We start from the raw sequence: 57,671 nt of genomic DNA on the forward strand, positions 1-57,671 counted from the left end.
CCGTGACGGCGGGGCAGATCGGCTGGGCGCGCGCGAACGGCTTTTGCGTCGAGCGTCTCGATTTGCGACGCGTGCTCGATGAAGGAGCGTCGGAGGCCGAGATCGAGCGGGCGGTGGGCGTCGCGGTGCAGGCGCTCGGGCGCGGGCAGAGCGCGCTCGTCCACAGCGCCGAAGGCCCGGACGATGTCGCCGTCCTCGAATTCGACGCCACCGCGCGCGCCGCCGGCATGACGCGGCACGCGGCGGCGCGGCGCGTCGGCGAGGCGCTCGCGGCGGTCATGCAGCGACTGCTCGATCGAGTCGATTTGAAACGCGCGGTGGTCGCGGGCGGCGACAGTTCCGGCGAAGTAGCGAGCGCGCTCGGCATCTCGGCACTGAGCGTGGCGGCCGGACTCGCGCCGGGCGCGCCGCTTTGCCGCGCGTGGTCGAACAATTCGCGTCGCGACGGGCTGGAAATCGTGTTGAAAGGCGGGCAGATAGGCGAGGCGTCGTTCTTCGGCTCGGTGCGCGGCTGAGGCGCGGGTTCCATCGGAGCGGCGTCGCATGGTAAGGTCATCACACCAACTACGTGCAGGCTGACTTCATGGCTGAGACCACCATTGTTCGCCGGAAGCTCTATCAGGAAGTGCTCGACCGGCTGATGGACCGCATCCGTTCGGGAGAGATCGCGCCCGGCGCGCAGCTTCCGTCCGAACGCGAACTGATGGAAATCTACGGCGTCGGGCGCCCCGCGATCCGCGAGGCGCTGCAGACGCTCGAACGCTCCGGCATCGTCGAGATTGCGCATGGCGAGCGCGCGCGCGTCGTCGTGCCGACCGCCGAAACGCTGATCGCGCAGATCGCTGGCGGCGCGATGCACCTGCTGCGCATGCAGCCGGACATGCTCGAACACCTCAAATCGGCGCGCATGTTCCTCGAAGCCGGCATGGCGCGGATGGCCGCCGGGAATGCCAGCGAGGAGGACGTCGCGCAGCTTCAGTTGAAGGTCGCGCAGCAGCGGGCGTCGATGGTGAATCTGGAGGAATTCATCGAGCGCGACATGGCGTTTCATCGCGAAATCGCGCGGATCAGCGGGAATCCGATCTTTCCGTCGATCGTCGAATCGCTGTTTCGCTGGGCCGGCGAGTACTACCGGCCGCTCGTGCGCGCGCCCGGCGCGGAAGAACTGACGCTCTCCGAACATCAGCGAATCGTCGATGCGATCGCCGCGCACGACGGCGACGCCGCCGAGCAGGCGATGCGCGCGCATCTGAGCCGCGCGAACGATCTTTACCGGACGCTGATCCGGACCTGAGCGCTTTTTAGCAAACCTCGGCGTTTTCCTGCTCGCGATACGCCGGGTAGTCCGTGTAGCCGAGGTGCGTGCCGCCCCAGAACGCCGAGCGATCGTAGTGCGCGAGCGGCAGCGCGTGCCGCAGCCGATACGGCAAATCCGGATTCGACGCGAAAAAGCGCCCGAACGCGACCAGATCGGCGTCGCCTTTTTGCAGGATTTCCTCGGCACCTTCGCCGTTGAAGCCACCCGCCGTGATGATCGGGCCGTCGAACACCTTTCGCAGCAGTTCCGACGCCACCGGTTTCTGCCCTTCGTCGATCGTTTCGACGCCTTTCACGCGTGGCTCGATGATGTGCAGATACGCGAGGCCGAGCCGGTTCAACTGCTCCGCGGCATACGTGAACGTCGCTTCGGGGTTCGAATCGGAGATCGCGCCCCATTGGCCGCTCGGCGACAGGCGCACGCCGACGCGCTCCGCACCCCACACCGACACGAGCGCCGCGACCGTTTCCAGCAGGAAGCGCGCGCGCTTTTCGATACTGCCGCCGTATTCATCGGTGCGCTTGTTGGTGCCGTCCTGCAGGAAGGTGTCGGCGAGATAGCCGTTGGCCGAATGCAGTTCGACGCCGTCCATCCCGGCCGCGAACGCGCGCTCGGCGCTCTTGCGGTAGTGCCCGATCACCGTCCTGATTTCAGCGACGTCGATCGCGCGATGCATCGACACCGGCACCCAGCCGTCCTGAGTCAGCGCCTCGCCTTCGAACGGCACGACCGATGGCGCGATCGGCAGCGGGCCGCCGGTCAGATCGACGTGCGACTGGCGCCCGTCGTGGCCCAGTTGCATGAAGATGCGACCGCCTTTCGCGTGCACGGCATCGGCGATTCGCTTCCAGCCCGCGATGTGCGAATCCTCGTAGATGCCCGGCGCGCCGAGATAGCCGCGACTGTCGTAGGACACGTGCGTCGATTCGGTGATGATGAGGCCGCCGTCGGATGCGCGCTGGCTGTAGTACTCGCGCATGAGTTCGCTCGGGCTGTCGTCGGGATTGGCGCGCAGGCGCGTGGTCGGGGCGTGCACGACTCGGTGTTTCAAGGTGTACGGGCCGATTTGCATCGGTGAAAAAAGCTTGGACATGATGAATTTCCTGGAAATTTAGGCGCAGGCGGCACATTTCGGCACATTCCGCGCGCTCCATATACCGACGGTCAGAGCAAGCGCCGCGACTTCACACGCGGCGGCGGTCCAGCCGAGATTGGCGACCGAGGTGAAACTCAGCGTCAGCGAACCGAGCGCCGCGCCGAGCGAAAAGCCGAGGTACATGAACGAAGCGTTGAGCGAGAGCGCGATCGGCGTCCCGCGCAGCCCGGCGATCGCGATCAGCCCCGCCTGCTGCGCCGGGTAGAACGACCAGTGCGCGACGCCCCACGCGATCACGCCGACGAGCACCGGAACCAGCGCGATCGACGCCGGCAACCAGTGCGCGCTCGCCGACATCAGCGAGAACGCCCCGATCGACACCGCGAGACACGGCACGATCACGCGGCGCGGGCCGATCCGGTCCACCGCCTTGCCGCCCGCGAACACGCCGACACCCGCCGCCACGCCCCACGTGAACAGCACGTAGCCGATCTGCGCGCCGGCGAGCGGCGTCGTTTCGGCGACGAAGAGCGCAAGGTACGTGTAGACGGTGTAGGCGCCCATCGCCCAGAGCGTCGTGACGATCAGCGTCATCAGCACGACGGGCCGGCGCGCCGTCTCGATGCGCTCGCGCAGCGTCGCGACCGGCAGGCCCGCGCCGATCGTGCGCGGCAGGCCGAGGATCAGCCCGGCGCTCGCCGCCGCCGCGAGCGCCGCGACGCCTGCGAAGGTCATGCGCCAGCCGAGCCGGTCGCCGATGAACGCGCCGAGCGGCACGCCGAAGGCGACGGCGATCGTGATCCCGCCGTTGACGATCGCGAGCGCCGTGCCGCGCCGCTCGGGCCCGGCGATCGCACCGGCCAGCGCGTTCGCGCCCGGCACGTAGAGGCCGGCCGCCGCCGCGAGCAGGACGCGCGCCGCCATCAGCTCCCAGTAGTTCTGCGCGGCCCACGCGATCACGTTCGCCGCGCTGAACGCGACGAGCGCGGCGATCAGCAGCGTGCGCCGGTGCAACGCGCCGGTCAGCGCGGTGAGCACCGGGGAGGACAGCGCGTAGGCGAGCGCGAAGACCGTGACGAGCTGTCCCGTCGCGACGATGCTCGTGTGCAGATCGGCGGCCATGCCGGGCAAAAGGCCGGCGATCATGAAGCTCTCGGTGCCGACCGCGAAGGTCCCGAGCGCCAGCCAGTAAAGCGGAGCGAGCGAAACGCGCGTCGCGGAAACGGAGGGAGTCATGATCGCCTCCGCCTCAAGCCGCGAGCGATTCGTCGGCGCGGTAGAACGGATAGTCGGTGTAGCCGGTTTCCGTGCCGCCGAAGAACGTCGGACGATCGTAGGGATTGAGCGGCAGATTGTTGCGAAGCCGCGCCGGCAAGTCGGGATTGGCGATGAAATCGCGTCCGAATGCGACGAGATCCGCGTCGCCCGCCTGCAGGATCGCTTCGGCGGAGTGCGCCTTGAAGCCACCCGCCGCGATGATCACGCCCTTGTAATGCTTGCGGATCAGCTGTGCGGCGACGGGGTTCTGATCTTTCGTGTCGTCGTCGACGTTGCCGAGCACGCGCGGCTCGATCAGGTGGATGTACGCGAGATCGAGTTTGCCGAGTTCCTGTGCAACGTAGCTGAAGAGGCCCACCGGGTCGCTGTCGGACATGTCGCCCCAGGTGCCGCTCGGGCCCAAGCGCACCGCGACGCGCTCGCTGCCCCAGACCGAGATCACGGCGCGCGTCGCTTCCATCAGGAAACGCGCGCGGTTTTCGAACGAGCCGCCGTAATTGTCCGTGCGCTTGTTGCTGCCGTCCTGCAGGAACTGGTCGAACAGATAGCCGTTGGCCGCGTGAAGCTCGACGCCGTCGAAACCGGCTTCCTTGCCGCGCAATGCCGCCGTGCGAAAGCTTTCGACGAGACCGGCGATTTCGTCGGTCGTCAGCGCGCGGCTCGGCGTGTTCGGAATCCAGCCCGCTTCGGTGTAGGCCACGCCGCCGTGCGGCACCGCCGACGGTGCCACCGGCGCGCCGCCGTCCGGCTGCAACTGGCTGTGCGACTGGCGACCCGCGTGATAGAGCTGCAGGAAGATGCGGGCGCCTTTCGCATGCACGGCATCGGTGACACGGCGCCAGCCGGCGATCTGGCTGTCGTCGTAAAGGCCCGGCGCGCCGAGGTAGCCGTTGCCGTTGGGCGCGGCGATGGTCGCTTCGCCGATCAGGAAACCGCCTTCCGATGCACGCTGCGCGTAGTACTCGGCCATCAGCGGGCCGGGTTTGGCGCCTTCCTCGGCGCGCATCCGGGTGAGCGGCGCGAGCACGACGCGATGAGAAAATTCGAAAGGACCGACTGCGACGGAAGAATGAAGTTTGGACATGGTTGCCTCGAAGTGAATGGTCGTGAGTGACCTTGAGGCAAAGTGTATGTGCACATCGATCAAAGAAAGACAGGCTAAGGTTCCGAAGATACTGGACGAAAATGTCCGCAATCTCTGGCAAAGGAAATGCGCGATGGATAGCCTCAGCGGGATTTCGATGTTCGTGCAGGTCGCCGAGACGCGCAGTTTCACCGAGGCGGGGCGGTTGCTTGGCGTTTCTTCCTCGGCGGTGGGGAAAAGCATCGCGCGCACGGAGGAGCGGCTCGGCGTGCGGCTGTTTCATCGCAGCACGCGCAGCGTCACGCTGACTGCCGAAGGCACGCTCTTCCTGGAACGATGCCGCCGCATCCTCGATGAAGTCGAAGCGGCCGAGGCGGAATTGTCGAGTGCGGCGGGAAGTCCGCGCGGGCGGCTACGGATCAGCACGCCGCAACTGTCGACGCTGATCATGCCCGCCATCGACGGCTTCATGGCGCTCTACCCGGACATCGAACTCGACGTCGATCTGTCCGATCGCATGGTGGACGTGATCGAAGAAGGGTTCGATGCCGTGATCCGCACCGGCGAGCAGCACGATTCGCGGCTCGTCTCGCGGCGGCTCGGGTCGTGCGGGCAGGTGCTCGTGGCGTCACCCGGTTATCTGAAGCGGCACGGTGCGCCCGAGCGTCCGTCCGATCTCGTGCGGCATGCGTGCCTGCTGCACAAGTTTCCCGCGACGGGCAAGCTCGAACGCTGGCCGTTGCGGCTTGCGGAATCGGAAGCGGAGCCGGAATTGCCGCCGACCTTCGTCAGCAACACAATCGAAGTGCTCGGATTTCTCGCGCTCCGGGACAAGGGCATCACGTTCGTGCCGACCTTCCTCGTGCGCGATGCGCTGGAAAGCGGCGCGCTGGAAATCGTGCTGGGCGACTTCATCGACCAGACCGTCACGTTCTGGATTCTCTGGCCCGCGAGCCGTTATGCGTCGCCGAAGCTGCGCGTGTTTATCGATTACGTGGCGGAAAATCTGCGGGTCTAGTGCGGACTCGGATGTCCGCAATGTTCGGATTACCGGCCCGTTTATCTTCAATACGATCGTCCCTACTATTCCGGCGTCGCCGCGTTTCATGGCGCGGTCTTTAATCGGAGAGGGAATCGTGAAGAAAATCAGAGTGGGCGTGATTGGGCTCGGGCATTGGTCGGAATACGGGCATTTGCCTTCGTTGAACCTGCTGCCGGAGTACGAACTGACGGCGGTCTACAGTCGCAGCGCGCAAAAAGCCGCGGCGCTCGTCGAGCGGCATGGGTTCAGGTACGCGGCGGCGTCGCTGGAGGAACTGGTTTCACATCCGGAAGTCGATCTCGTGCTCGTTTTGACGCCTGCGTTCCAGCATGAAGAAGGCATACGCGCCGCAATCGCGGCGGGCAAGGACGTGTACTGCGAGTGGCCGCTGACGCCGAGCACGGCATTATCGAAGGAATTGCTCGCCTTGGCGGAGAAGGCGGGAGTGCGGACGATCGTCGGTTTGCAGCGGCGTCTGAATCCCGGCTATTGCTATCTGCGCGACCTGCTCGCGCGCGGCGAGATCGGCGAAGTGCGCTCGGTGCGGCTGCATGTGAGCGTCGAGTATTTTCAGCGCGAGCGGCCTGCTTCGCTCTATTACACGGTCCCCGAGGAAAATTTCTCCAGCCTGTTGTCGATCTACGGCGGACATTTTCTCGATGCGCTGTTCAACACGATCGTGGGTTTCCCGGAAAGCCTGTCGGCGCTGACCGTCAATCAGTTCAAGGAAGTCACGCTGATCGAAACCGGCGAGACGCTGCCGCACAGCAGTGCGGATCAGGTCGTCCTGGCTGGGACGTTCGCGAACGGCGCCGTGCTGAGCGTGCATCTGGAGGCGGGCAAACGGAACAACCACGGCGTCCAGCTCGACATCACGGGCAGCAAGGGCGACCTGAAACTGTGGAACACGACGAGTTTCGGAGATGCACCGAACCGCATCGAAATCGCGCGCGGCGACGGGCAGCCGCTCGCGCCGCTCGACGTTCCGACGGACTACGACTGGCTCCCGCCGAGTGATCTTGGCGCGAGCGTGCGGGAGCTGGCGAACCTCTACGCGGCGCATGCGCGCGACGTGCGCGAAGGCACCGCATCCGCACCCACCTTCGCCGATGCGATCCGCATGCACGAACTGATCGGGCAGATCGTGGAGTCGGACCGGAGCGGGACGCGGGTTGCGCTGCCTGCTCGATCATGATATTTTGTGCTCGATTATGATTGTTTGCACATAACCGAGCACACCATGCAACGAACACGACAAGACGCATCCGAAGGACTTCTCCCCGACGAACGCGAACGCCTGATCCTGGAGCGTCTGCGCGCGCAGGGCCGGGTACTCGCGTCCGAACTCGCCGCCGACTTCCAGACCTCCGAACACACAATCCGCCGCCACCTGCGCGACCTCGCGAGCGCGGGGCACTGCAAGCGTGTTTACGGCGGCGCGCTCCTGACCTCGCCAGCAGGGAGCGCCGCTTCGGTGCGCATGACCGAAGCCGTCGATCGCAAGGCTTCGCTCGCCGCCACCGCCGCGTCGATCGTCCGGCGCGGGCAGATCATCCTGCTCGATGCCGGCTCGACCAATGTCGCGATCGCCGCTGCGCTGCCAGACGACGCCGACCTCACCGTCGTGACGAATTCGCCGCAAGCGTGCGCGCTTCTCGTCGACCGGCCGGGCTTCGAGGTGATCCTGATCGGCGGCCGCGTCGGGCGGCAGACGGCGGGCGCGGTCGGCGCGACGGCGCTCCTGCAAGTCCAGCAATTGCGCGCGGACCTGTGCTTTCTCGGCGCGTGCGCGTTCGATCCGGCGGAAGGCGTCGCCGCCTTCGACGCCGAGGACGCCGAACTCAAGCGCGCGATGGTCAAGGCGAGCGGACTGACGGCGATCGCGGTCACCTCGGAGAAAATGATGACGGCGGCGCCGTTCGTGGTGACGGCGGCATCGTCGGTGGATTATCTGATCGTCGAGGCGGGTCTCGACGGCGGCCGGCTGGCGCAACTCGAAGCCGCCTGCGACAACGTCATGGTGGCCTCGTCATGAAACCAGTGAAAGAACGAATTGCAACGCTCGCGGTGTTTCTCGCGAATGGTTTCGGGATCGGCGCGTGGGCCGTGGAAGTCCCGCGCATCAAGGAAAGCCTGGCGCTCAGCGATACCGCGCTCGGCATCGCGCTCTTCGCTTTCGCGCTGGGCGCGATCGTCGCGATGCCGCTCGCCGGGCGGCTCGCGCCGCGCTTCGGCAGCGGCCGGGCGACGGCGCTCCTCGCGGTGGCGTTCGTGATCGCGCTGCCATTGCCCGCGCTGATGCCGGGATTCCTGCCGCTCTGTATCGCGCTCCTCGTGCTCGGCGCGTCGAACGGCGCGCTCGACGTCTCGATGAACGGCCACGCCAGCACGATCGAAACCGAATGGCGCGCGCCGATCATGTCGTCGTTTCACGCGGCGTGGAGCGCGGGCGGATTGCTCGGCGCGGCTTCGGGGGCGCTGATCCAGACGTGGGGCGGCGGGATTGTCGGCGGGCTGGCGTGGCCGGCGGTTTTCATCGGCGTGATCGTCGTCGCGGCGGCCTTGCTGGCGTTGCGCGACATCGGCGAGCGGGCGGCCGATTCCGGCGGCGGCCTCGCGCTGCCGAGCGCCGGCGTGATGCGGCTCGCGGCGCTCGCGTTCCTCTGCATGATGGTGGAAGGCGCAGTCGCGGACTGGAGCGCGGTTTTCCTGCGCTCGACGCTCGAAGGCGATGCGAGCGTCGCCGCGCTCGGCTACTCGGCGTTCGCGCTGTCGATGGCGGCGTGCCGGATCGTCGGCGATGTATCCGTGCGGCGCTTCGGGCCGAGCACGGTGGTGGCGATCGGCGGGCTGATCGCAGCGACGGGGCTCGCGCTCGTGCTCGGGCTGCCGAACGTCGTGACGGCGTGCCTGGGCTTCGCGCTTGTCGGCATCGGCCTGGCGAACATCGTGCCGGTGATTTTCAGCGCGGCTGGGCGCTCGACCGCGACGCCGGCCATCGGCGTATCAATGGCGGCGACAGCGGGTTATGCGGGCTTTCTCGTCGGTCCGCCGCTGATCGGGCTGGGCGCGGGGTTTGTCGGGCTGCGGCTCGCGCTGGGGGTGCTGGTGGCGGCGGCGCTGATCGTGTGCCTGTTCGGCGGCCGGGCGGTGAGCCAGCCCGGCGGCGTTGCCGCGACCGCGGGAAATTGAGCGCTGCGCGGCGTCTGGCGCGATGGTCGGTCGCCGTGTGCGTCGCGTTGTGCCTCGAACGGCCGCCGCGCGCGCCGGCCGCGCACTAACCCGCCACGCCTCTTAGCTCCTTCAGATGCTTGTAAATCGTCGCGCGTCCCATTCCGAGGACGTTCGCGACGTAATTCGCCGCGCTTTTCCCCTTGAAAGCGCCTTCGAGATGCAGCGCCTCGACCAGTTCGCGCCGATGATGCCGCGACAGCGAATTCAGGCTCAACTGCCGCTCCTTCAGCCAGCCGTGCAGGAACGCGTTGATGCGTTCCTGCCAGTCGTCTCTAAAAAGCTCCTCCGGTTGCGGGACGACGCCCACGCCCGTCATGAAACGGTCGAGCACGCTGCGCACGTCCTCGAAGACCGCGATATTGAAGTTGATGCACATCAGGCCGACCGGCGCGCCTGCGTCGTCGAACAGGACCGTGCTCACGCAGCGCATCTTGCGGCCATCCCAATTCAGTTTTTCGTACGGCCCGACTAGCCGGTCCGACGCCGTGTGGTCGACTTCGTCGAGCGCCGAGTCGTCGCCGATCTCGCGCTTCGACAGATTGTTCGCGATATAGGCGACGGTCTGCGTCGAAAGGTCGTGGATCACGACTTCGGCGTAGGGGAAAAAGAGCAGGGCGGTGCCTTCGGCGACGTGGCTGTATCGTTCGAGGAGCAGCTTGCGGACATCGGACGGGGGCTTTTTCTTCATGGATGACGTACGAGCGATCGTTCGGGCGCGGCCGGGAGCCGCCTACATTACCTCAATTGCTTTTCGCGGCCGCCTCATCTTGCGAGCGTGCGACGCGGTGTTGCGGTTTCCAGTCTTAGTTTAATGGACAATCGAGTCCAGTTAGTATTTTTAGTCTATATTCGTAGCCATTCGCTTTTCGACTCAAGGAGAACACGATGAAGATCAGGGATTTCGGTGTCGAACGCTGGATGGACGAGTACGAGACGAAATGCGTGTACAACCTCGCGGAAACCTGCGTGGAGTCGCTGACGGTCGATCAGTTGCTCACGCTGACGGGCAAGCAGGACAGCATTCTCGACGAGTTGCGCGCGCTCAAGCTGACGTACGGCGCGATTGAAGGCTCGGCGCGGCTGAGGAAGGTGATTGCGTCGATGTACGAGCGGCAGGATGCGGCCAACGTGATCATCACGCACGGCGCGATCGGCGGGAATGCGCTCGTGTACGAGACGCTCGTCGAACCGGGCGACACGGTGATTTCCGTGCTGCCGACGTATCAGCAGCACTATTCGATTCCCGAAAGCTACGGCGCCGACGTGCGCATCCTCAAGCTGCGCGAGGAGAACGCGTTCCTGCCCGATCTCGATGAACTGCGCAGTCTCGTGAACGACAGGACGCGCCTGATTGCGATCAACAATCCGAACAATCCGACTGGCTCGCTGATGGACTCCGGGTTTCTGACCGAAGTGGGCGAGATCGCGCGGTCGTGCGGCGCCTACGTTTTGTGCGACGAGGTGTATCGCGGCACCGATCAGGCAGGCAACGGCTACACGGCATCTATCGCGGATGTCTATGAGCGCGGCATCAGCACGGGCAGCATGTCGAAGACGTATTCGCTCGCGGGGCTGCGGCTCGGCTGGATCGCGGGGCCGGAAGAGCTGATTCGCGCGGTGACGGTGCATCGCGACTACAACACGATCAGCGTCGGCATGGTCGATGATCATTTTGCTTCGATCGCGTTGGAAAATCGCGCGGCGATTCTGAAGCGTAATCACGAGATCGTGCGTACGAATCTGGCGATTCTTGATGCGTGGGTGGCGAAGGAGCCGGCGATTTCTTATATCAAGCCGAAGTCGGGAACGACGGCGCTTCTTAAATACGACTTGCCGATGTCGTCGCGCGATTTCTGCACTGGGTTGATCGAAGAGACTGGTGTGATGTTTACGCCCGGTAGCGCGCTCGATATGGAAGGGTATGTGCGCATTGGGTATGCGAACAATCGGGGCGTTCTGGAGGAAGGGTTGGGGAGGGTGTCGGGGTTTTTGGGGAAGCGGGGGCGGTAGTTTTTGGGACGCATCCGTGATAGCCGATGCGTCCTTACTAACGTGCCGCACAGAATACCGAGTCACCGGTGCCAAAATCAGAAGGCGAATTGAAACCCCATGACCGTCAAGGAGCGCAAATACTGGCGATGAGACTATTGCAATCGTCGGGCCTGTTATAGCTGACAGTTGCTCCGCCGGTAATGGTCAGATTTGCACCTTCGCGCGCGAAGATGCCTCCGCCGGTGCCAGCGGGCATGTCAAAGTCTGATGGGAGGTCAACAATAAATCTGTAATGAGCAGGCAGGGTGGCGTTGTTGGTAATCTTGGTTGAAGCGCCAGAAAGCGTCAGTGATCCGGATTCAACAAAGACTGCCCCACCAGACGATGGAGTGGGCATGCCGAACTTTTCTATAATGTCCTTAAAGAAGTTGTCTGATAGATGAATTTTTTTATTTAATCTAGATAAATCCGACATTTTTTCAGTTACATAAGAATTCATGTTGTCCCGAGTGTACTTAGTGTAATTATCGTTAAGCGAACTGTCTTTAATTTCTACGGTCGAACCCTCTATATACAGGGCTCCGCCACCGCGACCGCTCGACGCCTTCTCTATCGTGGTGCGAAGCAGATCGAGCTTGCCATTTTTGCTGTAAATCGCTCCACCATGAATGTTTGCGGAAACTAATTTAATTTTTTTGAATCGCTCAAGGAAAGGTTTCCTCCTGTTTGCAGGATCGCCCCACCCAAACCTCCGATGGCATTAGTTCGACTTAGCGCGTCGTAATAGGTTTCGCCGTAAGCTTCGGAATCAGTTATCGTGACGCTCTCTAAAGAAACATTGCCGCCGTTTTGATAAATGGCGCCGCCGCGTAATGACCTACCGTTGGATAACGTTAGATTTTTTAGAGTCAGATTTCCTTCCAACACTAAAAAAATTCCCATATCATCTCCGACGGCCTGGCCTACTTCAATTGATTTGAGACAACCTCCAGAATAAGATAAAGCATCGCAAATTGTTTGAGAGACGCGGTTTCGCCCCATCGGTTTAATCGTGGCTCCATTTCCTTCGATAGTCAGTTTGGTTGTGATGGTTTTCAATGCGCGTTTATCGAAGGTTTTTCGGTCCCAAAGATAGTTCTGTGCCGATTTCTCTATAACATAGTCGCAGTGGGGTTCAAGGTACAAAATGTCGCCTTCCGTGGCGTTTTCGATAGCCTTCTGAAGATCCTCGCCATGACACGCTACGTTTTTGTTGGCGGCGGACGCCTGCGTAGCGGCGAAGGACGCGAAAATCGCCATCGCGTAAAGAAGTACGGATAATAAACGTCGCATACGATTGCTCCTGAAAAATACTAACGCCTCGATTAATAATAGTTTTTGCCGGCCGTCTCATTATTCAGGTTTTAACTCGGTTGCAAACGGTCTTACACGAAAAATTACAAACTACGTAGGCCTATTTCTTTTAATCAGATTCAACTCAAGAAATCTCACTCCCTCGACCGGATTAAACACATAAGCGTCGATTTCCACGAAACCCAGCGATGCATAAATCTGCTGGGCGGCGGTCATGTCCGGCAGCGTATCGAGCCTCATTTTCCGGTAGCCCGCCTTCTTTGCGGTTTCGATGATGAGCATCGCCAGCTTTCTGCCAAGCCGCTGCCCTCGACCTGGAGCGCGCACATAAAGCCGCTTCATTTCACAGATATCGTCGCCGATCGGCCGCATCGCCACGCAGCCGATCACTTCGCCGCCCTCCCACGCGAGAAATACGCGTCCTTCCGGCGCCGCGTATTTACCAGGCAGGCTCGCCAGTTCCGAATCGAAGTCCTGAAAGCCCAAGTCGACGCCAAGCCCGTCCGCATACTCACGAAAAATACTTCGAACGGCTTCGACGTCATCGGGAAAAAGCGCGGCACGGATATCGGTCATCGTCCAGATCCAGTCCTGTTATTAAGCGGGCAGTTTAAAACGACCACCTGTGTCAAGTCGCACATGTCCGCAAGCGTTTCGAGCTTTCCCGTCCTACACTTCGTATCCGAATCATCAGACTCATGCTTAAAGCCAAGCGCTTGTTATCGCGTTCGCCCGCACAACGCAACTTTTGCACCGAAATCACGCACGGCATGAGGTTCCCATGACGCTTTCCGGCCTGCTCTCGCTTGCCTGCGCATCGATGCTGATTTTGAGCGGCTGCGGCGCGCACACCGAGACGACGATCATCCCGCCGCTCACGTGGGCCGCCTGTCCTGCCGACGTCGCCCCGGCCCCGTTCCAATGCGCGACCGCCAAGGTGCCGCTCGACCACGCGCAGCCCCTGAGCGACCAGACGATCCAGCTTGCCGTGATCCGCCGTCCTGCCACGAATACTGCGCAGCGCCTCGGCGCGATCTTCTTCAACCCCGGCGGCCCGGGTGGCGCGGGCACGGAAGACCTGCCCGGCTGGATCGACAAGTTTCCGCCGGCGCTAATCGCGCGCTTTGACCTGATCAGCTGGGACCCGCGCGGCATCGGACGCAGCACGGCGGTGCGGTGCTTCGAGAGCAAGGCAGCCGAAGACGCGTTCAAGCGTCGCATGGCGCTGGGCTTTCCAGTCGGCGACGCACAGGTTCAGGCGCAGGCGCAACTGCAATCCCAGTTCAACCAGAGCTGCTTGCGGCGCGCCGGCACGCTGCTCGAACACGTCTCGACCGCCGATACCGCCCGCGATCTCGAATGGCTGCGGCGCGCGGCGGGCGAGCCGGAGATGAACTACCTGGGCGTCTCATACGGGACGTTGCTCGGCGCGACCTATCTCAACTTGTTCCCGGATCACGTGCGCGCGGCGGTGCTCGACGGCAACATCGACATCGAGGCCTGGTTCGCCGACACGCCGTTGCAAGGCACCAGCCTGCGCATGAACAACGACATCGCGTCGGGCCAGACGCTCGACCAGTTCTTCCAGCAATGCGCGCGGGCGGGCCATGGCCGCTGCGCTTTCGCCGACGATGGCGCGAGCGCCCCGGCCACAGCCGCGAAATTCCAGACGCTGGCCGCGCGCCTGACGGCCCGGCCGGTCGCGCTGGGGAGCGTCACGGTCACCGGGCCGTCGATGCTCTCGCTCACGTCGAACTTCCTGTTCACGGTGCATGCATTCGGCGATTTCCCTGGCTGGACGGCGCTCGGCGTGGTGCTCGATCGACTATGGACGGCAAGCCAAGCGCCCTTGCCCTCGGCCCCGGCCGCGACGCCTGCGACCGCCGCCGCGTCCGACGCCCTCTACGAAAGCGATGGCGCCGGCAACGCCGTCCAGTGCGGCGAAAGTCCAAATCCGCGCGACCTGACACTCTTCCCGCAGATCGCCGCGTTCGCGACGGCGCGCGCCGGTCTGATCGGCCAGCCGGTCGCATGGTTCGACGCGCCGTGTTCGAGCTGGCCGGCGAGTTCGGCATCGGTGTACAAGGGGCCCTGGAACGCGAAGACGCCGCCGATCCTCGTGATCGGCAACGTGTACGACCCGTCGACGGCGTATGGCTCGTCGCAGAAGACCGCGAAGCTGCTCGCGAACGCGCGGCTCCTGACCGTGAACGGCTACGGCCACACGGCGCTGCTCAACACGAGCACCTGCGCGAACGATGCCGAATCCGCGTATTTCATCAACGGCACGCTGCCCGCCGACGGCATGGTCTGCCAGCAGGACGGGGCGCCGTTCGTCGAATCGGCGCAGCCGCCGAATCGCGGCGTGACGGCGCAGCCGACGCCATAGCCGCGTGTCTGTCGAGGCCCGACTCCCGCCTGGAAATTCGTTGGCCACGCGCCGACACTTCGTCTCTTCCGTATCCCTAAAAATCGATCGGAGCCTTGCGTGATAAGGCTCGCCGCCGTATGGCATGGACTCTGCATTGTCTGCTGCCTCCAGCCGTGACACGAACCCGATGATCCGCACCGGACACACGCCTGGAATCGACCAGGTCATCGACCGGAGGACATCATGTTCGTCTATCTCTATTTGCTGCTGAGAAAAACCCTCGACCGCGCGGAACACTGCCGCCGCGATACGTATCTCGCGTCGGCCGTCGACATGGTCGAGCTCGAACGCCGCATGCGTGCGATGGAGCTTGATCACTGACGCACTGTCATCGATTGATCCGGATGCCCGAGCATGAATCGTGGCGTCCCGGTCATAGCCACGCGCCCGCGCCACGTCGATAGTGCAATTACCGCGCGCCCAACCCATGAGTTTTATCGACGACCATGAACCAAGCCATCGCATCCGCATCGCACGCCCACTCATCCCCCGCGACCGTGATCGCCCTGCATTGCTCCGGCTCGGGAGCGTCGCAATGGCGCAAGCTCGGCGAAGCGCTCGGCCCGCATCTCGCGTTCGTCGCGCCCGAGCACTACGGCTGCGACAGCACGGGCCCGTGGAACGGCGAGCGTGCCTTCACCCTCGCCGACGAAGCCGCGAGGACCATCGGCATCATCGATGAGACGCGCGGCAAGGTGCATCTCGTCGGCCACTCGTACGGCGGCGGCGTGGCGTTGCGCGCGGCCGTCGAGCGGCCGGAGCGGATCGCGAGCCTGACGCTCTACGAGCCTTCCGCGTTTCACCTGCTGAAGACGATGGGCGCACACGGCTCTCACGCGCTCGCCGAAATCATCTCGATCTCGAAGCGCACCGCCGATGGCGTCAACTGCGGCGACTATCGGGGCGCGGCGGCGTCGTTCGTCGATTACTGGGGCGGGCGGGGCGCGTGGGAAGCGCTGCGGCCCTCGGTGCAGGCCGCGCTTACGCGCTGGGCGCCGAAAGCGCCGCTGGACTTTCGCGCGCTGCTCGACGAGCGCACGCCGCTTAGCGCGTACGCCGGCCTGCGCGTGCCGGCGCTGATCCTGCGCGGCCAGCACGCGCCGGTGCCGACGCGCGCGATTGCCGAACGGCTGCCGATGCTGCTTCCGGCGGCGCGTCTCGCGATCGTCGAGGGAGCGGGGCACATGGGGCCGCTGACGCACGCCGACGAAGTCAACGCGACGATCGCGCGGCATATTGGTGAGGCGGAGGAGGCAGCGGTGATTTGAGCGGGTGGGGGTTCTGCCTGGCCGCTATAGCCGACTCGGAGCCCCAGCCCGGCGCGAAGTTCAAGCCCAACGCGCAGCCCAGGCTCAACGCAAACCCCAACCCCAACCCCAACCCCTCACCCGTTCCCCACCTCTTGCCCCTGCTTCTGCGCCTGAGCCGCCATCCGTGCCGGCGCGTTGGCCGCGCCGTATCCGTCGTACGCGTTCACGCGCTGGACGATTTCGAAGAACAGCCCGTCGTTGATGCTCTCGGTGTAGATGTGCAGGTAGTCGCCCGCCGGCGACCGGTCGAACAGCACGCCTGCGCTGCGCATCTTCGCGAGCAGGCCCGGATCGATATCGACGCGCGTGAGCAAATCGTCGTAATAGTTCGGGGAGATCGGCACGAAGCGCGTACCGCTCGCCCGCAATCGCGCGACGCTGTCGAAGATGTCGTGCGAACTCAGCGCGATGTGATGCACGGTCACGCCGCCGCCTGCCGCGACCGTGCGCGCGGTGCGCGTGCGCTGCCCCGGCGACACGTTGAGCACGAGCCGCATGCTGCGGTCAGCGTTCGCGACGCCGCGGCTCTGCACGAGCCCGAAGGGATCGGCGAGTTCGAGGCTTTCGCCCGGCTCCAGGCCGAGCACCGCGCGCGAAAACAGAATCCACGTGTCGAGTTGATCGACGGCGAGCCCGAGCGCCACGTGATCGATGTGTTCCAGACCCGCGTCGGGCGCGCCGTCCTCTTCGTCGTCGAGGATGAAATCGGCTTCGTAGAGACCGTTCGGCCCGAGCGCCGACGACACGAAACTCACCAGACTCCCGCCCGGAGAAACGACCGCCGGAACCTGCTGCTCGGAGGGTCCGACGGGACCGTCGTAACGCTTCGACTGCATCGCGGTCGCGCGTCCGACGGCGCGTTCTGGATCGGTCGTGCGCACGGCGATCGCGCACACGGAAAGTCCGTGCGTATCGAAGCGGCGGCGCGCGAACGAATTCGGCTGCGCGTTGACGATCAGGTTGACGTCCCCCTGCCGATACAGCACGACCGCCTTCGACCGGTGCTTGCCCGCGCGCCGGAAGCCGAGCTGCAACAGGAGTTTGCCGAACGCTTCGCCCGAGGCTTCATCGGCGGCGAATTCGATGTAAGCGAGCCCCGCGATATCGGGCAACGCCGGCGGACTGTACAGCTCGATCCGCTGCAGCACGCGCTGACGCTGCTTTTCGCGCGTGTCGTCGCGCGGCGCGGAGTTCTCCAGACTCTGCCGCACCTGGCTTTCGAGATAGAGCAGCGAGCGCATGGCATCGACGGCGATGCGGCGGTTCGGCGTCTCACGAAAGACGTCGTTGAAGATTTCCAGCGACAGCGGCCCCGTGTACCCCGCGAGCAGCACCTGCTCGAGGAAGGTCGCCATGTCGAACTGGCCCTGTCCCGGAAACGAGCGGTAGTGGCGCGCCCATTGCAGCACGTCCATCGAGAGGAGCGGCGCGTCGGCCATTTGCAGGAAAAAGATCTTGTGGCCGGGAATGTCGGCGATGCCCGCCGGATCGTCCTTCAGCGAAAGCGTATGAAAGCTGTCGAGGATCAGTCCGAGGTGCGGATGATCGGCGCGCCGCACGATTTCCCACGCCTGGCCGTACAGGTTCGTCTTGCGGCCCCACGCGAGCGCCTCGAAGCCGACGCGCAGGTTGCGCGCCGCCGCGCGCGTCGCCAGTTCGTGCAATTGCGCGGCCGCGAGTTCGGGATCGTCGATGACCAGCGGCGACGTGTTCGAACAGCACAGCACCATCGATACATCCAGCTCCTGCATCAGGTCGAACTTGCGCTCGGCGCGCTCTAGGCTGCGCTGGTACTGCGCCTCGGGCATCCCTTCGAAGTCGCGAAACGGCTGATAGAGGTCGATCGTGAGGCCCAGATCGGCGACCATCGACCGTACTTCGGCGGCCGATCCCTTGTAGTTGACGAAGTCGTTTTCGAAGAGCTCGATGCCGTCGAAGCGCGCGGCCGCGATGGCCTCCAGCTTCTCGGGCAGCGTCCCGCTGAGCGACACGGTGGCAATGGTTCGGCGCATGATCGTTTTCCCGGTGTCGTGGTCGTGGCGTGCCGCTCGCATCGTGCGTGCCCGGCCGCCATTGCCAGTGTAGTCAAGGATGACGCGCGGCGCGCCGCTTGTCCTTGGTGCTGTGCAGCATGCGGCGTGTTGTCAGCGTTTGCGAAAGCTCGTGCGGTAATCGTATGGGCTGACGCCAAGGCGCCGCACGAAAACGATACGCATGCGATCAGCCGTGCCGAAGCCGCACTCCCACGCGACAGTTTTCAGCGGCGCGTCGCTGCTTTCGAGTGCGTTGCGCGCCGCATCGATACGCGCGCGCTCGACGAATTCGTGCGGCGTCAGTCCCGCGAGCTGCACGAAGGCGCGCGCGAAGCTGCGCGCGCTCATGCCGGCGACCTGCGCGAGCCGTTCCACCGTCAGCGGCTCGCCGATGTGCTCCATCACGTGCGCCTGCACCTTCGCGACGGGCGAGGTTTCGTCGGCGGGCGCGCTGAGGTAGGGGCTGAATTGCGACTGTCCGCCGCGCCGCTGCGCGAACACGACAAGCCGCTTTGCCACCGCGAGCGACACCTGCGCACCGTGATCCTCCGCGACGAGCGCGAGCGCCACGTCGATCCCGGCCGTCACGCCCGCCGACGTCACGAGCGGCCCGTCGCGCAGATGAATGCGGTCGAGTTCGACCCGCGCGCGCGGGAACTGCTGCGCGAGCTGCGGCGCGTTCTGCCAGTGCGTCGTGACGTGCCGTCCGTCGATCAACCCCGCGTGGCCGAGCGCGAACGCGCCGGTGCAGATCGAGCCGTAGCGCTCGCAACAGGCGGCGAATTCGGCGAGCCAGTGCGTGAGACGCGGCTCGGGCGCAGCGACCGGCAGGCCGGGGCCGCCGGCGACGAGCGCGGTGTCATAGCGCTCGCCGGCATCGGCGAAACTCAGGTCGGCGAAGAGGCGCGTGCCGTTGGAGGTACGCACGGCGCCCGCGTCAGGCGCGACGAGGGTGATCGAATAGGCGTCGTGCGCGGGGATGAAGCCGTTGGCCTCGGCGAAGACATCGACGGGGCCGGCGACGTCGAGCGCCTGCACTCCCGGAAAAATCGCAATGGCGACGGTTCGCATCGGTGGGAAAGGGAAGTTGGAGGGCTTGCTTTCGAGGCTGGCAGAAGACGCCGTGCGCTTGGCAGGGATCGACGCATGGCTGCGATTGTCGCTTGAAGCGCGCGCCTTCACACTGGATTCATCGGCCGACCTCTCTTTTCCAACCATCAGGAGCGACATCAAATGAGCGAAATCATCGCAGGCATCCGCATTCCCGACAGCATCATGGCGCGCGACGCGACTCAGCTCGTGCGCGATACCGAAACCGATCTGCTGTATCACCACTCGCGCCGCGTGTTCCTGTTCGGCGCGCTGGCCGGCGAGCGCAAGCAGCTAAAGTACGACGCCGAACTGCTCTATATCGGCGCAATGTTCCACGACATGGGCCTGATGGACGCCTACAGCAGCCCGCACGATCGCTTCGAAGTCGACGGCGCGAACGCCGCGCGCGATTTCCTCGCGCGCTACGGCATCGGCGAGAGCGAGATCGAGCAAGTGTGGGACGCGATCGCGCTGCACACGACGCCGGGCATTCCGCAATACAAGAAGCCGGTGGTCGCGCTCGTGACGGCGGGCGTCGAGATGGACGTGCTCGGTCTCGCCTACGACGAATTCGCGGACGACCAGCGCCGTCTCGTCGTCGCGGCGCATCCGCGCGGGGAGCGTTTCAAGGAAGGCATCATCGATGCGTTCGCGCAAGGCACCGTCAAAAAGCCCGAGAGCACGTTCGGCAACGTGAAAGCCGATGTCCTCGCGCTGAAAGACCCGGACTACAAGCGGCTCAACTTCTGCAGCATCATCCTCGGTTCGGCCTGGAACGATACGAACCACGACGCCGCGACATGCCGCAATCCGGCGCACGCGCACGGTTGAGCACATGAGCATGCGTACGCTTGGTTGACGAAACCGGCGCATGTGCATCAACTCAAAAGCCCTGTCATCGCAAACGTTTAAGTTGAGAATGATTCGCGTTTAGAGTATGTTGCGGATTGTCTCAATATACGGAGTGACCAATGGCAGGAGTGCTCGACTCGTCCAGGGCATCGACGGTGCCGTCGTCGATGTTCGTCTCTCAACACGCGCGCCGGCGTGCCGTGCCCGACGGCGACGACGCCGTCCGCGCGCGAGAGACGCTGCTCGATGTCGCCATCGCGAACCGGCCGATGCTCGTGAATTTCGCACGCGGTTTCGTCGGCTGTGCGAGCCGGGCGGAGGACGTGGTCCACGACGTCTTTATCCAGCTCATCGATTTGCCGGACCAGGACGCCGTGCGCCGCCCGATTTGCTACGTGACGCGCATGGTGCGCAATGCGTCGATCGATGCGTGCCGCCGCCAGAGCCTCGAAAACACCTATCACGCCGACGAGGACGACGGCCTCGACGTCCCCTCGCACGAACTTACGCCCGAAGCGAAGGTGCAGGCGCGCGACACGCTGCGCCGCGTCTTCGATGCGCTCGCGCAACTGCCGGCGCGCAGCCGCACGGCGTTCGAGATGGTGCGTCTCTCCGACGAAACGCTGCAGAGCACGGCGCGCGCGCTGAACGTGTCGCAGACGCTCGTGCACTTCATGGTCCGCGATGCCGAGAAGCATTGCGCCGACTGCCTCGACGCCGGCGACCGCAACGTCGCGTGTCCGGCGTTTTTGGGCGGCCGGGCGCGCCGCCGGCAAGACGCCGCAACGAACCGCTCATGAGCGACGCTCCCGCGCGCCGGTAAAAATCCGCGCGCGCCAAACGTCTATTCGATGAAGCCGGCGCTTTTCAGATAAGCCGCCGATCCCGAATCCATCCGATCAAGCCACCGACATGACTCAAGCTCAAAACATCTCGACCACCCCGGCGGACGACGTCGTCTACACGGTCGTCATCAACGACGAAGAGCAGTACTCGATCTGGCCGACGTACCGCGCCGTGCCGGCCGGCTGGCGCGAAGCGGGCAAGAGCGGCGCGAAGGCCGACTGCCTCGCCTACATCGAGACCGTGTGGACCGACATGCGTCCCGCGAGCCTGCGCCGCCACATGGACGGCGTCGCGTCGTAAGCGCCGGAGAAATCTGCATGAGTCAACTTTTCCTGCCGCGCCTGACGCTCGCCGATCTGCGCATCGAGCCCGGCTTGCCGACCGTCGTCTCGCCGGCCGCGGGCGCCGGTCTGTCGCTCGATGAAGCGGCGCCGCTCTTGCGCGCGATCGTCGGCGACACGCTCGAACGCGCGGGCGGCGTGCTGTTCACCGGCTTTCGCGTCGAATCGATCGATGCATTCCAGCAGTTCGCCGGCTCGTTCGGGCATCCGCTGATCGGCTACGAATTCGCATCGACGCCGCGCAGCCAGGTCGAAGGCGCCGTCTACACCTCGACGGAATATCCGCCGCATCGCTCGATCCCGCTGCACAACGAGCAGTCGTACACGCGCGAATGGCCGTTGCGCATCTGGTTCCACTGCGCGCTTGCCGCGCGCTCGGGCGGCGCGACGCCGATCGCCGACAGCCGCGCGATCTACCGCGCGCTCGATCCTGCGCTCGTCGCACGCTTTGCGAAGCGCGAACTGCTCTACGTGCGCAACTTCGGGCAAGGGCTCGATTTGCCGTGGCAGCAGGCGTTCGGCTCGGACGATCCGCGCGAGGTCGAGCGCATCTGCGTGGCGCGCGGTATCGATTGCGAATGGCGCGAGAGCGACGACGGCGAGCTTTTGCTGCGCACGCAGGAGCGGTGTCAGGCGGTCGCGCGCCATCCGACGACGGGCGACATGGTGTGGTTCAACCAGGCGAATCTGTTTCACCTGTCGGCGCTCGACGAGGACATGCAGGAAGCGCTCGTCGACGCGGTCGGTCTGGAGAACGTGCCGCGCAACGTCTTCTACTGCGACGGCGCGCCGATCGAAGCCGATGCGCTCGCCGAGATCCGCGGCGTGCTGGATCAGCAGCGCATCGTGTTCCCGTGGCTGACGGGCGACGTGCTGATGCTCGACAACATGCTGACCGCCCATGCGCGCGATCCGTTCGAAGGGCCGCGCAAGGTCGTCGTCGCGATGGCGCAAAGCTACAGCGAGCGGACGGCGCAACGATGACGAAGACGGTTGGAGCGGCGCTGACGGCGCGCTCGCTGACGGTCGGGTATCGCGACAACGTCGTGCTCGATGGCCTCGATCTGCAGATCGGCGCGGGCCGTATCACCGCGCTGTGCGGGCCGAACGGCTGCGGCAAGAGCACGCTCTTGCGCACGCTTGCCGGGCTGCAGCCCGCGCGCTCGGGCGAAATCGAAGTGAACGGCGCGCCGATCGGCACGTTTCGGCGGCGCGCGCTGGCCCGCACGCTCACGATGCTCGCGCAGTTCAACCAGATTCCGGCGGGCCTGACGGTGCGTGAGCTGGTGGCATACGGCCGCTATGCGCACGGCGGCTGGCTGCGCGGCTTGACGCACACGGACCACGAAGCGATCGACGAAGCGCTGGAAACGAGCGGCCTCGCCGACGACGCCGCGCGCGACGTCGCCGCGCTCTCGGGCGGCGAGCGTCAGCGCGCGTGGATCGCGATGGCGCTCGCGCAGCAGGCGCCGATCGTCCTGCTCGACGAGCCGACGACTTATCTCGACATCCATCATCAGCTCGACATCCTGCGCGAGTTGCGGCGCTTGAATCGAGAGCGCGGGCTGACGATCGTGTGGGTGCTGCACGACCTGAACCAGGCCGCCGCCTACAGCGATGAAATCGTGCTGATGCGCGCGGGACGCGTGATCGCGCACGGCGTGCCCGACGCGATGCTCGATCCGCAGCATCTGTTCGAGACCTTCGGCGTGCCGATGCTCAAGATCGCGCATCCGCAGACGGGCGCGCCGATGTGCGTTCCGGCTTACGATCATGTGCACCCCGTGCGCGCGAAGAAGGATATCGCCGCATGACGACGCTCGCAGCCCGCAAGCGCATGCGTCGCGCATCGTCGAACGTGGGCGGGGCCGCGCAGGATCGCGTCGGCGTGATCGGCGCGGCGCTCGTCGCGTTGATCGTGGCGGTTGCCGCGATGCGCCTCGCGCCGGAATTGCGCGCGTGGCTCGCCGCGCCGTCCGGCACCGACGCCGCGCAACTCGCGGGTATCTTTCTCTTCGATCTCGACGCGCCGCGCGTCGTGGCGGCGCTCGTCGCGGGCGGCTGCCTGTCGGTCGCGGGGACGCTCTTTCAGGCGCTCACGCGCAACCCGCTCGCGTCGCCCGACCTGCTCGGCATCACGGGCGGCGCGCAACTCGGCCTCGTCGTCGCGATGATCGTGCCGTCGCTCGTGGGGGCGGCGTCGGTGCCGCTCCTTTTCCTGTGCGGGCTCGCGGCGGCGGCGTGTGTTGCGGCGGCCGCTGGCGGCTGGCGCGCGACGCCGCTGCGGCTGGTGCTCGCCGGCAGCGTCTCTATGCTGCTTTTCTCCGCGATCACGACGCTCTTGCTTGCCTTCTTCGAGCAGACCGTGGTCGGCGCGTCGCTGTGGGCCAGCGGCAGCCTGTACCAGCCGGGCGCGCCCGGGCTCATGACCGCGCTCGGCTGGCTCGCGGCGCCGCTCGTCGCGTTGCCTTTCGTGATTCGTCCGCTCGATCCGCTCGCCCTCGGCGACGATGCCGCCGCCGCTGCCGGCGTGCGCGTCGACGCGACGCGGCTCGCTGCGATGACCGTCGCCGTCGGCTTCGCGAGCGTCGCGGTGAGTATCGCGGGGCCGCTGTCGTATGTCGGATTGATCGCGCCGAACCTGCTGCGCCAGATGCGCGGCGCGAAGGCGTCGAAGCTCGGAGCGCTCGTGCCGTTGTCGGCACTGGCAGGCGGCGCGCTCGTGCTCGTCACCGACAGCGCCGTGCTCGCCCTCGACCTGGATTCGACACTCTCGACCGGCGTCGCGATCGCTTTTCTCGGCACGCCGCTGATGCTCGCGATGATCCGAAGCGGCGCCGCGTGGTCCGGCGTGCTGCACGCGGGGCCGGAGCGGTCGACAGCGGGCGGCGGTACGCGAATCGTGCGCGCGATGTCGGCGTTGCCGTGGCCGGTCATCGCGTTGATCCTGTTTGTTGCGGGCGCGGCGATACTGGCGCTGGGCGCATCGTTCGGTCCGACCTGGCTCGGGCCTGAGCGCTGGCTGGCCGTGCTGCATCATCGCGACGACATCGGCCGGATGCTGCTCGATCTGCGCGTACCGCGATTGCTCTGCGCGCTGCTCGCGGGCGCGCTGCTCGCGGCGAGCGGCGTGCTGATGCAGAGCATCGTGCGCAATCCGCTCGCCGGACCCGAAGTGCTGGGCGTGACGCAGGGCGCCGGACTCGCGACGCTCGCCGTGCTGATGATCTGGCCGCTCGCCGGTCACGCGATCCTCGGCGCGGCGGCGCTCGCGGGCGGCGGGGCGACGCTCGTGCTCACGCTGCTTTTGAACCGGAGGCATCAATATGCGCCGCTCGCGGTGGCGTTGACGGGCATCGTTATCGGGACGTTGTGGACGACGCTCGCGCAATGGCTCATCACACAGCAGAGCGTGCAGCCCGCGCGGTTCGTCGTGTGGCTGATCGGCGGCACGTATGGACGCAGTTGGGGCGAGGTCGCGATGATTTTGCCGTGGTGCGCGCTGGCGTTGCCGGTCTTCGCGCTGCTCGCGCGTCCTTTGGATCTGCTCGCGCTAGGCGACGATCAGGCCGTCGCGCTCGGCTTGCCGATCGGCGTGCTGCGGCCGCTGGTGCTGACAATCGCGACGCTTGCCGCGTGCGCGGCCGTTGCGGCGGTGGGGCCGGTGGGCTTTATCGGGCTGATGGCGCCGCATCTCGCGACGATGCTCGGCGCGCGCACGCATGGCACGCGGTTGTGGCTTGCTGCGGCGCTCGGGGCGCTTGTGCTGGCGGCGGCGGATGTCGCGGCGCGCACGCTGCTTGCGCCGAGGGAAATCCCGGCGGGCGTGCTGACTGCGCTGATCGGAGCACCGTATCTGCTGGCGCTTTTGATCGTGCAGACGCGGCGTGAGAAGCGGAGCGCAAGGTGATGGCGGGAGCTCGGGATGCTGGTCGCGCGGCGGTTGGTGCTAACTCGATGCATGTTGCACAAGCGACTGATGTTGCAGACGCCACGCAAACCGCTGTCGCGACGCAGCACGCTGATCAAAAGCAAGGCGCTGACGCAACGCAACCTGCTCACGCAACGCAGACCGCTAACGCAACGCGGACCGCTAGCGTCTTAGCTTCGCCGCAAAGAAACAAGCCTCAATGCTTCGCCTCATTCGCCCCTGATGCGCTAAAGCCGTATCTGGAAAACGTATGGCTTGGGCCGCCCGAAGACACTGACGCCATCCCCTTATCCTCACTAGCCGATCACCGCGCCGCGATACTCGACGCAATGACCAACGTCTACGGTGGTGACTCAGAACTGCATGCGCGCGCGCTGTTATCGCAATGGAGCAAGTACTACTTCGGCCTTGCTGCCCCGGCAGGCGTCGTCGCGGCCCGGCTGTTACGCCGCACCCTCGACATGTCTCCCGCGCGCACGCAACTGGTACTGCGCGCAGGCATGCCCGCTGCGCTCTATTTTGCAGAAAACGCGCTACGTCCCCCCTCCGATGATCCCGCGCTTCGCTACGCCGGACTCCTCGATCATCTGCACGCCGTGATCGACATGCTTGCAAGCATGGCGCGCATCGCGCCGCGCGTGCTGTGGAGCAATGCGGGCAACCTGCTCGACTACGTGTTCGAGCAAACCACCCCGAACCCGCCCGACGATGACGCCGCCTGGCTCTTCGCCTCCACCAGCCCGGATGGCGAGCCCAATCCGCTGCGCATGCCGTTGCGCGACATGACGCCGCGATCGGCCCTGCTGCCGAGCCCGTTTCGCGCGCGCCGCGTGTGCTGCGTGCGCTATGAAATTCCAGGAGAGACACAACTGTGCGCAAGCTGCCCCCTACTGCTGACGATGAGCGACGACGACCTCGCGCTTCAGGACGCAATCCATCGATGAGGGCAACGACCGCAGCCGTGCTCACGTGCATGACGTTCGCGAGCAACGCGGTGGAAGCGGCCCAACCGACGTGCGGCCCGCTCGCCACCAATCCGACCGTTTCCCAGTACAGCCACAAGATGACGGTGAAGCCGAAGCGCGTCGTCGTGCTCGAATTCATGTTTGCCGAGGACCTCGCCGCGCTCGACATGACGCCGGTCGGCTTGGTCGACCCCGAGTACTACGCCGGCTGGATCGGCTACGACAGCGCGCGCTTTGCGGGCGTCCCCGAAGTCGGCACGCGCCAGGAGCCGAGCCTCGAAGCAATCGCGTCGACGCGGCCGGACCTGATCGTCGGGGTCGGTTACCGCCATGCGCCGATCTTCGACGCGCTCGACCGCATCGCGCCGACCGTGCTGTTCCAGTTCAGCCCGGATGTCGAAAAGGGCGGCGTGGAGGAGACGCAGCTCGACTGGACGCGCACGATCTTCCGCACGATCGGCTGCCTGACGGGTCGCGAGGACGCGACGCAAGCGGTCGAGGCGAAGCTCGACGCGGGTCTCGCCCGCGATGCCGCGCGTCTTGCAGCGGCAGGCCGCAGCGGTACGCAGTTCGCGTTGCTGCAGGAACTCGGCTTGCCTGACCGCTATTGGGCCTACACGGGCAACAGCACGGCAGCGGGCGTGGCGCGGGCGCTGGGCGTCGAACTGTGGCCATCGAAACCGACGCGCGAAGGCACCATCTATCTGACGTCGGCGGATTTCCTGAAGAAGCCGGAGGTGTCGGTGCTTTTCGTGACCGCGACGGGCGCGAACGTCCCGATCGATACGAAGCTCGATTCGCCGGTCTGGCGATTCGTGCCGGCAAAGCGGGAAGGGCGCGTGTCGCTGATCGAGCCGAATATCTGGGGCTTTGGCGGCCCGATGTCGGCGTTGCGGCTGGGAGATATGATTACTGAAAAGCTGTTGGCGCTGCCGAAGCCGTAGCGCTCAACATCTCGCGCAATCGTCGATAAAGAATGCCCTCATGCAAGCAAAACGGCCGCTTCTCGAAGCGGCCGTTCCTTGCTCACCCCACCGTTTCATTCCCCGCGGGCTCCGCAATCCTGAGCGCAGCCCTTGCCCCCTGCGTCTCGCTCACGATGCTCCCGTTCTCCAGCTTGAGCACCCGGTCGGCGAGAGGAAAGTACCTATCATCGTGCGTAATCACCACCACCGACTTGCCGCGCCCGCGCAGCTCCGGCAATAACTGCTCATAGAAAACCGCCTTGAACGCAGGGTCCTGATCGGCTGCCCACTCATCGAAGAGATAAAACGGCCGGTCCTCCAGATACGCGATCACGAGCGCAAGCCGCTTCCTTTGCCCCGTCGATAAAGCGCGCGTCGAGAACGCGCCGTCCACCACTTGCACCTTGTGATCGAGCGCGAGTTTGGCCACGAGCGCATTCGCCCGCGCATCGGCCTGCGCACGCGACGGATCGTTCGGATCGACGATCCCGAGCAACGCATCGAACAGATGGAAGTCGTTGAAGACCGCCGTAAAACGCTGCCGATACGCCGCGCGTCCATTCGTGCCGACCGGCTGCCCATCGACTTCGATCACGCCGCCTTCCGGCTCGTAAAGCCCCGTCAGCACTTTCGCCAGCGTCGTCTTGCCGCTGCCGTTCCCGCCGACGATGAACACGAGCTCACCCGGCGCGAACGTCAGATCGACAGGTCCGATGCGGAACATGCGCTCGTCGCGCTCGTGGAAATACGAGTGCGTGACGCCGCGCAGCGCAAGCGTCGAAAACGTCGCGTGCGATGCGCTGTCGGCCGGCGGCGGCGCGCTCGGCATGCCGCCGAACTCCGCCATCACCTTCTCGATCCGGTCGAGCGAGACGCGCGCTGCATTGACGGTCGGCAGGTTGTTCAGGAGGCCGTCGAGCGGCACCAGCATGAACAGGAACACGACCACGTATCCCGCGGCGGCGGAGGCATCGGCGCGCACGCCGAGCGTCGGCCAGAACGCCGCCGCGCCGAGGAACATATAGAACAGGAAGATGATCCAGCCGACCCCGACCGCATAAGCACTGAACGCACGCCGCCGATGATCACGCACCTCGCCGATCGCGGTGCCGAGCTGGCCATCGACGAATTGCCGCGCGCGTGCCTGATGCAGCTTCAGTTCCTTTGCGCCCGCAAAGAGCGCGCCGAGATACCCGAAGAGCTTGTCCTGTGATTTGCCGGCGGCTTCGAGCGCGGCGATAGCGCGCTTGTCGCCGGTGTGATAGCCGAGCGAGCCCGTCACGATCGCGGCGAGTGCGAGCACGCACACCGGCCACGACAACCACGCGAGATACCCCAGGCAGCCGAACACGATCGAGCCATGCATCACGATGTTGGGCAGCGCGAAGAACAGCATCGAGACGTTGGTGGCATCGTCGGTCAGCACGGACTGCACGGGCGCGGCGCCAATGCGCTCGACATCGCGCAACTCCGCCGACGCGACGCGTCGCGCGACGTGCTCGCGCAACTGCGCCATCGTGTCCTGCGAGAGGCGCGCGAAGAGCACGCCGGAGAGCACGCGCGTCGCGAGCGCGACGACCGCGCAAAGACCGAAGCGCCACGCAAGCGACGTATCGGCGAGCGACGGCTGCGAGAGCGCGCGGTTGAGCGTCGCGACGAGCATCACGCTCGCGATGCCGTTCAGCACGCACGCGACGAGCGCAAGCGCGAACGCGCCGCGAGAACGCTTGAGCAAGGCGAGGATAAGGCGCGCGGCAGGCTTCTGCTGTGCAGCGGTGTCGGGTGAGGACGGGGCGTCGTAACGCTCGTTGGCAACGGTCATCGGCAATGGGTCACAGAAAGATAAAGACTCGGGCGCGGAATGCGCCTCCTGATCTTTAGACGGATGGGAACACGAAATATTTAGCATCTTGCACCGGAGACGGGCGGTCGGGCCCTGAGAGCGTCCCACGCCTAAGAGAAATGCACCAAAGGCGGTAAAAATTCTTTAGCGCGGTTCGTCATCCCAATGAAGCCGCAATTCCTGCGGCCCCGCGATTGGCCGAAGCGGCCAGCCCCGAAGGATTTCATGCTCATGACGAGTTTCCCGACTGCGTTGCATCTCCGACTCCGCGCGCTTGCGCGTTTCAATCCAGAAGCGCCTGCGCTGGCTTCATTCACGCAGGGAGAAAGCAGGCTCTCGCGCGGCGAGCTCGATGCCCGAGCGTCGCATCTGGCGATGCAGCTGCGCGCGGCGGGGGTATCGACTGAGGTGCGGGTCGGAGTCTCTGTCGAGCGTTCATGCGAACTCTTCGTCGCGCTGCTCGCAGTGCTGAAGGCGGGAGGCGTGTTCGTGCCGCTCGATCCACGTCATCCGGCCGCGCGCCTCGACTGGATCGCGAAGGATGCGGGTCTTGCACACGGCATAGTCGACGCATCGGCGGAAGATGCGATGCGTGCCCGGTTTGAACAATGCTTCGTGGTATCGCACGAAGAGGGCACGTTTGAAGACGCTGCCGTCCATCCGCGCGCGGCGGCGTACATGATCTACACGTCCGGATCGACGGGTACGCCGAAGGCCGTAGTGGTTGAGCATGGTCCGCTTGCCGCGCACTGCGATGCGCTCGCCGCTACGCTGCCGATTACTTCGGACGATCGCCTGCTGCATTTCGCGTCGGTCAATTTCGATGCTGCACATGAGTGCTGGCTCGCACCGCTCGCGATGGGCGCGAGCATCGTCATCAGCGATCCGCCGCCTTTCGCGCCCGAAGCGGCGCATGCGCTGATCGTGCGCGAAAAGGTCAGCGTCGCGGCGTTCCCGCCTGCGTATCTGCGTGAGTTCGCAAGCGTCGCCGAGCGTGCAGGGGTGCCTGCTTCGCTGAAGGTGCTGGCATTCGGTGGTGAAGCGCTCTCGCAGCAAGCGTTCGAACATGTGCGGCGCGTGTTCCCGGCGGTGCGTCTCATCAACGGCTACGGTCCGACCGAGGCCGTCATCTCGCCGATGCTGTGGCCCGTCGAACCAGGCGCCACGCCCGAACTCGCAGGGGACGATGCGTATGCGTCGTTGCCCATCGGACGGCCGATCGGGCCGCGCGTCGCACGTATCGACAATGGCGAGCTTCTTTTGGGCGGGATGTGTCTCGCTCGTGGCTATCACGGCCGCGCCGCGTTGACGGCAGAAAGATTCCTGCCCGATGCGTCGGGCGAGGCGGGCGCGCGCATCTACCGCACGGGCGACCTCGCTCGCGAACGCGCGGACGGCGCCTACGACTACCTCGGCCGCATCGATGACCAGGTGCAGATTCGCGGCGTGCGGGTGGAGCCGGGCGAGATCGCGGCATGCCTGCGCGCGCATCCGTCGGTGCGCGATGCCGCGGTCCTCGCCGATACCAGCGACGGCCGCACGCAACTCACCGCGTGCATCGTCGCAAACGATGAAGCGCTCGACGATATCGCGCTGAAAAGCCATCTCGGCGAGCGTTTGCCTGCTGCGTGGCAGCCGCATCGTTACGTGCGCCTTGCGCGTTTGCCATACACGATGAACGGCAAGCTCGATCGCGATGCGCTCAAGCGCGCGGTGGATGAGCATGCATTTAAAGCCGACTACGTAGCGCCCGAAACCGATACCGAACACAAGCTCGCGCAGACGTGGCAGCGCATCCTGAACGAACGCGAACCGATCGGCCGCGATGAGCGTTTCTTCGGACGCGGCGGCGATTCGCTTGCAGCGATGCAGTTGCAAGCGGCGATCCGCATCGAGTGGCGCGTGAATCTGCGGCTCGATTCGCTGTTTGATGATCCCTCGCTCGCGGAGCTTGCCGCGCAGATCGATCGAAGCGATGTAGAGAGCGGGACGCTGGAGATCAAAGCTAAAAAGAGCGATGCGGCAGCACGATTCACGGATCGCGCCGCGTCGTTCGCGCAACAGCGCTTCTGGGTGCTCGCGCAAACGCGCGATGCGGGATCGGCGTATCACATCGCTGGACATTGGGACTTTCGCGGCACGCTCGACGCGAACGCATTGCAACGCGCGCTCGATCGCGTGATCGAACGTCATGAGGCATGGCGCACGACGCTAGTCGAAAGCGATGACGGCATCGTCATGCAGCGCATTCACGCGGCGTTGCCGGTGCGGATCGCGCTCGTCAATCCGCGCGATGCGGACGCGAACGAACTCGCTCAACGCCACGCAAGCGAGCCGTTCGATCTATCGGAAGGCCCGCTGCTGCGCGCAACCCTCGTCACCTTCGCCGATGATTCGCATCGCCTGATGCTCGCGGCTCATCACGCGGTGATGGACGGGTGGAGTTCGCGGTGCGTCTTCGAGGAACTGGCGGCTGCGTACACGGCTTTCGCGTATAAACGCGAACCGTCGCTGCCCGTCTTGCCGATCCAGTACGCCGATTACGCCGATTGGCAACGTGAACTCGTGGCGGGCGAAGAGGGCAAGCGGCAATTCGCATACTGGCGCGAAGCATTGAACGGGGTACCCGAGCCGCTCGCGCTTCCGTACGACCGCGCCCGCCCCGCCGAGCGCGATCATCGCGGTGCGCGCGTATCGTTGCGGCTGTCCGAAGCCGTATCGGCCGATGTGCGCGAACTCGCGCGGCGCACTCATGCATCGCCGTTCGCCGTTCTGCTCGCCTCGTTCAATGCATGGCTCTGTCGCCTGACGGGTGCGAACGATATCGTCGTCGCGGTGCCGGTTGCGCATCGCCAGCGGCCGGAGACTGCGCGGCTCGTCGGCTTGTTCCTCAACACGCTCGCGTTGCGCGCGCGCATCGATCCGCTGGCATCGTTCGCGTCGCTGCTCGATACCGTGCGCGCCGCGTCGCTCGCTGCGCTTGCGCATCAGGACGTGCCTTTCGATCAGGTGCTCGATGCGGTCAAGCCGCCTGTGCGTCGCGGCGACGAGTGGTTGCGCGTGAAATTCGCGCAGCAGTTCGATGCAGAATTGAAGTCGCAATTACCAAACGCATCGGCGGTGGCGACGCCCGGTCCCGATCTCGCCGCGCGCTTCGACTTCGCACTCGATTTCACCGACGACGCAAACAACATCGAACTGACGGCGGCTCATGCGCTCGATTGCATCGATAGCGCAACGGCTGAAGCATGGCTCGCCAGTTTCGCGACGCTCCTCACGGATGCCGTGCGTGATCCGCAGCGTCCGCTCACGCTGCTCGATTGCGCCGATGCGCCCGCCTTCCGCGACGCGCAGAAGGGCCGCACGTTGCCGCTCTTCGTCACTGACGTGCTCGCGCTCTTCGCGCAGCACGCGGCGGCGACGCCGCATCGAACCGCACTCGCCGACGCCCACGCGCAACTCACGTTCGAAGAACTCGACGATGCGTCAAACCGCGTTGCGCTCGCGCTGCAACAGCGCGGCGTTGGAGCGGAGCAGGCGGTCGTCGTTTGCATGGAGCGATCGGTGCGCTTCGTGGTCGCGCTGGTCGGCGTGCTGAAGTCCGGCGCGTATGCGGTGCCGCTCGATCCCGCGATGCCTGCGGAACGCCTCGCCGCCGCCGCCGATGCATGCGGCGCGCAATGGGCGCTCGGCTTGCAGCAAACGCTCGGCCGCGCGTCAGTACTCGACGTCGATACGCTCTCTCAAGACACATCGCTTGCAAATGCAGTCGCGCGCCGCGCGCCGCCCGCACCCGAGCAGGCCGCTTACCTCATCTTCACGTCCGGATCGACCGGTACGCCGAAGGGCGTGACGATCTCGCATCGCGCGCTCGCGGACTACGTGCAAGGCATGCTCGACGAACTGGCTTTCGCATCCGACGCATCGATGGCAATGGTCTCGACCGTGGCCGCGGATCTCGGCCACACGACGCTCTTCGGCGCGCTGTGCTCGGGGCGCACGCTGCATCTGTTGCCGGCGCAATGCGCGTTCGATCCGGACCGCTTCGCGCAGGAAATGCGCGCGCGCGAAGTCGGTGTGCTGAAAATCGTGCCGAGCCATTTGCATGCGCTCCTCGACGCGCACCATCCGGCCGATGTGCTGCCGTCGCACGCGCTCGTGACGGGCGGCGAAGCGCTGCCGTGGACGCTGGTCGAGCGGATCGCATCGCTCAAACCGGGTTGCCGCGTGATCAATCACTATGGTCCGACCGAAGCGACCGTCGGCGCGCTGACGTGCGAGACGGCCACGCTTTCCGGGTATTCGACGCAAGGCGTTCCGCTCGGGCGGCCGCTGCCGAATGCGTCCGCGTACGTGCTCGACGCACACGGCGCATGCGTGCCGTCGGGCGGCATCGGCGAGCTGTATCTGGGCGGGCCGGGTGTTGCGCGGGGCTACCTCGGCCGCGCAGCGGCGACCGCTGAGCGCTTCGTACCGCATCCGTTCGCACAAGGCGAGCGTCTGTATCGAACGGGGGATCGGGTGCGGCTGCGTGCCGATCGCCGTATCGATTTTCTCGGGCGTCTCGATGATCAGGTGAAGATTCGCGGCTATCGAGTCGAGCCGGGCGAAGTAAGCGCGGCACTTTGTGCCATCCACGGCGTGGCGCAAGCCGAGACGCTCGCGGTCGAGCATGAAGGGCGCATGCGTCTTGCGTCGTTCGTGACGGTGCGGTCTGTCGCCGAAGCCGCGTTGCGCGATGCGCTTGCCGCAACGTTGCCGGACTACATGGTGCCGTCCGTGCTGATCGTGCTCGATGCGTTGCCGGTGACCGCCAACGGCAAGATCGACCGCGCCGCGTTGCGTGCTTTTGCTGCGGCGCCGGCGCCTGTCGCATCCGCTGGCGATGCGCCGCGCGGGCCCGCAGAAGAAGCGCTTGCGGCGGTCTGGAAGGAAGTGTTGAAGGCCGAACGCATCGGCCGCGACGACAACTTCTTCGAACTCGGCGGCGACTCGATTCTCGTGCTTCAAGTCATCGCGCGCTCACGCAAGCGCGGGCTGCGCTTCACGCCGAAGCAGTTGTTCGATGGCCCGACAGTTGCGCAACTGGCGCAAGTCGCCAAGCTGGTCGATGCCGCCCGGCCGGCCACCGTAACGCCCACGACGCAAAGCGCCACGCTCACGCCCGCTCAACTTCGCTTCTTCGCGCTCGACATTCCACAGCGCGGCCACTGGAACCAGTCGATTGAATTCGATACGCAAACGCCGTTCGATCTCGATGCTTTCGGGCGTGCCTTCGATGCGCTGCTCACGCATCATGCGATCTTCAGCCAACGCTTCGAGCAGGGAACATGGGCGCCTACTTACGCGCCGAAAGCGTTCGATACGCTGCCGCTCGCGGCTACTTCAGCAGTAGACGAAACCGATGCCCTCGCTCAATTCGACGCCCTGCAAAGCACGCTCGATCTGACGCGCGGGCCGCTTGTCTGCGCTCTTGCAGCAGCCTTGCCGGACGGTCGAACAAAGCTGTATCTCGCGATCCATCACGTGATCGTCGATGGCGTGTCGTGGCGCATCCTGCTCGACGATCTCGATACAGCCTACCGCGCCGCAGGCGAACGGCGCAGCGTGCGCCTGGCGCCGGTGGGCGTTCGCGCGCAGGACTGGGCAGCGCGTCTAGCGCGCACCGCTCGCGAGACCGATTCGCCGTTCGCGCAGGAAGTACCGTATTGGACCGCGCTAGCCGCACCGCACGACGACATTGCGCTTGATCACCCGCAAGCCAAAGCAAAGAACGCTGATGCCGCGATCATTGAGCAGACGCTAAGCGCCGATCTCACGCGCGCCGCGCTCACCGACGCAAACGCGGCCTATCGCACGCAGACGATCGAACTGCTGATCGCGGCGCTTGCACAGGCGATCGGCGAAAAGACGCATCAGCCGTCGTGCCGTCTCGAACTCGAAGGCCACGGCCGCGAGGCCCTCTTCGACGATATCGATGCAAGCCGCACGCTCGGCTGGCTGACGTCCCACTATCCGGTGGCGCTGCCCGCAGACGGCTCACCGGCCGCCGTGAAGGACGCATTGCGCGCAGTGCCGAACAAAGGGCTCGGCTTCGGCGTGCTGCGCCACTACGGCGACGACGCCACGCGCGCCGCACTGGCCAACGTGCCGCGTCCACGTGTGACGTTCAACTATCTCGGCCAGTTCGACGCTCCACGAGACGCCGCATTTAAGCCGCGTTTTGGGGGCGCGGGTTGCGAACGCGATCCGTCGGGTCCGCTCGGCAACGCGCTCGCCATTCACGCATGGATCGACGCGAAAGATGGTGCGCGCACGTTGAAGCTGCACTGGGTCTACGGATCGACGCAATTCGACCGCGCGACGATCGAAGCGCTGGCCGCGCGCTTCGAAGCATCGCTTGCTGTGATGACAGCGGCATGCGTCGAACGCGGCGCCGGCGCAACGCCTTCGGACTATCCGCTCGCTCAAGCCAGCGGCCTGACGCAAGCCGCGCTCGATCGCTTGCCGCATGATCTGCGCACGATCGACGACATCTATCGGCTCTCGCCGATGCAGCAGGGCATCCTGTTCCACTCGCTCCTCGCGCCCGAACAAGCAACGTATGTGAATCAACTGGTCGCGACGCTGGCGTCGCCGAACGTCGAGCGCTTGCGCGCCGCATTCGCCGCCGCCGTGCCGCGCCACGACATCTTGCGCACGAGCTTCACGCCCGACGAAGCCGCGTCGATGCAGATCGTGCATCGTCAGGCGCAGATGCCGTTCGATGTCCTCGACTGGCGCGATCGAGGGGAAGACTTCGAAGCATGGCTCATCGCCGATCGGGCACGCGGCTTCGATCTGAGCGCGCCGCCTTTGATGCGCGTCGCGCTGATCCGCTTGACCGATGATGAATGGCGTCTCGTCTGGACGCGGCATCACTTGTTGCTCGACGGATGGAGCACCGCGCGCCTGTTTGCGGACGTGCTCACTGACTACATTGAACCGCCGCGTCCGCAGCCGTTCGCGTCGCCTGCGAAGGCGCGCTATCGCGACTTCATCGCGTGGCTCGCGGCACGCGATACGGGCGCAGAACAAGCGTTCTGGCTGGAGCGCCTGGCGCGCCTCGGTGAACCGACGCTCGTCGGGCAACGCGATGCGAGCGCGCGAGCGAAGAACCGCGTCTTGCGCGCGACGCTCGACGCCGCGACGATGGCATGCATCACCGATACGGCACGGCGTCTGCACGTCACGACCAACACGCTGGTTCAGGGCGCATGGGCGCTGGCACTGCAACGCACGACGCATCAATCGTCGGTGGCGTTCGGCGCGACCGTCGCGGGCCGCCCGGAAGCATTGCCCGACTTTGATACCGTGCTCGGTCTTTTCATCAACACGCTGCCCGTCATCACGGTGCCGCTGCCGCAGCGCGCGGCATCGGCATGGCTGCGCGAGTTGCAGAGCGACAACGCCGCGGCCGCCGAGCACGCGCACACGCCGCTCGCCGATATCCAGCGCTGGGCCCGGCAAGGTGGCGGCGCGTTGTTCGACACGCTTGTCGTCTTCGAGAACTATCCGGTCGATGAGGCATGGGCCGGCCGCGACGAACGCGCGTTGAAAATGCGCGACCTGCGCAATATCGAAGCGACCGATTTCGCGATGACACTCGTGATCGAAGCGGGCACGTCGATGACGATCGACTATGGCTACGACGCCGCACGCATTGACGAGGCGCGCGTCACCGCGTTGCATCGTGCGTTCGCGACATGCCTCGATGGCATCGTGGCGAATCCGGACGCGCCGCTCGGCACGATCTCGATCGCAACCGCCGACGATCTCGCCGCGCTCGCCCGCTACAACGCGACCGGGCAGACGTGGAGCGCCATGCAGCAATTGCCGCTGCATCGGCAATTCGAACGCGCGGCGCAAAGCACGCCCGATGCCATCGCGCTCGAATTCGCGGATGCGTACGGGCAAGTCCAGCAAATGCGCTACGCCGAACTCGATGCCCACGCGAACCGCATCGCCGCCGCCTTGCTGGCGGCGGGCGTTGCACCGGACACAGCGGTCGCGCTATGCGTCGAGCGATCGTTCGAGATGGTGATCGCGCTCATCGGCGTGCTGAAGGCCGGTGCCGCGTATCTGCCGATCGATCCCGATTACCCGGCCGAGCGCATCGGCTATCTGCTCGATGATGCGAAGCCGGCCGTCGTCCTTACGCAAGCGCATCTGCGCGAACGTGTCGAGGCCTCGGGCGTGCGCGTACTAACCGTCGACGAACTGATGCAGCACGACACGACGCTGGACGCATGCATCGAAGTGGAACGTGAACAGCTTGCGTACCTGATCTACACGTCCGGTTCGACCGGCAAGCCGAAGGGCGCGGGCAACACGCATGCGGCACTAGCGAACCGCATCGCATGGATGCAGGACGCGTATCGCCTCGATTCGAATGATGTCGTGTTGCACAAGACGCCGTTCGGCTTCGACGTATCGGTGTGGGAATTCGTGTGGCCGCTCGCAGTCGGCGCGAAGCTCGCGATCGCCGCGCCCGGCGATCATCGCGACCCGGCGCGTCTCGTTGCCGCGATCGAAACGCATCGCGTGAGCACGCTTCACTTCGTGCCGTCGATGCTTGCGGTGTTCGTCGGCCACCTCGACCAGTTCGGCGAAGCCGCGCGCTGCAAGAGCGTCGAGCGGATCGTCGCGAGCGGTGAAGCGCTGGCGCCGGAACTCGTGGCGCGCGTGACGCAACTGCTGCCGAACGCGCGTCTCTACAACCTCTACGGCCCGACTGAAGCGGCGATCGACGTGTCGCACTGGACATGCGCCGCGAGCGATGCCGACGCGTCCTCCGTGCCGATCGGACATCCGATCGCGAACCTGCAACTACATGTGCTCGATGCAGCGTTGCATCCGGTGCCGCGGGGCGCAATCGGTGAGTTGTATCTCGGCGGCGCGGGACTCGCGCGTGGCTATCTAGGCCGGCCCTCGCTCACGTCCGAGCGCTTCGTGCCTGATCCGTTCACGGCTGGCGCGCGTCTCTATCGCACGGGTGACCTCGCGCGTCGCCGCGACGATGGCGCGCTCGATTACCTGGGCCGCGTCGATACGCAGGTGAAGCTGCGCGGTCAGCGCATCGAGCCGGGTGAGATCGAGGCACTGTTGCGCGGGGCGCCCGGCGTACACGACGCGGTCGTGATCGTACGCGACGAGCAGTTGATCGGTTACGTCGCACGCGGCGAAGTCGCACTCGATCAGGCGACGCTCTTCGACGCCCTGCGCGCTCAATTGCCCGCGTACATGGTGCCCGCGCAGCTGATCGAACTGGATGCGCTGCCCATCACACCGAACGGGAAGTGCGATCGGAACGCATTGCCCGCGCCATCGCGCGAGACGAAGGCGAACGACGCTCCGCACACCGATATCGAACGCGAACTCGCCGCGATCTGGCAGCGCGTGCTTCGACTCGAATCCATCGGCCGCGACGACGACTTCTTCGCGCTCGGCGGTCACTCGTTGCTTGCGACGCAGGCGAACGCACAGGCGAACCTGCACTGGTCGCTGATGCTGCCGCTGCGCACGCTCTTCGACGAACGCACGCTCTCGCGCGTCGCAGCGACGATCGACCGGGCGCTCGCCGAACGCGGCGCGCATACCGGACAAGACGCCGCAAGCGCGATCGATGCGCTGCTGAGCGAACTGGAAACGCTTTGAGGATCGACGGATGACGACTGCAAGACCCGATTTGCTCTCACTCGCGGCGCGCTTTGCGAAGCTGCCTGACCCGCAGCGCAAGACCTTTTTGACGACGCTCGACGCAGCCGGCATCGACTTCCGCCTGCTGCCGATTCCGCCACGCGCCGAGCGCGCGGCGAGCGTGCCGGCGTCGTTTGCGCAGACGCGTTTGTGGCTCCACGCGCGCATGATCGACGAGCCCGCCGCATATCACATCACCGAGCGTCTGCGTCTCGATGGCGCGCTCGATGCGAACGCGCTGCGCCTCTCATGCGATGCGTTGATCGCGCGCCACGAGGCGTTGCGCACGACGTTCGCTGAGGGCGCGGACGGCGTGCAGCAGTCGGTGCATGCGCCGACGCGCTGCCCGTGGCACGCGGTTGATTTGAGCACTGTTCCCGCCGCCGAACGCGAGACGCGCGCAAGCGCCATCGCTGCCGCTGATGAAGCTGCGCCCTTCGATCTGGCGCATGGCCCGCTGATGCGCGCCATCCTTGTCCGCCTCGACGCAACGATGCACTGGCTCTCGATCACCACGCATCACATCGTCTCGGACGGCTGGTCCGCCGACATCGCGCTTGCCGAACTGGCTTCGTTCTATCGTTCGTATGCACGTAACGAAGCGGTGTCGCTGCCGCCGCTGCCGATCCAGTACGCCGACTACGCGCTCTGGCAGCGCCGCTGGCTCGATGCGGGCGAGCGCGATCGTCAGCTCGAATTCTGGCGTGCGCGGCTCGATCCGACGCGCGACGTGCTGATGTTGCCCGGCGCCGCACCGCGTCCTGCGCAGCGCGGCGCGCGCGCGGCGCTGCATCTGTTCAAGCTCGATACGCCGCTCGCGCAACGCGTGAAGGCGTTCGCCAATGCGCACCGCGCGACGCCGTTCGGCGTGCTGCTCGCGACACTCGACGCGTTGCTCGCGCGTGCGTCGGGTGAGACGCATATCCAGGTCGGCGTGCCGTCGGCGAATCGCGAGCGGGGCGAGACGGCTGGCCTCATCGGCTTCTTCGTCAACACGCTGACGCTCGCGACGCGCATCGATGCGAACAAGTCGTTCGCCGCGCTCGTCAATGCCACGCAACAAGGGCTCATCGATGCGCAGTCGCATCAGGATGTGCCGTTCGAGCAGGTGGTCGAAGCGCTGGGCGTCGTGCGCAGCGCGAGCCATCATCCGCTCTTTCAGGTGATGGCCGCGTATGGCGCGCGGCGTCCTCTGCCGTCGCTTGCCGATGTGCGCATGACCGAGTTGCCGTCGGGCATGCCCTTCGCAAAGTTCGATCTCACGCTGAGCTTCGAGGATCGCGACGACGGTTCCATCGACGCAGGCTTCATCTACGCACTCGATCTCTTCGAAGCCGATGCGGTCGAACGGCTTGCGCGACGCTTCGTCGAATTGCTGTCGAATGCGCTCGATGCACCGGATGCGCTCGTCGGTGATCTTCAATGGCTGCCGCACGCGGAGCGCGCCCAACTGGACGCATGGAACGACAACGTGCCGCAAGAGGCGGAAGCGTTCAAGCCCGTTCACGAACACATCGCCGATCATGCGCGCGCGCGGCCCGATGCGCGCGGCGTCGCGGATACGGACCGATCGCTCACACGCGGCGAAGTCGATGCCCGCGCGATGCGCCTCGCGCAGCGTCTCGTCGCGGCGGGCGTCAGCGCGGAGATGCGCGTGGGCGTCGCGCTCGGACGCTCGGTGAATCTGCTCGTCGGTTTGATCGCGGCGCTGAAGTCGGGCGGCGCGTTCGTGCCGCTCGATCCGAGCCATCCGCGCGAACGTCTGTCGCAAATCCTCGATGATGCGCAGATCGTGCATATCGTTACGGAGCGCGCGAGCCTCGCCGCGCTGCCCATGTCCGAGCACGCGCGCGTCTGGCTGATCGACGACGAATCTCTCTACGACGACGACGCGACATCAAACGTCCCGCTGCCCGCCGTCGCTCCGCAACAAGCGGCGTATGCGATCTATACGTCGGGCTCCACAGGCAAGCCTAAAGGCGTGATCGTCGATCACGGTTCGTTTGCTCTGCATTGTGCGGCGATTGCGAAGCGCTATGGCGCGGGCGAGAAAGATGTCTTCCTGCTGTTCCAGTCGGTGAATTTCGACGGCGCGCACGAAGGCTGGTTCTCGCAGTACATGTCGGGTGCCGCGGTCGCGGTCACGGCCGATACGCTGTGGCCGCCCGCGCTCACCTGCAAGCTGATGACGCGCGAAGGCGTGACGATGACCTACGTGCCGCCGGGTTGCGCGACGCAGCTCGCCGAATGGGCGCTCGCTCACGGCGCGCCGCCGACGCTGCGCTCGCTGACGGTCGGCGGTGAAGCCACGTCGCGCGAAGCGTTCGCGCTGATGCGCCGCGCATTTCCGAACGCGCGCATCGTCAACGGCTACGGACCGACGGAAACCGTCATCACGCCGATGCTGTGGATGTTCAACCCCGGCGACGATCCCGCGAAACTCGCCGACAGCGCCTATCTGCCGATCGGCACGCTCGTCGGCGCGCGCACGGCGCACGTGCTCGACGCGCGGCTGAATCCGCTCCCGGTCGGCGTGACGGGCGAGCTGTATCTGGGCGGCGAGGGCGTGGGCGTTGCACGCGGCTATCTCGACCGGCCCGCGCTCACGGCCGAGCGCTTCGTGCCCGATCCGTTCGGCGTGCCGGGGGCGCGGCTGTATCGCACCGGCGATCTCGTGCGGCGTCGCGCCGATGGCGTGTTCGATTTCATCGGCCGTGTCGATCATCAGGTGAAGTTGCGCGGCTTGCGGATCGAACTCGGCGAGATCGAGGCGCAACTCGCCGCACACGACGACGTGCGCGAAGCGGTGGCGGTCGTGAACGGAAAGGGCGCGCAGGCGGCGCTCGTCGCTTACGTCGAACTGACCGATGAAGCGCGCGTGCGCGCCGCCCGCGCCGATGCCGCCGAACTCGATGCGCATCTGCGCCACACGCTGCCCGACTACATGGTGCCCGCGCATATCGTCGTGCTCGACGCGTTGCCGCGCAACGCGAACAGCAAGGTCGATCGCGCGGCGCTACCAGAGCCGAAGCGCCGCGAGCGCGCTTACGAGGCGCCCAAAGCCGGCACAGAAGCAGCGCTGGCTGCGATCTGGCGCGAAGTGCTGGACGTCGAGCGAATCGGTCGAGCGGATCATTTCTTCGAACTCGGCGGGCATTCGCTCGCTGCGGTGCGCGTGGCGACGCGTGTCGCGGAGCGGCTCGCCCGCGACGTGCCGGTGCGCACGCTTTTCGAGGCGCCGATCCTTTCGCAATATGCGCAGCGTGTGACGCGTGCACGCGTGGCCGAAGGCGCGTCCGATCTCGCGATGCCTGCTGTCGTGGCTGATGCGCAAGGCGTGCTGCCACTATCGGCCGCGCAACTCGGCCTGTGGTTCCTGTGGCGCGCGCAGCCGCGAAGCGCTGCCTACAACATTCCCGTCTCGTTGCGGCTGCGCGGCCCGCTAGCCATCGACGCGTTGCGCGAAGCGTTTGCTCAAGCCGCCGCGCGTCATCCGGCACTGCGCACGCGCTTCGTCGAACACGATGGTGCGTTGCCCGGCCAGCGCACCGACACGACATGCGAAGTCGAACTGCCTTTGATCGATCTGACGAACGATGCGCAACGTGTCGCGCGCGCCACGGCCCTGACGGATGAAGACGCGCTCACGCCGTTTGATTTGCTCGATGCAAAACCGCTCTGGCGCGCGCGTCTCCTGCGTCTTGCCGACGATGATCACGTGCTGTCGCTCATCGTGCATCACATCGTGTCCGATGGGCATTCGATCGATCTCTGGCTCGAAGATATCCGCACCACGTATGTAACGCTCAAAGCTGGCGCATCGCGCGTTCGCGTTATCACGCAAGCGTGGCCCGTGCTGCCCGCGTCCGCGCCGCCGTCGCGCCTGGCGTTCTGGCGTGATGCACTCGACGGCGCCCCGTCGGACCTGTTGCCTGCGCCCGCATCGGGCCGCGCGAGCGATCCTCAATGGTCGGCGAACCGCATCGCGTTCGAGTTCGACGATGCGCTCGTGCGCCGTGCCCGCTCGATGTCGCTCGACGCCCACGCGACGCTGCCGATGCTCCTGCACGCCGCGCTGAACGTCGCGTTCTATCGCGTGACGGGCGCGCTGGATCAGCCCGTCGGCGTGCTGGCCTCGACACGCGAGCTAACCGGTGACGCCGCACGTCACGCACTCGGGCTTTTCATCAACGCGGTGGTCGTGCGCACGCGGCTCACTCGCAACGATTCGCCCGCGACGATCCTGAATACCGTGCGCGACGCCGCGCTCGCCGCATACGCTCATGCCGACACGCCGTTCGCCGACGTGGTCGCGGCGTTGAGCGCGCCGCGCGCGGGGCTCGGAAATCCGCTGTTCCAGGTGATGTTCAACTACCTGCGTCCGGCAGGCGCGGCGAATCGCGACTGGGCTGGCCTCGCGCTCGACGAGTTCAACGACGTGCGTCATCGCGTCGTCTTCGAACTGGAACTGGATATCGTCGAGCATCCGGACGGCCGCGTGACGGGCGCGTTTTCGTACGCGAACGAACTCGTCGATGCGGCGTTCGTCGAGGCGTTGTCGAACGACTATCTCGCAGCCGTACAGCAATTCGTCGAAGCACCGCATGACGCGCTCGGCGAAGCGCATGCGCTCTTTGCTTGCACGCCGCATGGCGACGCAGCGACGCAACCGCTGCTCGATACGGCCGCCCGTGCGAAAGCACAACGCGCAGCACAAGCACTCGAACGCGTATGGCGCGATCTCTTCGACGGCCAGCCCCTCTCGCACGACGACGACCTCTTCGAAGCAGGCGCCACCTCGTTCGACGTCGTGCGTTTCGTCGATGCCGCGCAGCGCGCTGGCTTCGCGATCGAAATAGCCGACGTCTTCGCCACGCCGAACTTCGCGGGACTCGCCAGGCATGTCGCGCGCGAAGCACTAGTCCCGGCCGGAGCGCAACACGCGCCGGCCATCAATCAATAAGAACCGAATGAGAGCAGAGACATGCACAAGGAAACAGTTTTCGATCTGATCGGCATCGGCTTCGGTCCGTCCAATCTTTCGCTGGCGGTGCGTCTTGCGGAAGAGGCGCGGACCTCGAAGCTCGCGCATTGTTTCGTCGAGCGGCAGCCCGAGTTCGGCTGGCATCGCGGGATGTTGCTTGACGACTGCCGGATGCAGATTTCCTTCCTGAAGGACCTCGTCACGCAGCGCGATCCGAAGAGCCGCTTCACGTTCATCAACTACCTGTTCGAGCGCGGACGCCTCAACGAATTCGTCAACCTGAAGAGCTTCTATCCGACGCGGCTCGAGTTTCACGACTATCTGCGCTGGGTCGCCGACGCGTTCGATCAGCGCGTGCATTACGGGCAAACCGTCACGTCGATCGAACCGGTGTTCGCATCGAAGGGCAGCAGCGAGATCGATGCGCTGCGCGTGTTCTCAAGCGATGACGAAGGCAACGAGCGGCAACGCGTGGCGCGCTCGCTTTCGGTCGGCATCGGTGGAACGGCGCAGGTGCCGGAGGCGTTTGCCGCACTCGGACCGCACAACGTGATCCATTCGTCGGCTTATCTGACGTCGATCGATCGCGTCGTCGGAACAGGTGATCGTGCGCCGAAAAAGCGCGTCGCGGTGATCGGCGCGGGGCAGAGCGCGGCGGAAGTCTTCGTCGATCTGGGGCGCCGGTTCCCGCATGTCGATGCGAGCCTCGTGATTCGTTCGAGCGCGCTCAAGCCCGCCGACGATACGCCGTTCGTCAACGAAATCTTCAGCCCCGCTTATACCGACGTCGTCTACGCGCAGTCGAAGGACGGCCGCCGGTCGCTGATCGAACGCTTTCGCGACACCAATTACGCGGTGGTGGACCGCCCGCTCATCGAGCAGATCTACGAGATGTTGTATCTGCAGAACGTGGCGGACAACGCGCGGCATCGGCTGCTCGCGAGTACCGCGATCGAAGCGGCCGTGCGTGCTGCGAACGGGCAGATCGAACTCACGATGCGCGACGGCCTGAACGGCCACGGGCGCGCCGAACGCTTCGATGCGCTCGTGCTTGCGACGGGCTATCGACGCGACACGCATCTCGCGCTCCTCGACGGCCTGGCGCCGCATCTCGGCGATGCGCTGAACGAGGGCGATGTCGCTCGCGACTACCGGCTCGCGACGCCCGATCACTTCAAGCCGCGTATTTATCTGCAAGGCTGCTGCGAAGACAGCCACGGTCTCTCCGATACGTTGCTCTCGGTGCTGGCGCTACGCTCGGACGAGATCGCGGCATCCCTTGTCGAACATGCATCGATAGATCATCCGACCAACACCAATCAAACGCGCAACAAGGATGGTGTGCACATGGCGTTCGCTATCTGAAACAAAAATCAAATCGCTTCACGGGGGAATGGAAAGATGCAGTGGGCAATACGAACGCGTCGAAGCTCGATCGCCGCGGCGGTGAGCTTTGCGTTCTGCGCGGCAGCGCATGCGCAAAGCACAGGCAATACGGTACAGGACGTTGCGGCAGCGAACACGCTGCCCGCGGTGAAAGTCAGCGCATCGGCGGAAGGCGACGGTACGGTGGGTCTCGTCGCGCGCCGCAGCAGGACCGGCACGAAGACGGACACGCCAATCGACGAAATTCCACAGACGATCAACGTCGTCACTTCCGCGCAGATCGAGGAGACGGGCGCGACCAGCATCAACGAAGCGCTGCGCTACGTGCCGGGCTTTTCGTCGTATGGCGCGGACGTTCGCTCCGACTGGTACTCGGCGCTGCGAGGCTTCACGCCGACCGTTTTCGTCGATGGACTGCAGGTGCCCAATACGCTGAACCTCTCGAGCTGGCGTGTCGATCCGTACATGATCGACAGCATCACGATCCTGCGCGGCCCGACTTCCGTGCTGTACGGACAAGGTGATCCGGGCGCGATCGTCGATGTGCAGAGCAAGCTCGCCAATGGCGAACGCATCCGCGAGGCCGGCATGCAACTCGGCAACTATGCACGCAAGCAAGTGCAGTTCGATATCGGCGATACGATCGATAAGGATGGCACGCTCTCGTATCGCGTGCTCGCGGTCGGGCGCGATGGCAATTCGCTCACCGGACCGCATGCGGAGCAGCGCTTCTCGATCGCGCCGTCGGTCAGATGGCAGCCGAACGCGAGCACGTCGTTGACCGTTGCCGCGAGCTATCTGCAAGACTGGGGGGATGCGTCGAACAACTTCCTGCCGGCGGAGGGCACGGTGCTGCCGAATCCGAACGGCAGGATTTCGGAGAACCTCTACACGGGGGACCCGACGTATTCGTACTATCGCAAGAAGCAGTGGTCGGTCGGCTACCAGTTCGAGCACAAGTTCGATCCGGTGTGGACGTTTCGCCAGAACACGCGCTGGATGCATCTCTCGCTTGATAACGGCGCGGTGTGGGGCGGCGGTCTCGATGCGAGCGATCCGACGCAGCGGACGCTCTCGCGCTATGCAGGGCTCTTTCAGCCGAACTACAGCCGCTTCGATATCGACAACCAGGCCCAGGCGCGCTTCGGCACGGGACCGATCGAACATACGGTGTTGCTCGGCTTCGAATACAACCGTCAGAACTCGACCGATAGCGAATGGCTCGCGCTCGGTCCGAGCCTCAACATGTACAACCCGGTCTATACGCCGGTATCGACCGCGATATTCAGCGGCCCCGATTCGTTCGGCCAGACGAATACGCGCACGACGCTCGATTCGTTCGGCCTCTACGCGCAGGATCAGATCAAGTGGCAGCGCTGGGTGCTGACGGTGGGCGGCCGTGAGGACTGGACCGATACGAAGCTCAACGACGTCGTCGGCGACACGCAGACGAAGCAGAACGACAGCGCGTTCACGGGCCGCGTCGGGCTGACATATCTCGGCGACTATGGGCTCTCTCCGTACATCAGCTATTCGACGTCGTTTAATCCGATCATCGGCGTGAAAATGGCCGACGGCGGTCTGCCTTCGCCGACGAAAGGCCGGCAGATCGAAGCCGGCTTGCGCTGGCAGCCGGCGGGCAAGAACCTGATGCTGAACGCAGCCGTCTATCAGATCAACCAGACGAACGTCCTCACGCCCGATCCCACCGATCCCACCAACACGTTCTCCGTGCAGACAGGCGAAGTGCGCTCGCGCGGCATCGAACTGAGCGCGGTCGGCAACGTGACGCGCGATCTGTCGGTGATCGCTGCCTACGTGTATCAGGACGTGAAGAACATCGACGCGAACGACGACACGCTCGGCAAGTGGCCGGTGTCGATTCCGCTGCCGCGTCAGATGGCCTCGCTCTGGGCCGACTATACGTGGCACGCGGGTCCGCTCGAAGGATTCGGTGTCGGGGCGGGCATCCGCTATCAGAGCGGCCTCGCGGGCGCCGCCGACAACTCGCTCTACGTGCCGAGCTACACCGTGTACGACGCGGCCGTTCACTACGACATCCGCCACTGGCGTTTCGCGGTGAACGCATCGAACATTTTCAATCGCACGTTCGTGAGCGGCTGCCAGTCGTCATCGGCGTGCTTCTACGGCAATCCGCGCACGGTGATCGCGAGCGCCCGCTACAACTGGTGATCCATGTCCAAGAAGAAACTCGTTTATATCCTGTCACTGCGCAATGCCGCAGCCGATCGCGCGGGGCAGCAGATCGAATACAAGGGCGGCCTGCGCTACATGAAGTCGCCGCTCGAATATCTCGTAGGGCGGCTCAACGAAAGGGAACTCGGCGATCTCTACTCGCTCGAAGGCGTCATCTATGACGACGATGAAGGCTCGCCCGCCGATCGCGAAAAGCTCGAGCATTACGGCTTTTCGTGCACGCCGGGCAAGCAGTGGATTTATCCGCCGAATCTGACGGTGCAGGGCAAGTCCGTGAACAGCCTGCTGCATGCGATTCCTTCGGCTTACCGGCGCTTGCCGCTCAATGCGCCAGAGCGTGTTGCGCAGAAAAGCGCGTTCGAGAATCGCCTGCTCGACAAGCTGATCGCACTCGAAGCCGATTTCGTCGTGCTCGACGGGTTGCTCGTGATCCTCGATGAACTCGTGCGGCCCGGTGCGCTCTTTCATCGGCGAATTGCGAACATTCATCCGGGCGTGACGCGTCTCGGTTCGCGCTACGAGCGCCGTGGCGCCTATGCGACGCTCGATGCGTTGTACGGCGCGCGCGGCGAGAAGGTGATCGACTGGAACACGCGTGAGACGCGGACCGTGCCACCGGTCGATAAAACCGGCGCGTCGTTTCATTACGTCGATAACGGCATCGATTCGGGCGAGGTGATCTTCGACCTGCTCGAGACCTACATCGACCCGAACGACACGATCCTCGAACTGCGCTGGAACAACTTCAACAAGAGTCTCTTCCCCGCGCTTGAAGGAGGCCTCGCGATGATGGCCGAGAGCTTTGCGAAGGAGGCGATCTGAACATGGCGTCTTCAACGCGTCGTGTGCTTTCGAGCCACTACGCACACCACCCAGTCAAATGCGGGAGACATGACGATGAACGTTCGATTTCATCCTGAGGCGACGGCCGGTTTGACCGCCGCCAACGATACACCGATCGACCGCGCGCTCTTCGCGTGGAGAGAGGATCTTGCGCCTGAAGCGCTCTTGCCAGCGTTTGGCGAACTCTTCTGCCCCGAACCGGATCGCCAGAGCGCGACGCTTGCTTTGCCGCTTACGGAAACGATGGCGGCCAATGTCTTCATCGAGCGAGCGATTGCGGAAGGTGTGATCGACCAGGCGCTTCATCGCGACGGCCACTTGCTGCTTACGACTTCGCGCCGTACCTTCTGGCAGCAGCAGCGTCCCTGGCTCCAGGCGAGCGCATCTGGCGACATGCCGCTCACTTACGCCGAGACCAACGGGCGGTGCCATCCGGTGCGGCCTTCGAACGCGGAGGGCACCATCTATGAGCGCCATTTCCCGCAAATCGACATGACGTTCAGCCTGCGCACCGCCGATCCCGAAGCCGACGCCGATGTCTTCAGCGCTTGGATGAACCTCGATCGCGTGGCGCACTTCTGGGACCAGAGGGGCACGCGCGCCGAGCACGCGGCATATCTCGCGGAGCGTCGCGCCGACCCGCACATGCATCCGATGATCGGCTACTTCGACGACAAGCCCTTCGGCTACTTCGAGTTCTATTGGGCGAAGGAAGACCGCCTCGGCCCGTTCTACGACGCAGGCGATTTCGACCGTGGCCTGCATCTTCTGATCGGCGATCCGCAGTTTCAAAGCGCGGGCAAATTGCGGGCGTGGTGGAGCGGCGTGCTGCACTACATGTTCATCGACGATCCGCGCACGCAGCGGCTCGTGGGCGAACCGCGCGTCGATCACGTGCGGCACATTGCGTACATGCACAGGATGGGCTTCTACACGCTTAAGGAATTCGACTTCCCACACAAGCGCGCGGCGTTGACCGTCATCGAGCGCGAAAAGTTTTTCAGCGACTTCAAGTTCTGAGCGCAGCCGCCGACCATGCGATGCAAGCCGCGTAACCCGGCGGCATGGAAAGCGGCGCGGTGGCGATGCCTTGCACGTCGTCGCGACGGGGCCACACGGTGAAGTGCTGCATGCCCTTCGTGATGCCCACGCCGAGCGCCTTCAATATCGCTTCCTTCGTGACCCAGATGTCGTAGAAGGCGTCGGTTTGCGCGTGAACGGCAAGTCGTTCGACGGCATGGCGCTCGTGCGAACTGAGCGCGATCTCCGCCACCGTGCGCCAGTCGAATTGCGTCGCACGCTCTTCGATATCCACCCCCACGCGTCTCCGCGACGACAACGCGATCAGCCCATGATCACCCGAATGCGAGACGTTGAAATCGATTGCGTGTGAATTCGCAAGCGACGGGCGTCCCGCTTCGTCGCTTGCCAACGGCACATCTTCGGCTGCGACGCCAAGCCGTTCTGCCAGCAGCGCGCGCAATGCGGCGCGAACCATCGCGAAGCGCAGCGCATCCATGCTGCGATGAAAGGCCTGGGCGCGCGCGCGTTCGTTACCGGAGAGCGAAGCGAACACAGGATCGTCGAGCCGCGCGCCAAATACGATATCGACGCGCCAAAGCGAAACATCGGCGGGACACTCTGGCGGTAAGGGCACAACGACTAACGGGATCATGAATTCCGATGCATCGAAAATAAGTCCATGGGATTATGCCAGCGACGCATTGATTATCGAAAGCGAGGTGAGCATGGCAAGCACATGGCAATTCCAGATCAGAATCGCGGCGTCCAGGAAACTCGCGGAGGCATTGCGTGAAGGCCGCGCCTATTCCGCGCTCGACCCGCTTAATGAAATCCTGCGCGCGCACAACGCCACGCTGAAGTCCCAGTTCGACGCATTCATGGACTACGTGACCGAAGCGGAAAGAACGGACCCCGACAACTATCCTCTGTATGAATGGACGCGGGCGTCGGTCGATAACCCGGAAAAGAAGGCGAAATATCTAAGGGTCTTTACCGTGTACGTGGACGGTGAAGAGATCTACGGCGCAGAAACGGCCGACCGTCTCCAAGCGGAACTGACTGCGCTTATCGATGCGGACGGTATCGAACGCGTCATGAAGTTCGATACGAACCCGGCGAACAATCCGCAACCGCCTCGGCAATAATTTCTGCATGAATCCGGTGGGGTAATTATTGCCATATCGCGTTGCGATCGGAAATCGTCGCCGTTAAAGGAGCCCGCGCAAACGTTCGCGTGTCGAATTGATTTCATGCCTTCTCCAACCGCTATATCATGTTGCCGGTTTAGGAAACCAAGAACACAAAACTGGAGAAGCACTTGAGCGAACCTCACGGCCTCGCCGATATCGTCGGCAAGCACGAAGCGAAGATTTTGACGGACTGGCTCAACGAACAACTCGCGACGGCGCGCCAGGGCGTGATTTCCGAAGCCGAGCTCAGGGAATCATCGCGCGCTTTCCTTGCACAATTCGCGCGGGCCATTGCAAGCGATTACGACACGGACCTGTCAGGCCAGGCTTGGGACAGCGTGCGTCTGCACCTTGAAGCGCTCTCGCGCGAACGCGTGATCCAGGGTTTCACCTCGTCGGAAACAGCCGTCTTCATCTTCTCGCTGAAAAAGCCCCTGTTCGATGCACTGCGCGACGCCTTCAGCACGAACCCCGAACGCTTGAGCGTTGAATTCTGGAAACTGAGCCAGGTGCTCGACAAGCTCGGCCTCGTCACCGTCGATTCATATCAGCGCGAACGCCAGCAAGTGATCGAACGGCAGCAGCAGGAATTGCTCGACCTGACGACGCCCGTCGTCAAACTGTGGGATTCGATCGTCGCATTGCCACTCATCGGCACGCTCGACAGCGAACGCACGCAAGTCGTCATGGAAGGCCTGCTCAACGCAATCGTCGATAACGAAGCGGCAATCGCGATCATCGACATCACCGGCGTGCCGACAGTCGATACGCTCGTGGCACAGCATCTGCTAAAGACCGTCGCGGCCGCGCGGTTGATGGGCGCGGAATGCATCATCAGCGGCATTCGTCCGCAGATTGCGCAAACCATCGTGCATCTCGGCGTCGACCTCGGCGACGTGGTGACGAAAGCGACGCTTGCCGAAGCGCTGAAGATCGCGTTGCGCCGCGTCAACCTTACCGTTACCAAGCTGGGCGCGGTCAAATCGGGCGATTGAAGATGGAGCAGATTCCGGTTCTTAAGCTTGGCGGGTTTCTTCTGGTATCGATCCAGATCGAATTGCATGACGAACTCGTGCTGGGTCTTCAGGAAACCCTGACGTCGCGGATCTCGGAGACCCGGGCCCGCGGAGTGCTGATAGATATTTCAGCGCTGGAGATCGTCGATTCGTTCATCGGCCGCACGCTCGGGCATATCGCGGCAATGGCGCGCGTGCTCGACGCGGAGACGGTGCTCGTCGGCATGCGTCCCGCGGTCGCGATCACGCTTGTGGAACTCGGCATGACGCTAAAGGGAATTCGAACCGCTCTCGACGTCGATAAGGGCATGGCCATGCTGAAGGCCTCGGCGGACGCGGGAGAATCTTCATCGTTACGCTAAACCAGGTTGTCCTGGAAATCCGCACGCCCGGCGAGGTCAACCTCGCGCGCAAAGCGGTGCAGGACTGGGCAATGCGACTTTCGTTCGGCACGCTCGAACGGACCAAGTTCGTCACGGCCGCGAGCGAGCTCGCACGCAACACGCTCGTGCACGGCCAAGGTGGAACGGTCACGCTCATCGAGCTGGAGAAGGACGGCAGGCAAGGCATTCAACTGATTTTCGAGGACAAGGGTCCGGGCATTCCCAACATCGAGAAGGCGCTGGAAGATGGATACAGCACGGCCAAAAGCATGGGCCTCGGCTTGGGCGGCGCGCGGCGGCTCGTCAATGAATTCGAAATTACTTCGGCAGCAGGCAGCGGGACTCGCGTGAGCATCGTGCAATGGAAGCGACGATAAATCTTTCGGACCAGAGCGGTGTCGCGCACGCGCGGCGCTCGGTTGTCGCGCTCGCGCAGTCGCTCGGACTCACCGAACGTGTCCAGGCCGACGCGGCCCTCGTCGTGAGCGAAGCAGCCACCAACATCCTCAAATATGCGAGGAGCGGCACGATCCATCTCGCGCCTTATGCGGATTTCACGGGCAACGGGCTGCAGATCGTAGCAGCGGACCGGGGGCCGGGCATCGTCAATGTGCAGGCCGCGCGCACGGATGGGTTTTCCACTGGTGGCAGTCTCGGTGCGGGACTTGGCACGATCGAGCGGCAATCTGCGTTCTTCGATTTCTATTCGATCGCAGGCGGTGGCACGGTGCTGCTCGCGCGCATTGAGAACAAGGGTGCAGGCGATGCGAAGCCTGGCGCGTGGACGATCGGTGCGAGATCGACGCCGAAGCTCGGGCAGCAGATTTGCGGTGACGCGTGGAGCGCGCTCGAAGATGACGGCACCCTGTGGATCACGCTACTCGACGGGCTCGGCCACGGGCCGCTCGCGAGCGAGGCATCGCGTCGCGCGGTGGACGTGTTCCGCCAGCGTAATCGCGACGACACGCCCGCCGATGTCCTGCGCGCAGCGCACCAAGCGATGCGCTCGACACGCGGCGCGGTCATGGCCGCAGCGAAGTTCGATGTGAAGGCCAAGTCGATGACGTATGCGGGCGTCGGCAACATCGTCGCGATCGTGAACACGGGCGAGGTCAACCAGCATCTCGTCTCGACCGATGGCACCGTCGGTTACAACATGCGGCTCGTGCGCGAGAGCACGGTGGACTGGAACGTGCGCAGCGTCTTCATCGCGACGACGGACGGTCTCTCCACGCGCTGGAACCTGAACCGCCACCCGGACCTGCTGCAACATCATCCGGTCGTCATCGCGCATGTGCTGCATCGCGACTTCGCGCGCGACAACGACGACGCGTCGATCATCGTCGTCAAAGCGACCTGACATGCTGCATCGAATTCTCTCCACACCTATCGCGAGCAACCTGAGTCTCGTCGCGACGCGTGACCGCGCGCGACAGGTCGGCGAGCTGTTCGGGCTCGATGATCTGCAACGGACGCGGTTCGTCACGGCCGTCTCCGAGATCGCACGCAATGCCGTGCAGTTCGCGGGCGGCGGCACGCTGACGTTCCTCGTCGGCGATTCGGCGGAGCACGCGAATTCGCAGTGCATCGTCGCGCAGATCGCCGACAAGGGACCGGGCATCGCGAGGCTCGATCAGATCCTGAGCGGCGTGCATCATGAAGGCACGCCGGGCATGGGCCTGCCTGGCAGCCGCCGCATGGCCGACGCGTTCAGCGTCGCTACCGAGCCGGGCCGCGGCACGACCGTCACGATCGAGATGCTGCTGCCGCGCGACAAACCGCGCCTGACGCTCGACAAGCTGAGCGTGCTCGTCGATCAACTGACGCGCCGCAAGGCGCAGACGCCTGTCGAGGAGCTGGAGCAGCAGAACCGCGAAATGCTGCTGACGCTCGGCGAATTGCGGCGCAAGCAGACCGAGCTCGAAGAAGCGGACGTGCGCAAGAACGAGTTCCTCGCGATGCTCGCGCACGAGTTGCGTAACCCGCTCGCGGCGATCAGCCTCGCGCTCGAAGTGGCCGGACGCGGCACACCGGCAACGGGCGATCAGGCCGATACGTTCGCGCTGATCGGACGGCAGACGGCGCAGTTGTCGCGCATGGTCAACGACCTGCTCGACGTATCGCGGCTCACGCGCGGCAAGGTCGATCTGCATACGGAAGTCGCGCGCGTCGACGATCTCATCACCGGTGCGCTGGAGATGACCGCCGCCGAGGTCACGCGGCGCGCGCACCGGATCAGGACGGTTTATCCGAAAGAGGCCGTGCTGGTACGCGGCGACGTCGCGCGGCTCAAGCAGGTGTTCAGCAATATCCTGCACAACGCGGCGCGCTATACGTCGGAGCCGGATGAAATCGTCGTGAAGGTCGAGGCGTCGGAGCAGGAAGTGAATATCGAGGTGACGGATCACGGCATCGGCATCGAACCCGGTATGCTGCCGCGCGTGTTCGACTTGTTCGCGCAGGCATCGACCGCGATCGGCCGGCAGGATGCAGGGCTGGGCATTGGGCTTACGGTCGTGAAGCGGCTCGTGCACGATCATGGCGGATCGGCGCATGTCGAGAGCGCGGGCATCGGGCGGGGAACTACGTTCGTGGTCAAGCTGCCGCGTGTGTACGAGCCGCTGCCCGACGATGTCGCCGAGATGGCCGCGGCGCCGCAGCAGCGCGCGCAACGCATTCTGATCGTCGATGACAATCGCGACGCCGCTGAAGCGCTCGAAGCGTTATTGACGATGAGCGGTCACGAGTGCGAGGTCGCTTACGATGGAGCATCGGCGCTCGATGCGGCCGATGCATTCATGCCGACGGTGGCGGTCATCGATATCGGTTTGCCCGACATGACCGGCTTTGAAGTCGCGCGTGGTTTGCGCGAGAAGGCACGCGGACGGGCGCTATTTCTCGTAGCACTGAGCGGCTATACCACGCCCGATTTTCGCGAAAACGCCGACGACGCGGGCTTCGATCACTACTTCGCGAAGCCCATGTCGATCGACGATCTCTACGCCTGCCTTGCTGCCTTTCCCGCGCATTGACCTAGCGCGCAGCGAGCATCCCGATCACGAGTCCGGCGAGGGCCGCCATCGTGATGGCTTTCCAAGGGTTGTCGTGCACGAAGTCGTCGGTGGTATCGGCGGCGATGCGATATTTGAGCTTCAGGTTGTCCTGCGCCTCCGACAGTTTTCCCTGCACCAGCCGCAACTTGCGTGCGGCTTCGAACTTCGTGGCGGCTGCGGCGGAAGAGACGTCTGTTTCGTCCGAAGTACGCGATGTCGCGCGGATCGATGGCTTCACGCCTTGCGCTGAAGTGCCGCCATTGGATGAATTCGAGGTGTCATCACTCATTGCATGCTCCTTTTGTGTGGGGCGGAATATCGTTAAGTCGATGGTGGGTCGCAATAACCGTGCCGCGCGGCCTCAAGCCGCTTCGCCGTCGGCCGAGTTCGGAATGCGCTCGACGTCCTGCTTCCAGACCGTGGCCTCCGAGTCGCTCGGTGCGCGCCAGTCGCCGCGCGGCGAGAGCGATCCGCCCGAGCCGACCTTCGGCGCGTTCGGAATGCAGGACCGCTTGAACTGGCTCGTCCGGAAGAAGCGATCGACGAAGATCGAGAGATTGCGCTTGATGTCCGCGAGCGCGTACTGGTTGCGCGCGACGTGCGCGTCCTCAGGCCACGCGCCTTGCGCCCTGTCTTTCCAGGCCGAATGCGCGAGGAACGCGACCTTCGATGGCGTGAAGCCGAACCGCAGAATGTAGTAGAGGCTGAAGTCCTGCAATTCATACGGCCCGATCACGCTCTCTGTCTTCTGCTCCAGCACGCCGCTCGCCTTGCCGGGCACGAGTTCGGGACTGATGTCGGTATCGAGGACTTGCTCGAGCACCTCCGTTCCTGAAGTGCCGATTTGTCCCGACTCCGCGACCCAGCGCACGAGATGCGTGATCAGCGTCTTCGGCACGCTCGCGTTCACGCTGTAATGCGACATGTGATCGCCGACGCCGTAGGTGCACCAGCCGAGCGCGAGTTCGCTCAGGTCGCCGGTGCCGATCACGATCGCGTTATTGAAGTTCGCGAGACGAAAGAGGTGATTGGTGCGTTCGCCCGCCTGCACGTTCTCGAACGTGATGTCGTACTGCTCCGTGCCTTCGCCGTACGGATGCCCCAGGTCCTTCAGCATCTGCAGGCAACTGGGACGAATGTCGATCTCCTCGGCCGAACAGCCGACCACCTTCATCAGATCCTTCGCCTGCTGCAGCGTGCGGTGGCTCGTCGCGAAACCCGGCATCGTATAGCCGAGAATGTTCGAGCGCGGCAGGCCGAGGCGGTCCATCGCCTTTGCGCAGACGAGCAGCGCATGCGTCGAATCGAGGCCGCCCGAAACGCCGATCACGACCTTTGATATCTTCGATGCCCCGAGCCGCTGGATCAGCGCCTGTACTTGAATGTTGTAAACCTCGCTGCATCGTTCGTCGCGGCGGCGCGAATCGGCGGGAACGTACGGGAAGCGCTCGACCGCGCGTTCGAGCGCCAGATGCTCATCGTCGGGGATCGTGAACGGCACCTGCACGACGCTGAATTTCGCGACCTCTTCGCGATGCCGGTGCGCGGTCTGGCCGAACGTCGTCTGCTTCATGCGTTCGCGCGAGAGGCGTTCGAGATCGATGTCGGCGCACAGCAGGTGCGATTCGTTGAGGAAGCGGTCGGACTCGGCCAGCAGCGAGCCGTTTTCGTAGATCAGCGCCTGGCCGTCCCACGCGAGATCGGTGGTGGACTCTCCGCGGCCGGCGGACGTGTACAGGTACGCCGCGAGGCAGCGCGCGGATTGCTGCCCGACGAGCTGATGCCGATACCCCGACTTGCCGACGACGATGTTCGACGCCGACAGATTGACGAGCACTGTCGCCCCCGCGAGCGCGGCGAACGACGACGGCGGGATCGGCACCCATACGTCCTCGCAAATCTCGACGTGAAAGCGGAAGAACGGCATGCCGGGGATATCGAAGAGCAGGTTCGCGCCGAATGGAACTTGCTGGCCGCAGACATCGACCTGCGTAACCGTTGCGCTATCGGCCGGATTAAACTGACGTGCCTCGTAGAACTCGCCGTAGTTCGGCAGATAGCTCTTGGGCACGATGCCGAGGATGCGTCCGCCTGACACGATCGCTGCGCAGTTGAAGAGCTTGTGCTCGACTCTCAAAGGCAGCCCGACGATCAGTACGAGCGGCAAGCGCTCCGATGCCACTGCGACTTGAGCAAGCGCTTCTTCGCATGCGTCGAGCAGGGCGCGTTGATGGAAAAGATCGTCGCAGGTGTAGGCGGAGAGGCCCAGCTCGGGGAACGCGACGAGCGCGGCGCGGCGCGCGGCGGCTTGTTTCGCGACCTCGATCGTCTGCGCGGCGTTGAACGCGGGATCGGCGACGCGGCAGTTCGGCACCGCGACGGCGACCCGCGCGAAATCGTGGCTGTAGAGGTTGAAGAAAGACTTGGCCATTCTGAACAATCCCTCGGTACGGGTGACGCAGCGTTGGTGGACGCTTGCGCTGATCTGGAGGGATTTTAGCAGCGGGCGCATGTGCGCGATGCCTGCGCGTTCTGCGCGCGAGCGCGCGATGCTCGAAGCGAATTGCTCGACCGCCTCTCAACCGATGACGCCTGAACGCGCTCAATGCATCGCGACGAGCGTCGTGCGCGCGACCTTGTCGACGGTGAGACGTATCGCGTCGATCAGCGCGCGCGCCGCCGGCGACGGCGTGCCGCCCGCGCGCACGATCAGGCCGATTTCACGTTGAGTATTCTGCATTTCGATGTCGAGCACCGCGAGCTGTCCCGACTCGCACTCATAGAAGAGTTGCTGCGCGGAGAGCGCCGCGAGCATGTCGGTCTGCATCAGCA

Annotated in this window: 45 protein-coding genes (2 of these 45 cut by a window edge); 31 read left to right on the forward strand and 14 right to left on the reverse strand. The window is 64.7% G+C overall.

Annotated elements, in window-relative coordinates; translation table 11 throughout:
* Both oiaK and AWB65_RS11810 read left to right on the forward strand, forming a co-directional pair.
* Positions 1-515, forward strand: the 3' portion of a protein-coding gene (gene oiaK, locus AWB65_RS11805) for a 3-oxo-isoapionate kinase OiaK (protein ID WP_087667342.1). Its footprint begins 853 nt before the window's first position; only the last 515 of its 1,368 coding nucleotides appear in the window; its start codon lies beyond the left edge, outside the window; it ends in the stop codon at positions 513-515.
* 68 nt (positions 516-583) lie between these two features.
* On the forward strand, positions 584-1,294 hold the full coding sequence (locus AWB65_RS11810) for a transcriptional regulator NanR (RefSeq protein WP_087667343.1): 711 nt from the start codon (positions 584-586) through the stop codon (positions 1,292-1,294).
* A 7-nt stretch (positions 1,295-1,301) separates the two neighbouring features.
* On the opposite strand, the gene AWB65_RS11815 is transcribed toward AWB65_RS11810, so the two are convergent.
* The 3 genes from AWB65_RS11815 to AWB65_RS11825 are packed head-to-tail and all read right to left on the reverse strand — an operon-like array spanning position 1,302 to position 4,776.
* A complete protein-coding gene (locus AWB65_RS11815; RefSeq protein ID WP_087667344.1) occupies positions 1,302-2,411 on the reverse strand; it encodes an alkene reductase in 1,110 nt (369 codons plus the stop codon).
* 18 nt (positions 2,412-2,429) lie between these two features.
* Entirely contained in the window at positions 2,430-3,650 is a 1,221-nt protein-coding gene (locus tag AWB65_RS11820; RefSeq protein WP_087667345.1) for an MFS transporter, read from the reverse strand.
* 13 nt (positions 3,651-3,663) lie between these two features.
* Entirely contained in the window at positions 3,664-4,776 is a 1,113-nt protein-coding gene (locus tag AWB65_RS11825; RefSeq protein ID WP_087667346.1) for an alkene reductase, read from the reverse strand.
* 133 nt (positions 4,777-4,909) lie between these two features.
* On the opposite strand from AWB65_RS11825, the gene AWB65_RS11830 reads away from it, so the two are divergent.
* The 4 genes from AWB65_RS11830 (at position 4,910) to AWB65_RS11845 (ending at position 9,010) form a co-directional block, all read left to right on the forward strand.
* Complete coding sequence (locus AWB65_RS11830) at positions 4,910-5,794, forward strand: LysR family transcriptional regulator (protein WP_087667347.1); 885 nt, start codon at positions 4,910-4,912, stop codon at positions 5,792-5,794.
* A 118-nt stretch (positions 5,795-5,912) separates the two neighbouring features.
* A complete protein-coding gene (locus tag AWB65_RS11835) occupies positions 5,913-7,013 on the forward strand; it encodes a Gfo/Idh/MocA family protein (protein ID WP_235007599.1) in 1,101 nt (366 codons plus the stop codon).
* 45 nt (positions 7,014-7,058) lie between these two features.
* Positions 7,059-7,853 (forward strand): DeoR/GlpR family DNA-binding transcription regulator, encoded by a 795-nt coding sequence (locus AWB65_RS11840; protein WP_087667349.1) that lies wholly within the window; start codon positions 7,059-7,061, stop codon positions 7,851-7,853.
* Positions 7,850-9,010: an MFS transporter gene (locus AWB65_RS11845; protein WP_087667350.1), complete on the forward strand. Its 1,161-nt coding sequence runs from the start codon at positions 7,850-7,852 to the stop codon at positions 9,008-9,010. The genes AWB65_RS11840 and AWB65_RS11845 overlap by 4 nt, the downstream gene beginning before the upstream one ends.
* A gap of 85 nt (positions 9,011-9,095) precedes the next feature.
* Here AWB65_RS11845 and AWB65_RS11850 read toward each other — a convergent pair whose 3' ends face one another.
* On the reverse strand, positions 9,096-9,740 hold the full coding sequence (locus AWB65_RS11850) for a helix-turn-helix transcriptional regulator (RefSeq protein WP_087667351.1): 645 nt from the start codon (positions 9,738-9,740) through the stop codon (positions 9,096-9,098).
* Between the two features lie 197 nt (positions 9,741-9,937).
* On the opposite strand from AWB65_RS11850, the gene AWB65_RS11855 reads away from it, so the two are divergent.
* Complete coding sequence (locus tag AWB65_RS11855; protein WP_087667352.1) at positions 9,938-11,062, forward strand: aminotransferase; 1,125 nt, start codon at positions 9,938-9,940, stop codon at positions 11,060-11,062.
* Between the two features lie 106 nt (positions 11,063-11,168).
* Here AWB65_RS11855 and AWB65_RS35550 read toward each other — a convergent pair whose 3' ends face one another.
* The 3 genes from AWB65_RS35550 to AWB65_RS11860 all read right to left on the reverse strand — a co-directional run bounded on the left by AWB65_RS35550 (position 11,169) and on the right by AWB65_RS11860 (position 12,973).
* Positions 11,169-11,543 carry a hypothetical protein gene (locus AWB65_RS35550; RefSeq protein ID WP_125474118.1) on the reverse strand — a complete coding sequence of 125 codons (375 nt, stop codon included), beginning with the start codon at positions 11,541-11,543 and terminating at the stop codon, positions 11,169-11,171.
* A 182-nt stretch (positions 11,544-11,725) separates the two neighbouring features.
* Positions 11,726-12,376 (reverse strand): right-handed parallel beta-helix repeat-containing protein, encoded by a 651-nt coding sequence (locus tag AWB65_RS35555; protein ID WP_125474119.1) that lies wholly within the window; start codon positions 12,374-12,376, stop codon positions 11,726-11,728.
* Between the two features lie 111 nt (positions 12,377-12,487).
* Positions 12,488-12,973 carry a GNAT family N-acetyltransferase gene (locus tag AWB65_RS11860; protein WP_087667353.1) on the reverse strand — a complete coding sequence of 162 codons (486 nt, stop codon included), beginning with the start codon at positions 12,971-12,973 and terminating at the stop codon, positions 12,488-12,490.
* A 205-nt stretch (positions 12,974-13,178) separates the two neighbouring features.
* On the opposite strand from AWB65_RS11860, the gene AWB65_RS11865 reads away from it, so the two are divergent.
* From AWB65_RS11865 to AWB65_RS11875, 3 genes are all read left to right on the forward strand, one after another.
* Positions 13,179-14,786, forward strand: coding sequence for an alpha/beta hydrolase (locus AWB65_RS11865; protein WP_087667354.1), 1,608 nt, complete (start codon positions 13,179-13,181; stop codon positions 14,784-14,786).
* A 225-nt stretch (positions 14,787-15,011) separates the two neighbouring features.
* A complete protein-coding gene (locus AWB65_RS11870; protein ID WP_087667355.1) occupies positions 15,012-15,149 on the forward strand; it encodes a DUF3563 family protein in 138 nt (45 codons plus the stop codon).
* 125 nt (positions 15,150-15,274) lie between these two features.
* A complete protein-coding gene (locus AWB65_RS11875; RefSeq protein ID WP_087667356.1) occupies positions 15,275-16,096 on the forward strand; it encodes an alpha/beta fold hydrolase in 822 nt (273 codons plus the stop codon).
* Positions 16,097-16,212: 116 nt separating this feature from the next.
* On the opposite strand, the gene AWB65_RS11880 is transcribed toward AWB65_RS11875, so the two are convergent.
* Together AWB65_RS11880 and AWB65_RS11885 are read right to left on the reverse strand one after the other, a co-directional pair.
* Positions 16,213-18,150 (reverse strand): bifunctional sugar phosphate isomerase/epimerase/4-hydroxyphenylpyruvate dioxygenase family protein, encoded by a 1,938-nt coding sequence (locus AWB65_RS11880; RefSeq protein WP_087667427.1) that lies wholly within the window; start codon positions 18,148-18,150, stop codon positions 16,213-16,215.
* A 132-nt stretch (positions 18,151-18,282) separates the two neighbouring features.
* A complete protein-coding gene (locus AWB65_RS11885) occupies positions 18,283-19,242 on the reverse strand; it encodes a GlxA family transcriptional regulator (RefSeq protein WP_087667357.1) in 960 nt (319 codons plus the stop codon).
* On the opposite strand from AWB65_RS11885, the gene AWB65_RS35560 reads away from it, so the two are divergent.
* The 9 genes from AWB65_RS35560 to AWB65_RS11925 all read left to right on the forward strand — a co-directional run bounded on the left by AWB65_RS35560 (position 19,226) and on the right by AWB65_RS11925 (position 27,142).
* A complete protein-coding gene (locus AWB65_RS35560; RefSeq protein WP_125474120.1) occupies positions 19,226-19,408 on the forward strand; it encodes a hypothetical protein in 183 nt (60 codons plus the stop codon). The genes AWB65_RS11885 and AWB65_RS35560 overlap by 17 nt on opposite strands.
* Entirely contained in the window at positions 19,405-20,094 is a 690-nt protein-coding gene (locus AWB65_RS11890; protein WP_087667358.1) for an HD domain-containing protein, read from the forward strand. Before AWB65_RS35560 ends, AWB65_RS11890 begins: the two co-directional genes overlap by 4 nt.
* A gap of 140 nt (positions 20,095-20,234) precedes the next feature.
* On the forward strand, positions 20,235-20,915 hold the full coding sequence (locus AWB65_RS11895; RefSeq protein WP_200821707.1) for an RNA polymerase factor sigma-70: 681 nt from the start codon (positions 20,235-20,237) through the stop codon (positions 20,913-20,915).
* A 112-nt stretch (positions 20,916-21,027) separates the two neighbouring features.
* Positions 21,028-21,261, forward strand: a complete 234-nt coding sequence (locus AWB65_RS11900) for an MbtH family protein (RefSeq protein WP_087667359.1) — start codon at positions 21,028-21,030, stop codon at positions 21,259-21,261.
* Between the two features lie 17 nt (positions 21,262-21,278).
* Positions 21,279-22,286, forward strand: coding sequence for a TauD/TfdA family dioxygenase (locus tag AWB65_RS11905; protein ID WP_087667360.1), 1,008 nt, complete (start codon positions 21,279-21,281; stop codon positions 22,284-22,286).
* Complete coding sequence (locus tag AWB65_RS11910; RefSeq protein ID WP_087667361.1) at positions 22,283-23,116, forward strand: ABC transporter ATP-binding protein; 834 nt, start codon at positions 22,283-22,285, stop codon at positions 23,114-23,116. The genes AWB65_RS11905 and AWB65_RS11910 overlap by 4 nt, the downstream gene beginning before the upstream one ends.
* Positions 23,113-25,212, forward strand: coding sequence for a Fe(3+)-hydroxamate ABC transporter permease FhuB (gene fhuB / locus AWB65_RS11915; protein WP_087667362.1), 2,100 nt, complete (start codon positions 23,113-23,115; stop codon positions 25,210-25,212). The genes AWB65_RS11910 and fhuB overlap by 4 nt, the downstream gene beginning before the upstream one ends.
* 260 nt (positions 25,213-25,472) lie before the next feature.
* Positions 25,473-26,177: a siderophore-iron reductase FhuF gene (fhuF, locus tag AWB65_RS11920; protein ID WP_235007606.1), complete on the forward strand. Its 705-nt coding sequence runs from the start codon at positions 25,473-25,475 to the stop codon at positions 26,175-26,177.
* Positions 26,174-27,142 (forward strand): ABC transporter substrate-binding protein, encoded by a 969-nt coding sequence (locus tag AWB65_RS11925; protein WP_200821708.1) that lies wholly within the window; start codon positions 26,174-26,176, stop codon positions 27,140-27,142. The genes fhuF and AWB65_RS11925 overlap by 4 nt, the downstream gene beginning before the upstream one ends.
* 82 nt (positions 27,143-27,224) lie before the next feature.
* On the opposite strand, the gene AWB65_RS11930 is transcribed toward AWB65_RS11925, so the two are convergent.
* Positions 27,225-28,985, reverse strand: coding sequence for a cyclic peptide export ABC transporter (locus AWB65_RS11930; protein WP_087667364.1), 1,761 nt, complete (start codon positions 28,983-28,985; stop codon positions 27,225-27,227).
* Between the two features lie 252 nt (positions 28,986-29,237).
* On the opposite strand from AWB65_RS11930, the gene AWB65_RS11935 reads away from it, so the two are divergent.
* The 6 genes from AWB65_RS11935 to AWB65_RS11960 all read left to right on the forward strand — a co-directional run bounded on the left by AWB65_RS11935 (position 29,238) and on the right by AWB65_RS11960 (position 49,194).
* A complete protein-coding gene (locus AWB65_RS11935; RefSeq protein WP_087667430.1) occupies positions 29,238-38,702 on the forward strand; it encodes a non-ribosomal peptide synthetase in 9,465 nt (3,154 codons plus the stop codon).
* 10 nt (positions 38,703-38,712) lie between these two features.
* On the forward strand, positions 38,713-43,707 hold the full coding sequence (locus AWB65_RS11940; RefSeq protein WP_087667365.1) for a non-ribosomal peptide synthetase: 4,995 nt from the start codon (positions 38,713-38,715) through the stop codon (positions 43,705-43,707).
* A gap of 21 nt (positions 43,708-43,728) precedes the next feature.
* Complete coding sequence (locus tag AWB65_RS11945) at positions 43,729-45,093, forward strand: lysine N(6)-hydroxylase/L-ornithine N(5)-oxygenase family protein (RefSeq protein ID WP_087667366.1); 1,365 nt, start codon at positions 43,729-43,731, stop codon at positions 45,091-45,093.
* Positions 45,094-45,129: 36 nt separating this feature from the next.
* Positions 45,130-47,307 carry a TonB-dependent siderophore receptor gene (locus tag AWB65_RS11950; RefSeq protein ID WP_087667367.1) on the forward strand — a complete coding sequence of 726 codons (2,178 nt, stop codon included), beginning with the start codon at positions 45,130-45,132 and terminating at the stop codon, positions 47,305-47,307.
* Between the two features lie 3 nt (positions 47,308-47,310).
* Entirely contained in the window at positions 47,311-48,153 is an 843-nt protein-coding gene (locus tag AWB65_RS11955) for a formyltransferase family protein (RefSeq protein WP_087667368.1), read from the forward strand.
* 75 nt (positions 48,154-48,228) lie between these two features.
* Entirely contained in the window at positions 48,229-49,194 is a 966-nt protein-coding gene (locus AWB65_RS11960; RefSeq protein ID WP_087667431.1) for a GNAT family N-acetyltransferase, read from the forward strand.
* On the opposite strand, the gene AWB65_RS11965 is transcribed toward AWB65_RS11960, so the two are convergent.
* Positions 49,184-49,849: a 4'-phosphopantetheinyl transferase family protein gene (locus tag AWB65_RS11965; RefSeq protein WP_087667369.1), complete on the reverse strand. Its 666-nt coding sequence runs from the start codon at positions 49,847-49,849 to the stop codon at positions 49,184-49,186. The genes AWB65_RS11960 and AWB65_RS11965 overlap by 11 nt on opposite strands.
* A gap of 73 nt (positions 49,850-49,922) precedes the next feature.
* On the opposite strand from AWB65_RS11965, the gene AWB65_RS11970 reads away from it, so the two are divergent.
* The 6 genes from AWB65_RS11970 to AWB65_RS11995 all read left to right on the forward strand — a co-directional run bounded on the left by AWB65_RS11970 (position 49,923) and on the right by AWB65_RS11995 (position 54,818).
* Positions 49,923-50,342: a hypothetical protein gene (locus tag AWB65_RS11970; RefSeq protein ID WP_087667432.1), complete on the forward strand. Its 420-nt coding sequence runs from the start codon at positions 49,923-49,925 to the stop codon at positions 50,340-50,342.
* 173 nt (positions 50,343-50,515) lie between these two features.
* Positions 50,516-51,382: an STAS domain-containing protein gene (locus AWB65_RS11975; RefSeq protein WP_087667370.1), complete on the forward strand. Its 867-nt coding sequence runs from the start codon at positions 50,516-50,518 to the stop codon at positions 51,380-51,382.
* A gap of 2 nt (positions 51,383-51,384) precedes the next feature.
* The gene (locus tag AWB65_RS11980; protein ID WP_087667371.1) at positions 51,385-51,765 is read left to right on the forward strand and encodes an STAS domain-containing protein; all 381 of its coding nucleotides are present in this window, start codon (positions 51,385-51,387) and stop codon (positions 51,763-51,765) included.
* A gap of 71 nt (positions 51,766-51,836) precedes the next feature.
* Positions 51,837-52,163, forward strand: coding sequence for an anti-sigma regulatory factor (locus AWB65_RS11985; RefSeq protein WP_235007600.1), 327 nt, complete (start codon positions 51,837-51,839; stop codon positions 52,161-52,163).
* Positions 52,148-53,146, forward strand: a complete 999-nt coding sequence (locus AWB65_RS11990) for an ATP-binding protein (protein WP_087667373.1) — start codon at positions 52,148-52,150, stop codon at positions 53,144-53,146. Before AWB65_RS11985 ends, AWB65_RS11990 begins: the two co-directional genes overlap by 16 nt.
* 1 nt (position 53,147) lies before the next feature.
* On the forward strand, positions 53,148-54,818 hold the full coding sequence (locus AWB65_RS11995; RefSeq protein WP_087667374.1) for an ATP-binding response regulator: 1,671 nt from the start codon (positions 53,148-53,150) through the stop codon (positions 54,816-54,818).
* Between the two features lies 1 nt (position 54,819).
* On the opposite strand, the gene AWB65_RS12000 is transcribed toward AWB65_RS11995, so the two are convergent.
* The 3 genes from AWB65_RS12000 to AWB65_RS12010 all read right to left on the reverse strand — a co-directional run.
* Positions 54,820-55,128, reverse strand: coding sequence for an ElaB/YgaM/YqjD family protein (locus AWB65_RS12000; RefSeq protein WP_087667375.1), 309 nt, complete (start codon positions 55,126-55,128; stop codon positions 54,820-54,822).
* A 72-nt stretch (positions 55,129-55,200) separates the two neighbouring features.
* Complete coding sequence (locus AWB65_RS12005; protein WP_087667376.1) at positions 55,201-57,270, reverse strand: NAD(+) synthase; 2,070 nt, start codon at positions 57,268-57,270, stop codon at positions 55,201-55,203.
* 171 nt (positions 57,271-57,441) lie between these two features.
* A protein-coding gene (locus AWB65_RS12010) for a LysR family transcriptional regulator (RefSeq protein ID WP_087667377.1) crosses the window boundary here: on the reverse strand, positions 57,442-57,671 show its 3' end. It continues 1,018 nt past the right edge of the window; 230 of the gene's 1,248 nt are visible here — the last part of the coding sequence; the start codon falls outside the window, past its right edge; its stop codon occupies positions 57,442-57,444.

This window comes from Caballeronia humi, assembly GCF_001544475.1.
In the GTDB taxonomy this organism is placed as follows: domain Bacteria; phylum Pseudomonadota; class Gammaproteobacteria; order Burkholderiales; family Burkholderiaceae; genus Caballeronia; species Caballeronia humi.

Excerpts from the sequence above, each read along its gene's own strand:
- AWB65_RS11985 (WP_235007600.1), top strand. The coding sequence starts at position 51,837 with ATGCGACTTTCGTTCGGCACGCTCGAACGGACCAAGTTCGTCACGGCC.
- AWB65_RS11880 (WP_087667427.1), bottom strand. The coding sequence starts at position 18,150 with ATGCGCCGAACCATTGCCACCGTGTCGCTCAGCGGGACGCTGCCCGAG.
- AWB65_RS11910 (WP_087667361.1), top strand. The coding sequence starts at position 22,283 with ATGACGAAGACGGTTGGAGCGGCGCTGACGGCGCGCTCGCTGACGGTC.
- AWB65_RS11850 (WP_087667351.1), bottom strand. The coding sequence starts at position 9,740 with ATGAAGAAAAAGCCCCCGTCCGATGTCCGCAAGCTGCTCCTCGAACGA.
- AWB65_RS35550 (WP_125474118.1), bottom strand. The coding sequence starts at position 11,543 with ATGAATTCTTATGTAACTGAAAAAATGTCGGATTTATCTAGATTAAAT.
- AWB65_RS11870 (WP_087667355.1), top strand. The coding sequence starts at position 15,012 with ATGTTCGTCTATCTCTATTTGCTGCTGAGAAAAACCCTCGACCGCGCG.
- AWB65_RS11900 (WP_087667359.1), top strand. The coding sequence starts at position 21,028 with ATGACTCAAGCTCAAAACATCTCGACCACCCCGGCGGACGACGTCGTC.
- AWB65_RS11875 (WP_087667356.1), top strand. The coding sequence starts at position 15,275 with ATGAACCAAGCCATCGCATCCGCATCGCACGCCCACTCATCCCCCGCG.
- AWB65_RS35560 (WP_125474120.1), top strand. The coding sequence starts at position 19,226 with ATGGCGACGGTTCGCATCGGTGGGAAAGGGAAGTTGGAGGGCTTGCTT.
- AWB65_RS12000 (WP_087667375.1), bottom strand. The coding sequence starts at position 55,128 with ATGAGTGATGACACCTCGAATTCATCCAATGGCGGCACTTCAGCGCAA.
- fhuB (WP_087667362.1), top strand. The coding sequence starts at position 23,113 with ATGACGACGCTCGCAGCCCGCAAGCGCATGCGTCGCGCATCGTCGAAC.
- AWB65_RS11865 (WP_087667354.1), top strand. The coding sequence starts at position 13,179 with ATGACGCTTTCCGGCCTGCTCTCGCTTGCCTGCGCATCGATGCTGATT.
- AWB65_RS11815 (WP_087667344.1), bottom strand. The coding sequence starts at position 2,411 with ATGTCCAAGCTTTTTTCACCGATGCAAATCGGCCCGTACACCTTGAAA.
- AWB65_RS11955 (WP_087667368.1), top strand. The coding sequence starts at position 47,311 with ATGTCCAAGAAGAAACTCGTTTATATCCTGTCACTGCGCAATGCCGCA.
- AWB65_RS11895 (WP_200821707.1), top strand. The coding sequence starts at position 20,235 with ATGGCAGGAGTGCTCGACTCGTCCAGGGCATCGACGGTGCCGTCGTCG.
- AWB65_RS11810 (WP_087667343.1), top strand. The coding sequence starts at position 584 with ATGGCTGAGACCACCATTGTTCGCCGGAAGCTCTATCAGGAAGTGCTC.
- AWB65_RS11970 (WP_087667432.1), top strand. The coding sequence starts at position 49,923 with ATGGCAAGCACATGGCAATTCCAGATCAGAATCGCGGCGTCCAGGAAA.
- AWB65_RS11840 (WP_087667349.1), top strand. The coding sequence starts at position 7,059 with ATGCAACGAACACGACAAGACGCATCCGAAGGACTTCTCCCCGACGAA.
- AWB65_RS11940 (WP_087667365.1), top strand. The coding sequence starts at position 38,713 with ATGACGACTGCAAGACCCGATTTGCTCTCACTCGCGGCGCGCTTTGCG.
- AWB65_RS11925 (WP_200821708.1), top strand. The coding sequence starts at position 26,174 with ATGAGGGCAACGACCGCAGCCGTGCTCACGTGCATGACGTTCGCGAGC.
- AWB65_RS11990 (WP_087667373.1), top strand. The coding sequence starts at position 52,148 with ATGGAAGCGACGATAAATCTTTCGGACCAGAGCGGTGTCGCGCACGCG.
- AWB65_RS11845 (WP_087667350.1), top strand. The coding sequence starts at position 7,850 with ATGAAACCAGTGAAAGAACGAATTGCAACGCTCGCGGTGTTTCTCGCG.
- AWB65_RS11825 (WP_087667346.1), bottom strand. The coding sequence starts at position 4,776 with ATGTCCAAACTTCATTCTTCCGTCGCAGTCGGTCCTTTCGAATTTTCT.
- AWB65_RS11930 (WP_087667364.1), bottom strand. The coding sequence starts at position 28,985 with ATGACCGTTGCCAACGAGCGTTACGACGCCCCGTCCTCACCCGACACC.
- AWB65_RS11960 (WP_087667431.1), top strand. The coding sequence starts at position 48,229 with ATGAACGTTCGATTTCATCCTGAGGCGACGGCCGGTTTGACCGCCGCC.
- AWB65_RS11980 (WP_087667371.1), top strand. The coding sequence starts at position 51,385 with ATGGAGCAGATTCCGGTTCTTAAGCTTGGCGGGTTTCTTCTGGTATCG.
- AWB65_RS11860 (WP_087667353.1), bottom strand. The coding sequence starts at position 12,973 with ATGACCGATATCCGTGCCGCGCTTTTTCCCGATGACGTCGAAGCCGTT.
- AWB65_RS11885 (WP_087667357.1), bottom strand. The coding sequence starts at position 19,242 with ATGCGAACCGTCGCCATTGCGATTTTTCCGGGAGTGCAGGCGCTCGAC.
- AWB65_RS11890 (WP_087667358.1), top strand. The coding sequence starts at position 19,405 with ATGAGCGAAATCATCGCAGGCATCCGCATTCCCGACAGCATCATGGCG.
- AWB65_RS11995 (WP_087667374.1), top strand. The coding sequence starts at position 53,148 with ATGCTGCATCGAATTCTCTCCACACCTATCGCGAGCAACCTGAGTCTC.
- AWB65_RS11905 (WP_087667360.1), top strand. The coding sequence starts at position 21,279 with ATGAGTCAACTTTTCCTGCCGCGCCTGACGCTCGCCGATCTGCGCATC.
- AWB65_RS11935 (WP_087667430.1), top strand. The coding sequence starts at position 29,238 with ATGACGAGTTTCCCGACTGCGTTGCATCTCCGACTCCGCGCGCTTGCG.
- AWB65_RS11945 (WP_087667366.1), top strand. The coding sequence starts at position 43,729 with ATGCACAAGGAAACAGTTTTCGATCTGATCGGCATCGGCTTCGGTCCG.
- AWB65_RS11965 (WP_087667369.1), bottom strand. The coding sequence starts at position 49,849 with ATGATCCCGTTAGTCGTTGTGCCCTTACCGCCAGAGTGTCCCGCCGAT.
- AWB65_RS12005 (WP_087667376.1), bottom strand. The coding sequence starts at position 57,270 with ATGGCCAAGTCTTTCTTCAACCTCTACAGCCACGATTTCGCGCGGGTC.
- AWB65_RS11830 (WP_087667347.1), top strand. The coding sequence starts at position 4,910 with ATGGATAGCCTCAGCGGGATTTCGATGTTCGTGCAGGTCGCCGAGACG.
- AWB65_RS35555 (WP_125474119.1), bottom strand. The coding sequence starts at position 12,376 with ATGCGACGTTTATTATCCGTACTTCTTTACGCGATGGCGATTTTCGCG.
- AWB65_RS11855 (WP_087667352.1), top strand. The coding sequence starts at position 9,938 with ATGAAGATCAGGGATTTCGGTGTCGAACGCTGGATGGACGAGTACGAG.
- AWB65_RS11950 (WP_087667367.1), top strand. The coding sequence starts at position 45,130 with ATGCAGTGGGCAATACGAACGCGTCGAAGCTCGATCGCCGCGGCGGTG.
- AWB65_RS11820 (WP_087667345.1), bottom strand. The coding sequence starts at position 3,650 with ATGACTCCCTCCGTTTCCGCGACGCGCGTTTCGCTCGCTCCGCTTTAC.